The organism is Turicibacter sp. H121 (assembly GCF_001543345.1).
GTDB classification, from domain to species: domain Bacteria; phylum Bacillota_I; class Bacilli_A; order MOL361; family Turicibacteraceae; genus Turicibacter; species Turicibacter bilis.
Genome location: NZ_CP013476.1, coordinates 2,125,001 through 2,182,671, shown reverse-complemented (window position 1 = coordinate 2,182,671; position 57,671 = coordinate 2,125,001). Strand labels below are relative to the sequence as shown.

Below are 57,671 nucleotides of genomic sequence, written 5' to 3'. Positions count from 1 at the left end.
GATAAAACATCATCTAACTCTAACTCTTGAGAAGATTGAGCTATGGATGCCACAGATTTAGCAATCTCGCCGTCGCTCTCTTCGACTAACACTTCATCTTCATTCGCTTCTGAACCTATGATTTCGTCGTCAGATTCAACAGCAACTACTTCTGCTACTTTTTCTAATGCTTCATCGTCATTCACTTCTGAGGCGATAGTTCCCTCCTCAGATTCAATGATAACTTCTTCTGTGATTTCTTCTAACGATGTGATTTCTTCTTTCATCTCATCGATAGCTTCTTCAGTTAGTGGAGTCACCTCATCTACTTCGTCTCGTTCTGAAACGTCTAACACACCTTGTGCTTTATTAATTGTTTCAACGATGGTTTCAGCTAACTCTTTAACTTCACTAGCGATATCACTCAATAAACCATCTTTTATTTCATGAGTGACTGGTGCATCCACATCTTCCATTGGTACTTCTTCAACAATCTCTTTCTCATTATTTACAACGATGATATCTTCTGTTTCATCTGATAATGGTCGATCAATTGTTGTTTCGTCTTTTTCCAGTTCAATAGCATCGTTCGCAGTTGTAAAACTGGGACAAACTTGAGCTTCGTCTTCAGATTCGAAAAGCTCATGTAATTCATCATTGAGAACTGAGACAACTTCACTTCCCTCATCCCTTAGATGAGTCTCAATTTGTACCTCTTCAACCAAAGGCTTATCTTTGTTTTCTTCAACCATAGATGCTGTTGAAAGTTGATATTGACCGTGTGCTAAGTGTACCGTCTTTGGTTGATGAATACGACGTCCACTAATCGGTGACACGAATTCAACAGGTTTATAACCTGAAGCTTTGGATGATGAAGAAGTATTCATTCGAGACGAATTAGGTTGAGTACTAGTTGAAATATGTCTTTCTTTTTTCACGTTCACCTCTGGACTTAAAATAGCCTGAGGACGATCGACTACCGATTTTACAATAGGTTTTACGGTAGGTTGAATCATTACCTTTGATTCATTTTTTGAGATTGGCTTTGGTGCTGGTGAAACTGTCACTTCATCCCCAAAGCCCACTTTCTCAATATCAAAAATTTTACGTTTTTTCATACTGTCACACCCTAAATTACCCAAATGTTTACTCTTAATTATACATGAAAAGGTTCTTCTTTCACAAGAAGGTTAAAAAAAATCGCCACGATTTTCATGGCGATTTTTCCTTATCTCTCATTACGCTAATGATTCAATGAATTCTTCAATTTGTTGACGTGTTTTACGTTCTTTATTAACGAAGCGCCCAACTTCTTGTCCACCTTTAAAAGCAACAAAACTTGGAATTCCGAAAATCTCTAACTCAACACATAAATCCATCAACTGATCACGGTTAATCGTATAAAAATTATACTGATTATACTTTTCTACGATACTTGGCATGAATGGTTTAATGACCATACAATCTGGACACCAATTAGCTGTAAATAAAATAATCGCATTTTCATTCATAATCACTTCATGATATTGTTCAACACTTGTAATTTCGTTCACGTTAAAAAACCTCCCTTGATTTATTCTTCACTTTCAGCTTGTGAAACTTCACTACGCTTATCACTACTGAAATCAAATTGAATCACTTGTTCATTTTCCATCGTTGACAATTCTCCATCAACAACCCCATCTGAATCTGTGGACTCAGTCGTTTCTTCATCTGATTGTGCTGCTACACCAGCTGATGTATCTTTTACACTTGTCACGGCAGCTTCAGCCGCTTCTGAATTTGAAGACTCGTCAGTAGAGCGTAAAGCTCCTTTTGCAGCCACTTGCGTTTCTGTTGTTAATGGTTCATATGACTCAACCGTACGTCCAACAACTAACATATTATAAGCTAAATACGGTGCTTCTTCATAGTCTATGATGGCTGATAGCTTTGCTCCATCAACAAAGACGGTTAATAAATATTTCTCAGGCATTTGCACTAACTGAACAAAGCCATTTTGTCCATCAATATTAAAGTTCTTATAAAAAACTTCTTCACCTGCTGCTTTATTTTCATCACGAAGTAAATAATAGGTATCGGTATCTTGTCCAATGACATTATATTGATTATTATAATGCATAATAACCTCATTATTTTTATACTTGATAATATCATTTACTCCAATGGACCATTTATATTGGAATTGTCGTGGAATATGATAGGCAACTGTTCCATTTTTTATATTGACTTCACTTCCTTGATATGCAAAGGCTGCTTCGATGCTATCGTCCATCTTAGCATGAAACGTGTCTGCTGTCACAACTGGTCTAGCCATATAAAGTAACCCAGCACTTAATCCAACGATGACCACTCCACTAAAAATCGTTGTCGCACGATTTAGGAATCGTAATTGAGAAGGTTTAGCTTCCATCATCATTGGTGCTTCATAGGTTGATGGTTCCATTTTCGTTTGAGTCAATTTATGTTTAATCGCATGAATTTTCAATTTATTTTTCAAATTTAATGCTTGTAATTTACGTTTTGATGATTTCGTTAAGTTAATAAATTGTTGCTTTATTTGGTTTGATGTCGTTTTCGTTTCTTCTGTTGTATTCACTGTCATATCTCTCTTCTGTTTCGACAAAAAATCGCCCCCTTATAGCATGATACAATCATATTATATCATAGGAGACGATTCTAACCAAATTTTTATTTTCGACAGCACTGCTGAGCATATGTGTATTGTCCCCATAATAAGCGAACAATATGACTGAAATTGTCTTTGCGATTAAAGAAGTCTGCTGTCAAAATTCCAATTGCACCTTCGTTTGAACAGACATTTTGACGTTTTGAATAGCCATCAATAACATCGCCAAGTTCGGCTCCGGATTCAAGAGGAGCAATTAACTCAGTAGGCAATGGCAGACGTGTCCCACCTGCATAAAAGGTTTGACCGTCTTGAGTTTTTAATACACCCCAATTAACAAGATATAACTGTTCATTTAAATACTCCACACCAGCTTCTAATCCGATCCCAATCTGACCAAACTTTAAACAAGCTTCTGCTCGATTACTCGCCCCAGCGACTGTTTCTGCGTCACTAAAAGGTTGATTAGAGACACCACTAGGAACATTAGTTCCCATGATCTCTTGTCCTATTGGTTCTAAAACTTCTTTAACAGCAGTCACTTTTACTTGATTCGTTGAACCAACAATTACCTTCATAAATCATTCCCCTTTTTTGATTAAGCTTTTGCTTTGAATTGAGCTTCTAAACGATAAATTGGTTGCCCTTTAGCACTGAACTTTTGCTCATACTCTGTCATAACATTCCAATCTAAATCTTCACGTTGATGTAAATCTAACGCTACATCTCTTAACCCCATTCCATACTCTGTTACACTGACTAATGAATATTCAAACAATAAACGATTATCTGTTTTGAATCGAAGATATCCTTCTGGAATGGTAATATGTTCATATAACTTTAAAAAGTTTTCATGTGTTAAACGACGTTTCGCATGACGTGGTTTCGGCCATGGATCTGAGAAGTTTAAGTAAACACCTTCCACTTCATTTTCTTCAAAAATATTAGTTAAATCTTCTGCATCAATTTTTAATAGCTTTAAATTTGGAAGTTCTCCTGCTTCAAGTACTTTTTCTAATGCACGAACCATAACAGAGTCAAATTTTTCAATCCCGATGAAGTTTAAATGGGGATTTTTTTGTGCCATTCCAATAACGAATTGCCCTTTTCCCATTCCAACTTCAATATATAAAGGTTGATCTTTTTCAAAGACTGATTGCCAGTTTCCTTTTAAGGCTTCTCCATTTGGAATAACGATTTCCGGATGAGCTGCAATTGTCTCAGCGGCACCTTTTACTTTTCTTAAACGCATACTATCACCGTTGCCTTTCTCATATGTCTAAGTCGAAATTATCGACGAATTTTACTAAATTTTGATTTTTTTACACGACTGCTATTGTATCATAACTTTTTCAAATTGTGAACGTTCCTTGGTCTAGCAAGCCTTTAAACATAAAGAAGACCACCTTAGGTAAGGTGGCTTTTAGGTTTATTTAAACGGTAAAGTCTCCATCACTAGCTGACCAAACGGACGGTTTGGTCCATACGTATGATGAAAATCTGATCCTGTTGTCTGAATTAATTGATACTCCTTCGTTAATTGATCAATCTTCTCATAATCATGCTCATCGTGATCTGGGTGATATTTTTCGATGCCATCCAATCCGACAGCCACTAAATCCGGAATTAAATCATACGTTTTGGATTGTCCAGGATGTGCCATAACGGCCACTCCACCATCTGCTTTAATGGCTTTTACTGCCTCTTCGGCATTAACGTATGTAATCACACGATCACAAATCCCACCTTTTTGAAATAGTGGTTTCAACTCTTGGCGATGATATCCCTTACTCGTTAAGACATCAAAAATATGTTGCTTGTACCACGCCGTCGAATCTTTCGCTTTTTGAGCGACCTCATCCATCGTTAAATTATATCCCGCCTTAATCAATTGTTCCACTTGCCACTTTGTATTAGCATCTCGACGAGCGTTAACAGGATCAACTAAGGCTTTAATATGTGGGGCTTCTAAATTAAAATGATAACCTAAAATGTGAGCTTTTTTCTGACGCTTAAAATCATACGCACTAATCTCAATTCCCGGAATCACTTCAACGCCAATCGCTTTCCCAAACTCGATTGCTTCTTTTAATCCAACAACCGTATCATGATTCGTAATCGCCACATGTGTTAACCCACGCTCTTTCGCCAGTAATAACATCTCTTTTGTACTTAATGAACTATCTGAGATGGTTGTGTGAACATGCAAATCAATTCTCATTCTAACCTCACCTCATCCTCTTAGCTAGATTTCTTCTCTTAATGAGTCGCCTCAGCTTTTAAACAATCTAGTTCTTTATCCGTTAATTCACGATACTCGCCTAACGCTAATGATTCATCTAACTCTAAGCCTCCAATTGCTAGACGTTTTAAATAAACGACTTTACATCCCACGCTTGCAAACATACGCTTCACTTGATGGAATTTCCCTTCTGTAATACAGATTTCTACCGCTGTTAGGTCATCGACTGGTCCTAAAACTTTGACTTTCGCTGGCTTCGTCATAAATGCATCATTGTTTCCATCTAAAATTTCAACACCGGCTTCTAACTGATTAATTGATGCATCTGTTAACTCACCTGTCACATGTGCAACATAGCGTTTAAACACGTCTTTTTTCGGTGAAATGATTTCATGAGCCAACTTTCCATCATTCGTTAATAACACTAAGCCTTCTGTATCACGATCTAAACGACCAGCGGGTGCCACATCAAACATTAAATAATAATCATCTAATAAATCAATCACTGTACGATAATCACGATCACGTGTCGCACTTAAACAATTTTGTGGTTTATTCATCATTAAATAAACAAATTCACGATATTCAACCACTTCATCAAACACCGTAACAACTTGTTTACTTAAATCAACTTTTTGCTTCGCATCTTTAGCAATCACACCATCTACTTTTACCACTTTTGATTTTAATAATTTTTTAACTTCCGTACGTGTCCCATATCCAGTATGAGCTAATAATTTATCTAAACGCAACGCTAGTTCCTCCAATTTTATCTAAAACTTTTTTAAACAAAAATATCATAACACAATCGAGAATTCTTTCATAGTATATAGTACCAATAGAAAGGAGGGCTTCGCCCATGTTTGGTAAACTAAAAAAACAAAAATCAAGATCGCCTGTCGAGGAAATGGAGCAGTTTTATTTAAATCAATTTTTAAATAATCCAAAAATCCCTCCGCAAGGATATAATGGTATGCCTCAAAATGGACCAGGCCTGAATCCAATGATGGGACCTAATAATAGTACAGGCCCTCAATTTCAAGGTCAAAATGGAATGGGCATACCAATAGGAGGACTTAATTCAATGATAAATAACGGTTTCAATCAAAATCAAGTTCCCATGGCAGCCAACAACTTTATCCCTAATCAATTACCAATGATGAATAATAACCTTAATCCCAATCAAATGCCAATGATGAATAACAGTTTGAACCCCAACTCCTATCCAATGATGGAGAATAATTATAACCAAACTCCTATGATGAACAATTCAACTAATACTCCTTATTCTATGATGAACAACAACGTCAATTCTAATCCACTTCCAATGATGAATAATAGTTACAATCAGAACCCATACACGATAATGAATAATAACTTCCAGCAAACGCCTCAAATGACTAATCCGATGAATACCAATCCTTATAATAATTTTAATACCAATCAACTACCGATGATGAATAATCTTAATACGAACCAACTTCCAAACAATAATAACAACTTCAACCAACCTCAAATGCCTTCATTAATTAATGATACCATCAACTCTAATATCGGAGCTGAACCGTCTCCTAGCACTTCATTTCCTGGGCAATTTTCATTCAATGACTTCTCATTTTCTCAGCCTGTTCAACAGACTCTCCCCGATTTAACGCCATCTCTTGAAGACTTAACAGGTACAAATATCTTATCAAATCAATACTTCCGTCCAAATCCTGTGCCAACAAGTGCATCTGGAGCGGGAGCACAAGCCGAAAAAGAAATTCAAAATGTGACACCATCGACACCGACTAATAATCCTACACTAACACCTACAAATGCAGTCGGCTCAACCAATCCAAATATTCCAACGATGCCAACAAATTCAGCTGTGCTATCACCCCCACCACCAACATCAGTTACTGATACACTGCAATCAACACCTGTCGATCCTATTCAAACACCTCAGTCTTATCCTAGCAATCAGCTAGCAACTTCTGTCAATCCATATCCAAATTATTCAGCAATTAATAATCAAAACATCGATATTTATGACGTTAAAAACAAAGTGGATAACATTAATATTCGCCTTCGAAAAGTTGAAAGTTATCTCGGATTCCGCCCTGAAACAACGATATAATAAAAAACCGCCATCATTAGCGGTTTTTTATTCATAATAGCTTGGACCAATTTGATCTCTGTATTCCTTTAGAATATTTTGTTTATACAATTCATTGACTTCTTTTTCAATCGCTTGTTTTTGATCGGGTGTAAATATTTTATCAAGATCTTCAATAATTTCATACACGATTTTTAAAGCGGCATCATAATCAATTAATGATTCTTTTTGAGAAAGTGGCTCTAATGTGCTCATCACGGGCTGTGTATCCTCTGCATAATCAGATAACCATGATTTGACGTGATCAGTGACTCTCATAGCCGCGGAGGCTAAAACTGTAATATTTTGTTGTGCTTGATCCGTTAATTGAACTTTGGTTCGAATACCACCTGCAAAGAGGAAATATGCCACTCCAAGTCCAAGTGTAAAATAGATTAATGCTCGCTTCATCCCATCACCTTCAAACTAAGCTATCTTTTGAGCTTAGTATGACCTAGCGACGACGAAGTATGCGCTCTTTTAATTGTTTTGGTGAAAATTTCATTCCAAATAAAGCCGTAATTAAATCGAAGTACCAAGCTAATCCAAAATAAGCTAGAACTCCAATGAATCCCGCGATTGCTACATAGATATACGATAACATATGACGTGCATTATAATCCATGAATAAATCAAGAATAAACTTCACAGCAATAACGAATAAAGCCATGATTCCTGTAAAGACGAAAATTGCAACTAATCGGCGAAGTAATTGTGAAACTTTGAATCCTGTTTCACGTTTAATCACTATTAAACTCATTGTGATACAGAACGTATAGGCGATCATCGTTGCCATTGTTGCTCCATCGGTTTGGAAAATAGGAATTAAGAATACATTTCCGAGATATTTAATAACTAATGAAACACCTAAGAAGATAATCCCATACCATTGCTTACCAATTCCTTGTAAAATAGCTGTCACAATACTATATAATGCCATGAATAGTCCTAATAATGATCCCAATCTAAAGATGTCTCCACCCATTGCATTATAACCTGGTGTCGACGAATTAAAGAACATAATATAAATCGGCTCTGATAACAAAGCCATTCCGACAACAGCTGGAACCGTAATGAAACATGTTAACTGAATAGCTAACACTAAATTCTTACGAACAGACTTCATATTCCCAGTTGTTAAATGATGTGTTAACTCTGGAATTAATGGCTGTCCAAATGAAATAGCAAATGAGACCGGAATCATAATAATCTTATATAAAGATCCTGCATACATACCATATGAATCCTCAACAATAACACCATCTAATCCACTGACTAACATATAGTGATTATACGTTGTTTGATCGACGATTTGAAACAAATTAGTGGCCAATCCTAAAATAGCAAACGGAATCGCATATGAAATTAATTCTGTAAATAAATTCCCATAATTTCGCGGTTCATGGGGAACTGATTTTCGAAGAAGCTTATTATAATGCTTCACATTTTTTATCCAATAATAATATAAAATTAAAAATGCAGTAATTCCAGCTAGGAATGCCGAAAAGACAGAAAAACCAACCGCTTCTTTTGTACTTCCACCTTTAATATTTATAATATAGTAAGATCCTGCTAAGATGAAAATAATACGAACGACTTGCTCTACAAACTGAGAAACTGAAGTCGGAATCATATTTTGATTTCCTTGGAAGAATCCCCTAAATATAGCCATGACCGGAATAATTAACAAGGCAAAACTAATCGTTTGAATAGCCATTGTTACATCTTCAATTGAATTTGCTAACTCTTTTTGTCCAGCTAAAACAACTTGTGCATACCATGGTGCTAGATTATACATGGTTAAAAATCCTAGACAACCTAATCCAACCATAAACCAAATCGCATATCTAAACATTTTCCGAGCAGTATCATACTCTCCTGCTGCATTATATTTCGAGACAAATTTCGCAATTCCAACAGGAATTCCAAGAGTTGATAAACTAATAAATAACGCATATGGTGTATATGCATAATTATAAAGTGCCATCCCTGATGTTCCAACTAATTGTTGAAACGGGATCACATAAAGAATTCCAAGGAATTTGGTGGCAAACATACTAATACTTAAAATCATTGCCCCCTTTAAAAAGCGATTCCCCATATCTTCGACCTACTTTCTTTTCTTAACACCGCATGTTTACACGGTTTCACCATATTATTTTACTATAACTCTACAAACTTTCCAAATAAATTTAATTAGATATAAATTCTCTTGTTTTTTCTATATTTATTTATATAGACCTATCTGATGCTCAAGATTACTCTAACAGTTCACTCAAATCGTCTCTCTTAAGCTTAACCTACTGCACTAGTATATGTTGCTCATCTATAAAAATTTCAAATAATAAAAATATGTATAGTTTTCCAAAATGGTGAAAAACTATAACGAAAGAAATTTTTATGAGGTGATGATCATGAACTTCGATTTAAGAAAAGCTGTTATTGCAAACTTAGATGACTCAAACTATGATGAAATCCGTGAAACGATTATTGATGCGATTGAATCTGGAGAAGAAAAAACACTTCCTGGATTAGGAGTTATGTTTGAAATCTTATGGAATGGAAGCAATGATTCAGAAAAAGAAACAATGGTTTCACGTATTACTCAATGTTTAAAACCAAAGGCTCTTTAATTTAAAAAGTAGAGATGATTCTCTACTTTTTTTAGTTACTAACATTTTTTATCAGTAACTTTATTTTCTCATATTATAAGGATAGAAAATTCCCTCAGTTATTCAGTTCCTACTTCACCTCTCCCTTTTGAATAAATTATCATATACTGTCCCTCCATGATCAATAACGAGGTCACGAAATAAAAAAATACCTATCAAATTAGACGTTCCCTTTATTTAAGTTTTTCATAATATACTGTTGGCTATTGATTCTAAGAATCTTACTTCTATATCTCTGTTACTTTTATCTTATCATTAAACGTTAAAGGGATGATTCATTTAACTTTATCAGCTCTTCCCCCCTTACTTATAAAGTTCCAATTTGATTTAAAAATCATTTAGTTATTACCTTTAATATAAATACACCTATTTTAAAAATTATAACTTCAATCCGATCGGGAACACTTAGTCAAGAATGAATCTTTATTGTACTTGCTAAGATATAAAACTTAACAGAAATTTTACATTTTATTAACAAAAAACGACATCCACTTATAAAAACACCGAAAGAAGCGGTTACATTGTTCTTTATTTTTTTGCCTAACTCTTAACATTTGTATGAATTTTAAAAAAGCCACAAATAGAAGATGAATTTTTATTTTCAATCTGTATAATAATTACTTGTACTCATTTCTCCTAAAATTTTCTAATTGATTTTATGGTCGGTCGTTGTTAAAATGTCAGATGGACTACTTTAAGATTGGATATGGAAATAATTGTTTTAAAAACACCTCTTTGAGTCCACTCAAACTCATAGAGTATTTATTTATGGGGGTCTAATATGAAAGAAATTATAAAAAAGTATTTATATAATTATTATTTTCTATGTATCGCCTCGGCGTTCGTCATTAACTTTCTAATTGAAATCTTTAGCCGTCACTCGATTGTGGCTGCCTTCAATTATTTAATCCACTCACCCGTGGTATTTACTTATAATGTCTTATTAATCTTACTAACCTTTTCACTGATTTTATTGGTCCGTCGAAAATTCTTTGTTTTCACTACTATTTCACTTATTTGGTTAGCAGGAGGAATTACTAACGGAATCGTTTTAAACAATCGTGTCACTCCATTTACGGCAAACGAATTAAAATTAATTTCATCAACCTTTGATATTTTAGAAAAATACTTCTCTAAGTTTCAAATTGGATTAATTGGGGTAGGGATTGCTCTTGCGATTATTGGAGTTATTATTGCGTTCTTTAAAGCACCAAGATCAAAAAATAAAGTTAACTACAAAAAAAACATTCCACTTTTCGCTGCTGGAATCATTAGTTTTGTACTTTTGACACAAGGTGCCTTAAAAGCAAATATTATTTCTGATTATTTCGGAAACATCGCTTTTGCTTATTTAGATTACGGATTCCCTTATTGCTTTACTAATACGTTATTAAACACAGGGATTAAACGACCGGTAAACTATACACAAGCAACTATTGAAAAATTAGCGGAAACGCTAATGAATTCTGAAGATTCTTCTAAATTAGATAATTCAAATTTAGTTGCAAGTAATGACAATAGTATGGTGCCACAAAAGCAAGCACCAAATATTATCATGCTTCAATTAGAGTCATTCTTTGATCCAACACACATGATCGACTTAGAATTCTCAGAAGATCCTGTTCCAAACTTCAGAAAATTAAAAGAACAGTTCTCTTCAGGTTATTTAAAAGTTCCTTCAGTTGGAGCCGGAACAGCAAACACAGAGTTTGAAGTCATCTCAGGAATGAACCTAGAATTCTTCGGTGCTGGAGAATATCCATATAAAACAATCTTACGTAAAACAACGGCTGAAAGTATTAACTATGACTTAAAGGATTTAGGTTATTCAACACATGCCATTCATAACAACAAAGGAACCTTCTATACTCGTCAAAAAGTATTTAAAATGTTAGGGTTTGATACCTTTACTTCAATCGAATATATGAACATTGAAGAAACAACCCCACTTGGTTGGGCGAAAGATAAATACTTAACAAAATCAATCGTTGATGCTTTAAAATCAACAGAAGGTCAAGATTATATCTATACGATTTCGGTTCAAGGTCATGGTGATTATCCAACGACTCCAGTTGAAAATCACTCTAAAATCACAGTCAGCGGATTAGATGATACCGAGCGCTTAACCTCATTTGAATACTTTACAAATGAGATTTATGAAATGGATCAATTTATCGCCGAGTTAATCCAAGCCCTATCATTAATAAATGAAGATATTGTCCTTGTTATGTATGGGGATCACTTGCCGACATTAGGAATTGAAGACGCTGAATTATCAAATGGTGACATCTTCGAAACAGAATATGTTATTTGGAACAACTTTGGCTTAGAAAAACAAGATGCTGATATTGAGGCTTACCAATTAGGTGCTCATATCTTAAATCAACTTGGCATTCATCATGGAACATTAATTAACTATCATCAACAATATAAAGATACTCCTGATTACTTAAATAATCTTAAGTTATTACAATATGACATGCTATACGGTGAACGCTATATCTATGGTGGCGTGAATCCTTATGAGCCAACAAAAATGCAAATGGGGGTTAATGAAGTTTTGATTTCAGAAGTTTATAACGATGAAGACGGTAATTTCATTGTAAAAGGTCAAAACTTTACTGAATATAGTCGTGTAAAAATCAATGACACCGCTCATGAGACAACTTACATCGACCCTAATACATTAATGGTATCTGATTATACTTTAAATGAAGACGACCGATTTGCGATTCAACAAGTGACGGTCACTAACCATGTCTTAAGTACTTCTGCAAAATATAAAGTGGGTCAAGAAGAAGAAAACAATCAATTTTATGACCAAGGATTTGAAGAAGGTTATATGGCTGGTTATCAAGCCGCTTTAGAAGCACTTGGACAACCTGTTCAAGAAGTAGAATAAAATAAGAGCCTCCCCTCTTTGAGGGGAGATTTTTTTATACCTAAATGATACCGTTAAAGTCACATTTTTTCTTGTGAAATTCATTCATTAGAATTCTCCTAATATTTTCGTTCTTTTACTCATATACTGTTATTGATAATGAGAACGAGGAGTGGTTTTGTGTCTATTTTAAAACGTTTTTCAGATATTATGTCTGCGAATATTAATGCCCTTCTAGATAAATGTGAAGACCCTGCTAAAATGGTTGATCAAATTTTACGAAACTTAAATGATGACTTAGGAAAAGTTAAAGCTGAAACAGCATCTATTATGGCTGAAGAAGCTCGTGCAAAACGCGAATTGGATGAGTGCAATAAAGAAATTGCTAAATTATTAGATTATGCTAAACGTGCCATTGAAGCGGGAAATGATGACGATGCTCGCCTTTTCTTATCAAAAAAAGCAACACTCACAGAAAAACAATCCACACTTGAACAAAAAGTACAGCTTGCTTCATCTAATACTTTAAAAATGCGTCAAATGCACGATAAACTGGTAAGTGAAGTTAACGAACTAACTGCTCGTCGTGATAGTATTAAAGCAAAAGTAGCGACAGCTAATATGCAGCAACGTATTAATGAACTTGGAAGTTCACTTCATAGTTCAAAATCAAACTTAGGGGCTTTTACTCGTATGGAAGAAAAAGCAAATCGAATGTTAGATGAAGCAAATGCAATCGCCGACTTAAATGCTGTACCTAAAGACGATATTGAATCATTAATGAATAAATATGATACGAAAACCTCTTCATCTATCGAAGATGAACTTGCTGCTTTAAAAGGAAATCGTTCATCCACTATTGATCATGAATTAGCAGCTTTAAAGGGTTTAACGAATCAAGAATAAGTTTAAAAAGCCATAATCGGTTGTAGTTTTTTTAAGCTACAACTTTTTTACCATAGGGAGTGAGAAAATGAGCGAAGAAAAGCAAGAAGATATCCAAGTGTTCACCTGTGAAAATTGTGGGGGAAATATGGTGTTTGATATAAAATCACAAGCTTTGAAGTGTCCGTACTGCGAAACAGAAGTAGCGATTGATCATGAAGGGGAAGTTCATGAATATGACTTTTCTAATGTGAGTACTCTCGAAGAAAAATCAAATTGGAATGAAGATGTCGAGGTCATCACTTGTGAAAGCTGTGGTGCCGAAACTGTTGTTGATAAACATATTACGGCGCTGCATTGTTCTTATTGCGGATCCTCGCATGTTCTAAAAACGAAACAATCAGCTGGGATTAAGCCTGAAGCTATTCTTCCCTTCAAAATCGAAAAACATCAAGCAATGGAGGAACTATCAAAATGGGTCAAATATCGCTGGTTAGCTCCAAATGATTTAAAACTACTTTATCAAAGTGATAAACTTCAGGCTGTCTATGTCCCCTATTGGACATATGATGCAAATACGTCTAGTACCTATACGGCTAGAGGCGGCCGTTATTATTATGAAACTCGTGAAATCAATGGAAAAAAAGAGCAAGTTCAGAAAGTTCGTTGGTATCCAGTCAGTGGTCATCTTCATCAATTTTTCGATGATATTTTAGTAAATGCTTCTCATCATTATAGTGATACGATTATGTGTGGAGTTGAACCTTTTAATACTGATCGTGTAGAACCCTATCGAAGTGAATATATCTCTGGCTACATGGCTGAACGTTATAGTCTAAGTGTTCAAGAAGGATTCACTTTTGCTAAACAGAAAATAAATCGTGAGCTCGAAGAAGCTGCCCGTTTAGAAGTTCTACGTTACTACGATACTGTCAGTGGAATTCATGTCCAAACCCATTATGATCATGTCACCTTTAAACATGTCCTTCTTCCCATCTGGACCGCTACTTATGATTACAAAGGTAAACAATATCAATATATTATTAATGGAGAAACTGGACGCATTCATGGAACCTATCCCTATAGTTGGGTGAAAATCACTATCTTAATCATTTTAGGAATCATTGCAATCTACTTCATTTTTGTTTATTTTAATAGTTAAGGAGTGTTAACGTATGGGTTTATTCAATAATCAATTTGCTAATGTCATTGAATGGAACGAGTCTCGTGACGATGTCATCTTTTGGCTTTGGCGTAACAAAGAAATTAAGCGTGGGAGTCGCCTCGTTATTCGTCCAGGACAAGATGCTATTTTCTTATATAATGGAAAAATTGAAGGAATCTTTAAAGATGAAGGAAATTATGAAATCGAGTCTGAAATCATTCCTTTTTTAACCACATTAAAAGGATTTAAGTTTGGATTTAACAGTCCACTTCGAGCAGAAGTTTTATTCGTGAATACGAAGGAATTTTTAATTCGCTGGGGAACTAAAAGTGCGATTAATATCCCAACACCAAGTTTAAAAGGTGGACTACCTATTCGCAGCTTTGGAACATTTACGGTTAAAGTTAATGACTATCTTGCTTTAATTGACCGTATAGCAGGTGTGAAGCAACAATTTACTGTGGAGGATGTAAAAGAGCGCGTTTTATCTCAACTCGATCAACTTTTAATGCGTTGGATTTCAAAAGAAGGAAAAGACTTATTCAATTTACAAGTAAATGCTTATGATATTGCTCGAGGAATTAAAAGTGATCTTGATATGGAATTATTAAAGTTAGGTCTAACTGTGACTGATTTCACAATTTCAAGTTTTACTTATCCAGAGAACGTTCAAAAGATGATTGAGAAAACAGCTTCCTTCGATATGGTCGGTGATATCGCACATTATCAACAGATGAGTATGATTGAGTCGATGACTGAACATCCAAATAGTTCGATGGCATCCATGGCTCAAACAGGAGCTGGGATGGCTATGGGCGTTGAAATGATGAAGCAAATGACGTCTATGATGACTAACACATCAACAGCATCACAAGCTCAACCATCTACTACCCTTTCCTGTCATCAATGTGGACACAAACTAAGCCCAAATGTAAAATTCTGCCCTGAGTGTGGGACCAAAGTCCAAGCATCACCACCCCCATCAACCGGCTATAAATTCTGTCCTGAATGCGGGACCCAAACAACACCAGATGCAAAATTCTGTAATGAGTGTGGTCATAAATTGTTCTAATCATATTAAAAAAACGTCTTCAAAAACAATAGAAGACGTTTTTTCTTTTACTTCCAAATCACTTTAAATTTTTCACACACAATCAACATATTTTCATCAAAGACTTGTTTACATTCTGCTAAGGCTTCAGTAAAAAATGCTTGATGACTCTCCCTCCAATCACCTCAACTTTGATTCCCTTCTCCTTCTTTATATGCATGTTTTTTACTAATTAAATTAAATGAAGTCGTATAAACTTTAGTTGTTAGCATAATACACTCTGCCTCATTTTTACTATTACATAAAATACTTAACTTCCCGCCTTGTGGAAGTGCTGCTCCTTCCATCTCGTAAAAACAAAAAACAGATGAAGTCGCAGTCTTCTTCTCCGCCTTCACAAGTTGTACCAACTCATCTGCCATTATATCCGTATTCCCGAATGAAAAAACTTCATAAGTTAATGCTCGATAGTTTAGATAGTCTTGTATAGGCCTTTCCCACATTTGTTCTGCTATATTCCATCTTACCTTCTCTTTAAATATAATCTCTCTCTGAAAACATTCTTCTGTTATCCTATTATCAACTATTTAAGACAATGTAAAAATATTATACCTTGAAGTTAATAATGATGTAAATAAAAGGTTATGATGAGGAAAAGTACATTGATTTCCTTGTTTTATCTTACTTGATTGCTTTAATCAAATTAAAAATCTGTTCTGTCGTTTGTTTTATATTTTCAAAAGCGATCTCCGGTTTCATTGCTTCTTCTAATGACATCGGATGATTAACAATAGAGAAATAAGCATCAATGCCTTTTTTATGACATGCTGTTGCTTCTTTTGTTGTTGCTCCTGCTAATCCAATCACTTTACACCCATATTTTTTTGCTAATTTGGCAACACCGATCGGTGCTTTCCCCATTGCCGTTTGATGATCTAACCGCCCTTCCCCCGTTAACACATAATCGGCCCCCTTAAGCACCTCTTCCAACTTTGTCTCTTCTAAAATCAGTTGGACTCCTGATTGTAATGTTCCATTTAAGAAGGCAGTAAAAGCAAATCCAAGACCACCTGCTGCTCCGGCACCTGGTAAGTTAGCAAAGTCTGCTTTTTGATCCCATTCAACTATACGTGCAAAATGACGTAATCCGTCATCCAACGTTTTAACGATTTCAGGTGTTGCACCCTTTTGCGGAGCATAAATATAAGCCGCTCCTTGTTCTCCATACAATGGATTAGTGACATCACACGCGATCTTAAATTCACAAGATGATAATCCCGGTAAAATATCTGACGCATCAATTGAAACAATTTGACTTAATCCTTGTCCTCCTTGCACCACTTCTTGTCCATTAGCATCTAAGAATTTGTATCCTAATGCCATTAACATTCCAATTCCTGCATCATTCGTCGCTGATCCCCCAACTCCAATGATGAACTTCTTACATCCTGACTCAACACACGCCTTAATCATTTCGCCGACACCATAAGTTGTTGTCACTAATGGATTGCGCTTTTCTGTTGGAACTTGAGGTAATCCCGCTGCTTGTGCCATTTCAATGACAGCCACTTCATCAATTACCCCGTATTGTGCGATGACAGGTTCATAAATAGGACCTGTAACTTGTATTGTTTTTAACCTGCCATTCAATCCACAAACAAGAGCTTCTGTTGTTCCTTCTCCACCGTCAGCCAATGGTTTAACAATCACTGTTGCCTCTGGATTCGCAGCTAAAATCCCAGCTTTAACTGCTTCTCCTGCTTCCATTGAACTTAAACTTCCTTTTAGCGAATCCATCACTACAACAGCCTTCATTTGAGTCACTCCTTTACTTTTTTTGTTACTAGAAGATTATTCTAATCAAGTATCCCTTAAATTAACTCAAAAAATATTCTATATACAAATATAAATGTTTTTCCTCTTTCTAAGTCAGTCTTAGTACTTAAAGCTTTTCAATACTAAGGCATCCTATCGTCCAGGGGCCAACTAGCGATTTCTGAAAGAAATCTAATCCTCTACTGCTAGGGCTTTAATTTTACACTGTAAAAAACTTATCGGGACTTATATATATGAACCAATAACCGTCATTGCTCGCCTAAGTGAAAATCTTAAAGCGTCATAAAAACAGACTTCTTATAGAGCGAGCCTTATTATAACATCTCCTTTACTTCTTGCACATACATATTCAGTAGTTTACAACAAAAATCCCTTCATTTTCTCTATCATACAACGAGAAAGATAGCTCTAATTCACAGATTATCCAAATAAAAAAGCGATCTAATGACCGCTTTTATTCTAATTCCTTGAATGAAAGACGAAGTTCACCACTAAATGGAATCTCTTCATTTTGATTATGAAAAAACACAGTAATCAGTGGCTCTAACTGATTAACAATCAGTCGTGATTTTAAAACATCGTAGGTGACTGTTTTGGGACTGATGGCTGTAATCAATGGAACCTCTCCATTCGTATCAATTAATCTTCCTTTCAATTCAATCGCATATTCAGATTTATTAATCATAATCGATTCCCATTCAATTGACTGATTTTCAAGGCTAATAATGGGTAATGCCTGTATCCCCTTTAAAGAGGTAATTTGATTGCCTTGAGCAAGTAAAGCTATCAAATGTGGAAGCTTAGTAATCGGCGTTAAATCTTTTACCCGATTATTCATAATACTTAATGCTTCTAATGACTCGACGCTAGCTAACGGTGTTAAATCCTCTATATGATTATGATTTAAATCTAAAAACTGAAGTTGTTTCAATTTTTTTAACGGCTCTAGATTCTCAATTTGATTTTGATTGGCAAATAACATTTGAAGGTACTTAAGTGCCCCAATTGGCTTCAAATTATGTACTTGGTTCCCATTAATATTGAGTTGGTACAATAAATATAACTGACTTAATGGTTCAAGTGATTGTATCTTATTATCATCTAAATAAAGGACTTCAAGATTCACGAGTGGTAACAAGACTGCCAAATTAGAAATCCCAACTCCTCTCATCGATAATAAGGTTAATTGTTTCATAAATCGAAGTTCATCATAGCTTTGAAGCGGATTATAATCAAGAAATAACGTCTTTAAGTTTTTTAATTTTGTTAAAGGCCATGCACTTTGAATCTGATTTTTACTGAGGTTTAAACTTTGTAGCTCTACGAGTGAACTCATAGGTCTTAAATCTTTGATTTGATTATTCATTAAGCTGATTTGTCGAAGATTAACCATATCTTTTAAAGGTGTAATATCAATAATCTCATTATGATTTAAATATAATGCGGTAATCTGAGTTGCATAATTCATCCCAGTCAAATCTTTGATTTCTTTGTTATCTAACGTGACAGTTCCTTGTAAATTTGCTAACTGATCTTTAGTAATTACTTGGTCAGCTGGCTGATTTAAATATTGCTTATTTAAGGCAGCTTTTAATTTTTCGTCTCTTATAACATTATTCAATGGTCATCACATTCTTTCTAGTCTGCTACAAATTCCTTTCACTTATCTTGCTGTTAATATGACCAGGATACAATATAAGATATTCTCTGTTTCTTAGGTTGGCACGTTAAATGACATAAAAAAAGCTTCACTTCCGCTCGGAAGTGAAGCTTTTCTCTTACTTATAAGTACTTGTATCAATATATTCATTATACACCAAGCTACCATTTGTATCATACCCCAATAAGTAAGTTTGATATTTGTTCTGCCCTACTTGTTTAACCTGTGGTTTATACGTCACTCCATCCAGGGCATCTTCATTTGACCAAAATTCAATCGTTAACGTTCCACCACTCGTATAGGCATTAATATAAATTGGATAATCTAATGTATTTACGAATTTAAAATCGATTGCATTTTCTGCCATCGTCGCATCCAGTCCGACAGGTACACATCCAACTTGTAAACTATGATTACGACGTTCAGTAGGCATAATTCCAGCTAGTAACACAGTGTTATAAAGCGTTGACGATACTTGACAGATTCCGCCTCCAACTCCATTAACCGGTTGAGCGTTAACAAAGATAGTTGCATCAACATAACCATTTGAATAAATAACAGGTGACACTTTATCTGTATACGAGAACTCATCCCCAGGCATTAACAATGTCTTGTTAATTTTAGATGTTGCTAGTTCTACGTTTTTCGATCTTGGAATACCGACTGGGAAGCTTGAGCTATAAGTTGAGATTTTATAGTTCACTGACTTTAACAGTTCAGGATCTTTCGCTTGTTTATCAACGATTCCTTCTGCTGTCACTTCTATAGTCTCTGCGGAAACTTCATTTAATGCCGTTTTAACCTGCTCTTTAATTGCATCTGCATCAATCGAATAGCCTGCATGTCCTTCCGTCACTTCAAAGTTCCCTGCTGAAACCATTTTAAACGTTGGCTCTTCTTTGTCAACATAAAGCTGCTGTGCAATGGATTGAATCCATTCATCCACTAATGACTCATCATAGCTATATTCAATAGTATATTCAACTACTGGTGCTGCTTCAATTCTTTTTGCTTGTTCAAGAATTTCTAAATCTTTACCAAGTGCAAAAATTTCATCAGTTAATTCATTAACATCTTCACTCGCAACAAAGCCTAATTCTTTTAACGTCTTTGAAAAAGTTTGATCATCAATTTTAACTTCAATCAAACGTGATTCAAGCCCTTCAACTTCTTCTTTTAAGACAAGTTCTAAATTAGCTTTAGAGATTTCTGATACATCCTTCTCATTCACTTTAATATTTGGAAATGTAATGTCCTCATACGTCAGAACTAATTCTTTAGCCTGATAGTATTCATATGCTTTAATCCCCCCGAATACTAATCCAACAGTTAAAATTCCGACAGCCCCTCCAATTAATACGTTTTTCTTCTTACTCATAACATGACCCCTTTAATTCAATCTTTAATCTCCTTATCTCTCTCCTAAGCCCACATTTATCATACCATAATGTCACGTTTTTTTAAGAATCTTTCGTTTTTTGGTGTTTTTTTTCCAAGAATTCGACTTACTCTTTGACATTAATCATGTAATTAAAATGTTCTCCCTTTCCACTTTCAAAACTGATGAGATATTCGCCAGGTCCTGCATAACTATAATAATTAAAACAGCTTTGATCCGTATTGGCTTGCAAATAAACGAGCTTACAAATCATTTCATCATTAACAATAGGTTCATAAAGAATATGAGGACTTTTAGCATAATTCCCAATATTATATGCGATGGTTGCTTCAGCTAAACTTTGTGGTTTTAATGCAATATCTTGATAAAAAACAGTCGGATGAACAATAGACTGTAACGTTTGAGACATAATAAACTCTTGCATAAAATAACGATAATTAAAATGGAGGACTAATGCCTTTTTAAATCCCTCATGCGAATCTTGAATAACTTCATAATCAGTCAACGTTACTTGCCAAAGGACATCGTTTTGATCTCCAGATAAAAAGACAACAGGATCTCCCATCGCATAAAATCGATTACTTTCATAATCCTCTCGATTAACCTCATCCATAATTAACAAACGTTGATGTTCTTCCGAAACCTCATCATTAATAGGTTCAGATTTTTTTTCACACCCACAAAGATATATTCCTAGCATTAAGATAACAATCCAGCGCTTCATCTACCCCATCCTTCTTTTAAACTATTCTATCATTAACGGTTGTTTAATTGCGACACTTCCCACTTGGTGACTAATGGTTTAAATTTTAGATTCTAATTCAAACTCAACAAACTCACGTGGTACCTCGACATAACGGACAACTCGCTTATCTTTCATAAAAGCAAATAAAACTATTTGATCGCTAAGCTCAATCAGTGTCTCAAAATTAAGCTTTTTTCCTAACGTTACATCAATGAGCTGTCGTGAAGTATACGACTGAAAAAGATACTCCTGATTCCATGATTCTTTGGTCAAGCATGCGTTATCAAACTCATCCGTATCAGAACTTCGTAAACACGTCTTTATAAGCTCATCCGTCACTTCTATAACGACTGATTTATTATAAACTAAGACTACCATTAAACCCACTATCATGACAATAAAAAACAACCCTACACGTTTCATTTTCCCACCTTTTTTTCAATCTAATTCTTTTCACCATCAAAATTCTACAAGTAATTCACAAAATGATGCGGGACTATCATTAATGATCCATCCTCATTTCTATTAATTAACATCTCCCTTAGTTCACTCGTCACAACGACCTCTTCTAACGATAGATCATTCTCTTCTAATTCATGTAACTACACTTATAGCTTATATTCATCTAAAAAATAAAACCTGTAAAAATAAGGAAATAATCTCGTTGAATCTTTAATCCGGACAAACTATAATAAACTTAACGATTCAGGAATGGGGGAAATTAAATGAATCAAACGTTAATCATCATAAAAAAAGTTTTAAAAAACGGATTTTACTTTCTATTATGGTTTTGGATGCTTGTAAACTTAGGATGGAGTTTAACCATTGGGTGTGCCGATCCAATGATCATCATGCCAGAAGAAGTCGTTCCATGGATGACGTCCATGTTAATTGTCACAATGATTTATTTATTAATGGTACCATCTCAAAAATGGAACTGGGCACTCCTTCCGATTATCGGACTTTGGAGCATCCAATATATTTATGCACTTATTTTTCACTATCATCCGTACGATACATTAATGGATGGAATCGGATTTTTCGCGACTCTTACTTGCTATGTACATACCTACCTTAACCAAAAAAAGAAGCCCATAAGTCAAACAAAAGAAACGGCCTAATCGGCCATTTTTTTATCTCTTTGATTCTATTTAATGTAATTCCTTCCAAAAAAGAGAACCCTTAAGGTTCTCAAATAATTAGTTTATTTTTCGCTTAAATATAATTTTGTTATTCTGATACACTTTCGTTGTTTTCAAGATTATTGCTTGTCTCTTCTGGTACTACTTCTGCTTCATTTTCTTCAGAATTTTGTTCAACATTATCTTTTGGCTCATTTTCATCTACGTTCTCACCGGCTGTTAGATCTTCTGTGTTGATATCTGTTTCTTCTGAAGTGGTAGGTTCAAAAACTTCAACATTTCCACTTTCATCACTACTTTCAATTGAAGCATTCATGTCAGACGGTTCCTCTTCATTTAAAATAGGAGAATCTACTTCATTTGATGAAATAAATAAACCTTTAATCCATTCACCAATTCCTCTGACTAAATCAACGAACCAGTTACCGATTTTTTCTAAAACCCCAGACTCTTTCAGCTTAACTCCCGCTTCTTTTAAACTTTCAGAAATACTATCACCGATATTTTTCATCGTCTCTTTAATATCGTTATAATCGATATCTAATTTATTCACGTCTTCCATTAAGTTCGCTATTCTTTCCGTTGATTCTTCACTCAACTCAACTCCATAATTGTTTGTCACGTTTACAATAATTTGTTCGATTTGAGTCGAATTCGGAGAATCTTTAATGACTTGCTGCTTAATATCATTGATAATCCCAGATGCTACCGTTGAAGAATCACTTGAAGAATTAATTTCATTGTCTGGATTATTCAATATTTCATCCGCTATTTCTAACGTTGTATCGATTTCTTCTTTAGCAACAATTTTATTTTCTTCAGATAAACTTTCTCCCATAATTTCCTCTGCACCCGCTAAAATCCCTGCTAATGCAGATTCACCCGTTACCATAAACGGTGCCGATACAATAACCTCACAATTTAAAATCCCAGAAGTGATTAATGCATTCGCAAACATTTCATTCGTTACTAAACTTACATTTTTAGAAGAAACATTAATTCCTCCTTGGTCCGTTAACTTCACATAAGCTGATGAATACCAGCCACCTTTATAGTCATCTAATGCATCTGGCGCTAATCCTAATTGTTTAATCGCTGTTTCATTATCTACATAGATAGCCTCCATCTCATCTGAAACACCAAAATAATCTCTTAATGCTGCTTCTTCACGTTGATTCAAACTTGAACCAAATGATAAAATTTCCCCTTGACGATACTCACCAGTAAATGATGATTTAGCAAAGGCTGTCATTGATACACTTAATCCAGCAACTACTGTTAAAGCTAGCACTGTTTTTTTTATCAAACTATTTTTCAACATATTATAGTTCCTCCCTAGTTCTGCTATATGATAACAAATCAGTCATTTATCTCTACCTCTTCCAGAATCAATGGTATTTTACCATGTTTTAATTCATCATGAAACATAAATTTAACATAACAAAACTTTCACTTAAAATCATGCAAAAGATGTATAAAAACAACACAATTTTCTACTCAATCAAAAAACGGAGCAAAATAGCTCTGTTTTAGTATTCCATTTTTAATTCTTTACTAAAAGGACAAAGGCCTTCTCCTTTTTTAGTTCATAAATCAAAAGCCTCTCAACATTGAGAGGCCCTTATTTTATAGTTTTAAGTTAGCTAATGCATCAGCTAAAGCTGAATTCATTGGTTCTGAATTTTTTTCTTGTTCACGAAGATATTTTTGAACGTCGCGCTTGCTTCCTTGTTTTTTCTGTTCTTGTTTTCGTTTATTGTAAGTACTTAATTTTTCACGGTGACCACAAACACAGGCAAACATTCGGTTTTCGCCTTCACCACGAAGCTCTAACTTCTTATGGCAGTTTGGACAACGTGAATTTGTGATTTGAGAAATGGTTTTACGTGTTCCACATTCACGATCTTGGCACACAAGCATTTTTCCACGTTTTCCATTAACCGCTAACATTGGCTTTCCGCACTCTGGACATTTCGTTGTCGTCAGATTATCATGCTTATATTTTGCATCACTGCCTTTAATTTCTTGAACAACGGTTGTCGCATACTCACGCATTTGATTAACAAAACTTTGACGTTTCAATTTTCCACTAGCAATGTCACTTAATTTTTGTTCCCACTCTCCTGTTAGTTCAGGTGATTTTAAATCGGTTGGGGCTAAATCAAGCAACTGGCGTCCTTTTGAAGTCAAGTGAATCTCTTGACCTTTCTTTTCAATCATGAAACTATTAAATAACTTTTCAATAATATCTGCACGGGTTGCAACCGTTCCAAGTCCACCCGTTTCATTTAATGTTTTTACCACATCACTGGATACCCCATTCATAAAACGAGCTGGATTTTCCATTGCTGATAATAAGGTCGCCTCATTAAAGTAAGCAGGTGGTTGCGTACGACCTGATGTTTGAATGATTTTTAAAATTGGTAAAATAGTACCCGCTTCTACCAGCGGTAAGTTTTGATGATCATCAGCCTCTTCATCTTGATGGCTATAAATTTCTTTAAACCCTAATGAAAGGACGCGTTTTCCTTTCGCTACAAATGTCTCACTTCCAATTTTCGCTGTTAACGTTGTTTGTTCATAGACGAACGGTTTCGAGAGTACCGCTAAGAAGCGTTTCACGACTAAATCAAAAATCTTACGTTCTTTATCACTTAAATCCGTTAATAAAGCTGTTTGTTCGGTTGGAATAATCGCATGGTGATCACTTACCTTTTTATCATCAACGAACGATTTATTCGTCACAAGTTTACCTTTTAATAACTGATTCGCCACTGCGCGATAAGGCCCAATCGCGACTGCTTTTAAACGTTCAGGTAACGTCTCGACAATATCTGTTGAAATGTAGCGAGAATCTGTACGAGGATACGTTAAAACCTTATGATGTTCATATAATTTTTGCATGATCGATAACGTCTCTTTCGCCGAGAAACCAAACATACGATTGGCATCACGTTGTAACTCCGTTAAATCATAAAGTCCTGGTGCATACACCTTTTTCTCTGTCTTCGCTACCTTCTCAATTTGAGCCGACTGGCCTTGTAACGACTTGAATAACTGCCCAATACGCTCCTCATTAAACGTCTTAATATCTTTCGACTTCCCATCTTGCCACGTCCACTTAATTCCTTGACTGATCGCCGTTAACCCATAATAAGTCTTTGGCTTAAACTGCTTAATCTCCTCCTCACGTTTAGCAATCATCGCCAATGTTGGAGTTTGAACCCGTCCACAAGACAGTTGCGCATTATGTTTCGTCGTTAAGGCACGTGTCGCATTCATCCCCACAATCCAATCCGCCTCTGAACGAGCAATTGCTGAAGAATATAGATTATCATAGTTGCGACCATCCTTTAACGTTTTAAATCCTTGTTGAATCGCTTTATCCGTCACTGAAGAAATCCATAAACGCTTGATCGGCTTTTTAACGCCAACTTTCTCAATAATCCAACGAGCTACTAACTCCCCTTCACGTCCTGCATCAGTAGCAATGATAATTTCAGAGACATCTTTTCGAAGCATTTGTTCCTTAACTGCTTTAAATTGTTTCGATGTTTTCGGAATCACCACTAATTTAAACTGTTTAGGTAACATCGGTAAATCTTCTAGATTCCATGATTTATATTTCACATCGTAAGCTTCTGGATCGGCTAATGTTACTAAATGACCAAGTGCCCAAGTTACAATGTAATCTTTTCCTTCTAAATAACCATTTCCTTGCTTGGTACAATTTAAAACGCGCGCAATATCGCGTCCAACGGATGGTTTTTCAGCTAACACTAATCGTTTGCTCATGTTTAACATCCTTTCTTGAGTTAAATTCTTATTCATTGTATCATTTTCATCTAAAAAAAACTACGCTTCGATATTTTTACAGAAAATGTAAATCCATGATATAATAACTCTAATCAAACAGGGAGGATTTAATCATGAAGAAATTTTTAATTTGGGGAAGTCTGATTTTACTCGTTCTGACGACATTGGTTCTTTATTACCTATCGCCATTTCCAACAAGTGATCCAGTACAAGTGAACTATCCCGATTCATTTATCATTACGACGGAGAATCATTTTGAAACACAAGTCGTCAATGAATGTTCTGCGTTCTCAAGTGCTTATGTCATGCGACACTTTGGGGAAACTAAAAAAGGCCTTGAACTCTATGAGGAATTTGATTATAAACTTCCGTTTTCCGGATATGTCTTGCCAAAAGGAATTTTAGATTATTTCAAAGACAGTTCTTATGATGTCACTATGTATCATGGAACATTTGAAACGTTAAAAACACGACTCACAGAAGGCACGCCAATTATTGTTTTAGTCGGAGATGGGCTAAAATGGCAACATTATATGACAGTTGTTGGCTATGATGATTCACTCCATGAAGTCTATTTCTTTGACTCTTTACGTGAAGGGGATGAAAATCAAGAAGCACCAGGAAATCGCACCCTATCAACGGACTATTTTTTAAGTATGTGGGATAATGGGGTTCCAATCTTTCATCATGTCTACTTTACCACTCAAAAAAGGTAATCCTTTAAAATAGAAAAGGATTACCTTTTTTTGTTTCTCTTGTTCTTGTTCAAACACTTCATGACGTCTGAGTTGTTGATCATAAGCACACCAACAAATAAGTCCCATCCAGACGACACTGAGAATACAAATGATTAAGAGTATTTGAATGAAGATGTTGACACTCACACTGAATCCTTCCTTTATGTTTAAGATAACCTTACTATTCCAAAATCACGCCTTATTATACATCATTAGGCACGAATCCTAACTTTTCTCATATTTTATCATAACGATTAATTGAAACTTAGAGGTGATTCGTATGACTCATTCTACTCGTGAGCAAATTGGTAATCGTACGATTTTAATAACGGTCGTCATGAATATCTTTTTATCCTTGATTAAATTACTAGCTGGATTCATTGGGCATAGTACGTCAATGATTTCAGACGGAGTTCACTCATTATCTGATGTCATTAGCTCCATTGGCGTTTTTATTGGACTTCGAATTTCTCAAAAACCAGCGGATATTGATCATCCTTATGGGCATGAAAAGTTTGAAGCAGTCCTTAGTAAAATTTTAGCGTTCATCTTGTTTTTAACAGGATTATCAATTGGATACTCTGCCATTCAAACGATTGTATCCAGCTCTTATATCATTCCTAAAATGATGACCATTTGGGCTGCCCTGTTATCAATCGGAGTTAAAGAATGGATGTATCATTACACCATTCGCCAAGCGAAAAAAATTGAATCAACCGCCTTAGCTGCTGATGCTTGGCATCATCGAAGTGACTCATTATCTTCGATTGGAGCCTTAATTGGGATTATAGGTGCACGTCTTGGATTCCCCATTTTAGATCCTTTAGCTGCGTTAGTCATTACTCTCATCATTTTAAAAGTCGCGATTGAGATTTTCGTTGAAGCAACGAATCAAGTCATTGATAAGGCAGCAAGCCCTGAACTCGTTAATGAAATCATTCAACAAATTCAATCGGTTAATGGCGTTTTAGCGATTGATTCTTTAAAAACACGCGTTCATTCTAATCGAATTTACGTCGATTTAGAAATCTCAGTTGAACCGACCTTAAGCTTAATTGAAGCTCATACGATTGCAGAAGCGGTTCATTATCAACTCGAACAAAACATTCATAAAATTAAACATTGTACTGTTCACGTTAATCCTCTGAAACTTCCAAGCGATCCTCCTTGTAAATATCATCATCCTCATGAATAAGCCTTTCATCCTATATTCTAATTATTACCCACAAATATTATTAGAGCACAACAAGAAGTAAAGAATCTGTTTTACTTGAAGTGAGTGATAACTTTGAAGTCGCAAACGATCAAATCCCATTAAAAAAAGCCCTACGCTAAGTGGGGCTTTTACTGTTGCACTGGAAACATATAATACGGCATCGCCGTTGTTACCGGGCGACCAACCGTTGGCAGTTGATAACTTGTCACACCCGATTGAACCATGGGATAGTTAGCAACAGCTTGTTGAGCCATTGGATAAGGTGTCATACCAGCTGGATACATCGCCGTCATTGGCATTTGATAAGTCGTGGGTTGGACATAGGTGGATTGCGCAGGAATGGTATACACATGGTGAGTCTCTTTAATCGGTTGTTTTCCCTTCCATTCATCAAAGTCAGGATATAACTCCTCATCTTCATCTACTGCACTTGATGAAATGATTTGTTTTTGTCCTTGTTGATTTTGAACTTGTGTTGCTTGTGGCGCAGAGCCATAAGGTGAATAGCCATACGGCATCGGCTGAGCAATTGGAATGGGTTGAACAACTGGCTGTGCAATAACAGGTTGAGCCGCTTGTGCATTTTTAGAACCAAATGCATTAGCCAAAAAAGCACCCGTTAACCCACCAATAATAAATGAACCTATACCACCAAAGCCAAATCCACCCCATGGACCACCACCTCCACAATTACCACCTGGTCCACATCCGTCTCCATCCCAAGCTCCATCATCCAAACCCCGATATCCTCTCATTAAATGATACGGGATTCTTCTATATGAACGTGGCCAATACATCAATTCACTCCCCTTCACTAGTCTGTTATATTATATCCAACTACACGGAAAGTGGTGTCTAACCTTGAAACAAAAAAAACTAAAGTTCCCTTTAGCCTCTTTAATGATGATTTAAAATATAACGCAGAGCTTCCCCTACTGTTTCAAAAACTGCTTCTGCTTGTTCTTTAATTTCCTGACGAGCCTCAGGTAAAGTAAAACCATGATACTGTTCAAACATGGGAACATCATTAAAACTATCTCCCATACAATACACATGTTTATCTTTAATCTCATGAAGCTTCGCTACATATTCAACACCTGTTGCCTTTGATAAGCCTTTAGCTGAAATATCAACATGTCTTAAATTTGAAAAAGCAACCACTTGATCCCCAAACTCTTCATTAATTTGCTTCGCAAATGCCACGGCCTGCTTATGACTTTTTGTTTTAACTGAAATTTGTACAACAGGACGATTTAAGGCCTGTTCTAACGTCAAACTATACTTTCTTAAAAAAAGCTTAAACATAGCAAACAAATAAAATGTCTTATGTGTTAGACCAAATGTTGTTCGATAATGTCCACAAATTCCATCCGTTACCGCATATTGCAAAACATCCTCTTCTTGTATTCGCGTGATAATCTTTCGTGCCACTGCTTCATCCATCGATTGCTGAAATAAAATCTTACCCTCCCTAGACATAATAATTCCACCATTCAAGCCAACAATGTAATCATACACAATCCCATGCATTTTTTGCTCGAGTTTCATCATCGAAATTGGACGACCAGTGGCAAAAACAAATAAATGTCCCGCTTCTTGCCACCTTTTTGTCACTTTAATATTTTTTCGTAAGTCCAATTGCCCTTTCTTCGTATGCTTCCAATACGTTCCATCATAATCTGATGCAAATAGTTTCATAAACGTCCCCACCTAAATTTAATCTTACTGCCATTATAACTGATTTTGTTGAAAATGAACCCATTATTTCACTTTAATTTAACATCTAAGCATTAAACTTCCTTCTTTTTATTACCTTATGCACACTATCTAACCTCTAATTCCAACCACTTACCACTATTTAAAATATTTTAACCAAAAGGTATCGTATGCTAAAAACATCAGAAGGTGAGTTAATGAAAATTGAACTTCAAATTAATGAAGAACTAGACGAACCAACTATTCTTATTCAAACGCCTAAGTTAACTGAAGATACCCAACAAATCCTTCAACAATAAAAACGTAATCTTGTTATTTAAGGCCCCAAAAAAGTAATTGTCCCCCTTGACGCGATTTATTTAATACGTATCGTCACATTACCCGACTAATAAATTATTTATGAAATAACTGGATTCCCGATAATACAGAAATAGCTCCAATTAATGCAAGATGTGTCCACTCTAACCAGACCCCAAAATTTCCACCTAAAACCACACTTGGTGATGTATTAGCTTCATCCACATAAATTCCTAATTGATAAAATAATTTAGCTGAAATGATTAAACAAATTAAACTCAAAATAAATAAAATCAGCTGTAACCCTTTATTCTTCATCAACCATTCTCCTTATCATTATTTCTATTTTTTTAAAATCTTATCATTCTCATCCTACCTTGTAAATAGCTTTATTTTTTTCCTTTCTTGTTCTATGCATAATTGATTTTGAATCTCTGTTTCTTTTGCTTTATTTAAAAAGTAGGTTCTTCCTGTACTCCGTTGTTCCCAGTTAACGATCGTATACTCATCTTCTAAATATTTTTGATATTTATAAATCATCGGTGTCATTGGGCTTCCAGGTCCACCATGAACAAATAAAATGATTGGATGATTGGCATGTTGACCTCGAATGGATAACCACTGCTGGATGCCATTAATTTCAATCACTTTTTCTTCATCAAGGCTATCATTAGCTAATATTTCATAATCCTTTAATGCTTTTTTTCGATAATATTCTCGATAAAGTAAGGCACCTCCCACTAATCCAAGAATGCCTTTCAACAAAGCTTGTCTCACATTCATTTTTCCTCACTCCTCCTATTATCTTTTACACACTAAACTTATGCTCTTTTTTAGCAAATTAGCCCAAAACTAGGCATATATTGATAGTGAGAGTCTATATTCATCTCAAATGATGATTAAGGGAGATTGATGATCATGGCTAATGTTAAATTTAATGAGAAAACGTATTATGTTCCATCTGAAAAGTTTTTAGTCGGTGTTAAACAGCATTGTAATGTCTATAAAGATCCTTCAACAAGCTCTAAAAAAGTAGCGTCTGTTGAAGAAAATCAAGTTTTTTCTGTTTCATCTAAAGTCAATGACATGTATCGAATTAAATTAGGCTGGCTTGAAAATGAAGCCTGTGACATTTTAAAAGGACCAACCAATGAAGTCATCGAATTAGCAGAGTCTTTCGTTGTTAAAATCATCAGTAATATCCCAGTCTTTACTGAACCTTCGATGACTGCTCATACCGCAACAGTTTTACGTATTGGGGACGTAGAGCGTGTCGTTGGGGAATCAGAAGACTTCTTTAAACTCGAACATGGAGGATATATCGAAAAACGCGGTTGTCGCCGTTATTAAGTTTCTATCCTGAATGCCTCCCCTTCATACACTTTAATTATTTTATGCTGTTCTTATTTTTCAATAATTCAATGTATTTTTTTATCTATAACATTTGATATAAGAGAAGCCCGATTTGACATCGGGCTTTTTCTTATCCTGCTAAAGGTATTGCACATTCCTCTTGCTTCAATGTATACAATTTATAAAAAGCACCATGAGAGTGCACTAATTCATCAAACGTTCCCGCTTCTACAATTTGACCACGATCCATCACAATAATTTCATCATACTGTGATAAGATCTCCTCACTTAACTTATGGGTAATCGTAATAACCGTTAACTCCCCAATTTCCAACAACGTCTTTTCAATGTCATACGCCGTTTGCAAATCAAGGGCTGACGTCCCTTCATCAAGCATTAAAATTGGCATCTGTTGAATAAGGGCGCGTGCAATCGCCACCCGTTGTTTTTGTCCACCCGATAAATTTTTTCCATTCTCACCGACGCTCGTCTTTAAACCATAAAAAAAGACTACCTATGGTAGCCTTACTTTAATAATAACTTTTCAATATCATTCGCTATTTTTGATGGTTTAACTGTCGGCGCATAACGCTTAATCACATTTCCATCACGATCAATTAAGAATTTTGTAAAGTTCCACTTAATCTCTGAACCAAATAATCCTTTTACTTCTTGCTTTAAGTAACGATAGATCGGATGTGCATGAGCACCATTTACCTCAATTTTCTCAAACATGTTAAATGTAACCCCGTAATTTAACTGGCAAAATTCTTGGATTTCTTGATTACTTCCTGAATCTTGTTTTGCAAATTGATTGCAAGGGAATCCTAAAATTTCTAATCCTTTTGAATGATAAGTCTGATACAATTCTTCTAACTCTTTAAATTGTGGGGTTAATCCACACTTACTTGCTGTATTAACAACTAAGACAACATTCCCTTTATACTGCTCCATTTTTATCATTTGACCATTCATTTTCTTTGCTTCTAATTCATAAAAATTCATTATTATCGCTCCTTATTATTTTATAAAATTTAATTTTATACAATTTATTGATGAAATAAAGAAGTTAAACCACTGGTTTAACCTAATTTGTGAAGTAATTGATCTAATAGTTGCTTAAGAGGTAGTACCTCTTCATACGTTCCACTAATCTGACAGAACACGCGTTTTGGAACATCACTCATTTGATCCTTTAACTGTAAACCTGCTTCGGTGAGTTCAACGACTACGACTCGATCATCATTTGGATCACGATATCGATGAATTAACCCCATATTTTCTAGTTTTTTTAAAAGAGGGGTTAAGGTTCCAGAGTCAAGATGTAACCTTTGACCAATCTCTTTTACTGTTAATCGCCTATCTTCCCACAACACTAACATCGTCACATACTGAGTATACGTTAAGCCATATTCATCTAATACCGGTTTATATAACTTAATGACTTTGCGTGAAGCAGCATACAATGAGAAACATAATTGATTTTCTAACTTTAAATGCTCATAGTTATTCATGATGCTTCCCCTTTCGTCAAATTTAATTGTATACAATCAATCATAGGGTAATCATAGCATACTCCAGAGAACCTGTCAAATCTTATTATAAAAGTCTACAATCATACGTTGATCCATCTTCTCACCCTCATTTTACATTTATTACCGCATTTTATTGTAACATATTTTCTATCCTCAACAATTTAAAAAGTGCCTCCTCTTCATTCATTAGATAGGCACTTTATTCTGTCATATTATCTTGATTAATATTCATCACCTCATAATTAATGCAACTGCTACACAATTCTCTCACGAACAATATGATTTAATCTAAACGGATAAAAATTTAAAGACTAGACACCTATTTCATCAACCTTCTCTCTTTCAGTTCAATCTAATGATGGGGATGTTTATATTCAAAGATAGCACTTACAGCTAGAGTGAGAATTAAATAAATTAAAATATAAATCCAAGAGGATTGATTTAAAAATAAAAACAACGCAACAAAATAAGAAATAGATGTCATAACAACTGCAACTAATAAACTTCCACCATAAAGCGCAACTAGCAACCCTTGCAATAAATACAAAAATGGGAATAATGCTAATAACGGAACATACACCTGAGCTCGATCAATTTCTGTTTCAGCTAACAATTCTCCAGCCAGTAACGTAACAAATGGTAACCCATAAATCACATACTTCATCAACCACTTCATCCAATCATCCCCCTCATATGATTAACACCTAATACATCATATGAAAGAAGTAAGTATTGCGTTTATAATTTTTTAATCTTTACTCATTTCACTTTTTCCTTTATACAGAGACTGTTAGAAATAGTAAACTATTTACCATATAGTCTGAACTGATTGTTTCCTTAATAACATTTAGACTTCTTAAACAAATGAAATTTCTAGTAAAAAATCGATTAAATACATCACTTTTTTATTCCTCAATAGATTTTAAAATTTTGGCCGGATTTCCTGCAACAATGACGTTTTCTGGTACATCTTTCGTTACCACTGATCCCGCTGCAATAATCGAATTATCACCGATACTTACACCTGGTAAAATGACACAACTTCCACCAATCCAGAAATCATTTCCAATCGTAATTGGAATCCCATATCCATCTTTATTACGTCGTTTTGGTGCAATATTATGACCCGCTGTGTATAGGCTTACATTTGGACCAAACATGCAATTATTACCGATTCGAACCTCTGCCATATCTAAAATAGTACAATTAAATCCAGCATAAAAATTATCTCCTACATGAATGTTTATCCCTAAATCGCAGTGAAAATTATCTTCAATACATGGGCTACTTCCAACAGTTCAAAATAACTCACGAATCAGGATTTCCTTTCCTGCATCATCTTCCAAATCATGCGTATTTAACGCACGAACTAGCTTTGCTGCACGTAGACTCTTCTCACGTCATTCTTCTGCTCCACGAATATAATAAACTTTCTCTTTCATGATTTCACCTTCTTATCGAATCTCTTCCTTATTGTAGCATATCACGATGCCATTATCTTTTAACCCCCTTCCTATGCAATCATTCTCACATTTAAACTAATCTTTAGAAAATAATAAAATTAATTTGTTATTTTGAACTTTAGCAGGTTTCCTGACTAAATAGGATTTTTATGACATTATATTCGCCCCATTCCTTCAAAAATGAATCTACTTTTGAGTTCTCCTCTTTTTCTATCAAATATAAAAAGGATAATCTCAACAGTAGGATTATCCTTAATATCTTTTTATTTTTTAAATTTTAACGTTAGTTTCATTAAATCACCATCGATTACTGATTCGAATACGCCTCGTTGTTGTTGAACTAATGCTTCTAATGCGGCTACTAACTTCACATCTACCTCATCCTTTAAGACACTACGTGTGACAAGAATAACTGTTTGATCTTCGCAAATCATTTCTAAATACACACGAGAATGTGGTAAAGCCTCATCTGCAATTCCACCTAATAACGTCTCCATTAATAGCTTCATTAAAGCCTCATGACTTGTAACAAAAATCATCTCCTTTGGGAATCTCGTTTTTACCTCAAGCGAGGCAAAGCGTTCCTCAAATAATACCATCGTATCTGAAATTAATTTTGTCACATTAACGGGTTGTAGTGGTTGATTTAAATCACAAAGATTCATCAGCGAATCTAACTGCTCAATGACTTCATCGACACCTTTAACTTCTTCTAGGCGTGGTTTCATCTCACTCAATGTGTCCCTAAATAATGCTAACTGTGAGGTGATGACCGCCACACGTGGATCTTCCTCAATCACCACTTTCTCCTCAACCATCGTTTTCGTCACAACTTTTGGACGACGCCAAAGCCAAATCAGCTGTCCTAAAATCGTATGACGACGAATCATCTGCCACGGACCAATAATAAAGAATTCTTTCAGATAAAGAGCATGAAGCGTGATAACCCCTATAAATCCACCCCAACAGATTAAATTGATAGCCGTTACTATCCATTGTGCACGATTCATTCCAAAATAGTAATCGATCGCTTCTAACAAATAACCAGATTGAGTAAAAATTAATAAAAATGGTGCTCCTATCACTGCAAAACACGTTCCGATCACAAATAAAAACCTTAACTCTAGCGGTACCACCATAAGTCCACGAACAATGGCTAAACGTTCAAACCAAGCAAATGGTACGATAAACGTGATTAACACGATAATAGCAGTTCCTACAATTAAATAAGGAATCACTGCTATCACATAACCTTCTTCTAGATGGTACTGTAATTGATTCGCAAAAAAACTATGACTCGAAAGTTCTTTAGGTACTCCGAAAATCATGCTCATGTCTTTTGCTTGATAATTATAAAACACATCATAATCGTTTAAAAATTGTTCAGTTGAGACACGATCCCCACCATAAATCTGCTTAATCGCTACTTTCCCTTCTTGATCAAATTCAAACGCTACGACATACTGATACTGCGATTTAAGTTCCTCTGATGAAATTTCTAAATCTCCCTCTAAGACTTGGGCTAATAACACCCCATCTCGTTCTAATGTTTTTTCACCAGTTGAACTCTTCACATAATAATCTAAATCATTCCCAAAAAGATTAATCCAATCTCCACCATACTCCACATCACTTGGAACCTCATCACGAGTCATGATATCTCCCGACATCTCAAATCCTAAATACTGTACCCCATCCGATAACGAATCTAAAAAACTATACGATTCAAAAAAGTTTCCTGCCCAACGATTCGCTTGAGTTTTCATAGTTGGATATTGCGAATAAATTCCGATCGCACCTCCAATCACCATCACGGCTAAAACTAACCACGCGATGACTTTTTGACTTCTATTTAAAATTGCCTTCACCAAAGCACCACCTTTCATCAAACTCCGCTCTAATGAGCTTAATTACATTTTAATCTTTAAATCTTAATAAAAAACTGTCATAAATCTTAAAAATTTCTTAATATTCACCCTCATTATACACGAAAATCATTTTTTACCAAACTAAGAATTAAATTTCTTCTCTCTAATAAAAAAAGATGATCTCTAACGATAGAAATCATCGACTATATAGAAACAGACTGCTTCTTATCTATTCACTATTTCACAATAAAGTGATACATGACAGCTACGACTAAACCGATTGTCATCATATTTCGTAACACATAACCAAAGCTCACACGCTCTTGTCCATACTGATATTCTCCTCTTCGTTGCATCCTAACTACACTCCCTTAACTTTTCATTACGCATGATAAAAATGATTAGCCTTAACCATCTCACCTACAATTATACATAAAAAATGACGATTTCCAACAAAAGAAATCATCATTTCGCAATTATTGTATAATGAAATGAAACATAACCGCTACCACTAGTCCGATTGTCATCATATTTCGTAATACATAACCAACACTCACACGTTCCTCTGCATACTTATATTCCACTTTTCGTTGCATTTTGCATCGCACTCCCTTAACTTTATACAAACCGATAAATAATCTAGATATAAATAGAATTATTTTTTATCTTTCTAAGTCAGTCTTAGTACTTAAAGCTTTTGAATACTAAGGCATCCTAGATTCTATCTCTACAGAAAATTTATCGTGGCTTATATAATCGATACCCCTGATATATACTTAAAATCTTAAAATAACCTAATGATAATTCTTAATAATTTCTTAAGGTTCAGCCATATTTCAAATAATCTATAATTTCTTCTTCAAGAAATACTCTAAATGACCTCTTGGGCAATCTTCTAATACTCCAAAAATTTCATAACCACACATTAAATAAAAAGCCTTCGCTTGAAAATCAAACGTTGACAAATGAACTAAATACCCACCTAATGCCTTGGCCACCTTTTCAGCCTCTGCTAACAACTGACTTCCATACCCTTGACGACGATACCTTGGATCAACCCACAACACATCTACATACAACACATGCCAACATACAAGTGTTGCCAAAACTCCTGCAATAACTTCACCGTTTTCATTCTTCAAACAATGATTTACTGGAATAAATGGATTCGTCTGCAAAAAAGGCTCCCGCGAATGATTATAAGCCATCAATGCTTGATCGATGTAGTTCACCTCTTCATGAGTTGGAATTTCTAATAACACCTTTCTCATCCTTTCTTTTGTACCTTTTTATACCAATCAGATAACGTTACCCCCTCATACTCAACCTCAAAACAAAGCCCACCTCGAAACAGGCGTAACGTATCCTCTCCATTAAACATTAATATCTGTACTAGATCATCTCCATCATACAACTCATAAAACACCGCCGGTGCCAATAATAACTCATCATCCCGAACAAGATCCCCCTTTTTTGCGGTGTCAAGAATCTCAACTAACTCTGCAACGGACGATGGATCATTGATAACAACCGACACTTTACCAAGCGTTGAGGTCTCATCATTTAACACCACATGCACTCGATCAATCGAACAGGCACCGTCACTAGCAACCTGACTGCATCCTCCTAAAAACAAAAGCACCGCAACACTAAACCATCCTTTTTTCATTCCGTCGCCTCCTTACTAAAGTTTAATCACAACACTATCAAAATATGAAAAAAACTGTCCTCTCATAGACAGTTTTTAATTTGTAACCGATTATAAAATTAGTAATGACGTCGATATATTTTATCAGACAAAATCTCTAAGTTTGCAGCCATTCACATACTATCATTTTCATAGTATTATCTTATCCATAATCCAATAAAGGATTATCATTTAGAAACTAATTTTTTTACACGATCCTGATAATCAGTTGGGTTCTCTCCACAAAACTTTTTAAAGACGCGATTGAAATAAAGTTGATCTTTGATCCCTACTAATTGAGCCACTTCTTTGACCATAATATTTGGACTTTTTAATAACTCTTTCGCCTTATAAATCCTTAACTCATTAATATAACTATTAATTGTTTTCTTTGTCTCCATTTTAAATAGTCGACTCAAATATGCTTCATTTAAACAGGCAAACACTGATAAATCTTGAAGCGTAATGCGCTCATCATAATGCTCATGAATATAATTTAAGATAGATTGAATCTCTGGCCGATAATGTGATAACTCTTCAGCAGCAATAACAGGCGACACATCACCTGGAACATCATTTTGAAATAACTTCGTACATGAAATTAACTTATCTGTTGAATCAATCAATAATCGCTTAGATGCCTGTAACTCTGCCCTTAAATAAGTTTTAATATTTTTAACAATCCTGAGCCAATGATCCATTAACACTTGCTCTTCAACAATCGTTCGTTCATATAAAGCCACTAAAATTTTCTCCTGAGTTAGATGAAGAACATCATGATCATACTTTTGAAACTCCTCTGCGATAATGGCATCAACATATAAAAACTGTCTTAATTCAATCGGTTGTTGAAATCTTAATCGATACAAACTTAATCGAGGCTCAAAGAGATGATACATCTTCACATATTGAGATAACTGTAACTCATTATAATAAACATCCCCTGTTAAAACCGTTGTTAAAAAAGTCTTACGTCCAATTTTAAAATTATCTATTTTAAGTCGCTTTTCCTCCTCAAGTGCATGCTTTTGTAATAATTGCTTTTTTACTTGTTCTGAAACGAGCTCAATCATTGAGATAATGTCTGCTTCTTTTACATTGGTTTTCACATAGTAATCTAGCGCACCAAGCTTCATTACTTCACGACTCAAATCATAATCACTATGATTACTTAACACAATCACTTTCGTCTGATATCCTCGACTTCTGATTTCTTCAATTAACTGCAAACCATTCATTTTAGGCATTTCTAAATCCGTTAATATTAAATCAATTGGTTGCTGTGCCATGACCTCTAATGCTTCCATTCCATTTTCACACGTTGTTACAACCTGACAATCATACTGTTCCCAGTTCACAATACTCTGTAAATAGACACGAACAACTTGTTCATCATCGACAATTAAGATCTTTAACAAAGGATATTCCCCCTACCTATTTTGGTTTTGGTATCTTAATGATGACTATCATTCCTTCATTAAGGTGACTCACACTCATGTAAACATGATAATTGTATGCATTCAATGACATTAATCATTCCTATTGATGATCATCTACCAGCTAACTTTCCTTTTGCCTTCTTCGATCATAGCACTCCCGCTCCAATATCCTTCATTAACACCCAAATCGAATCTAACCTGCTGCGAACTTTTATCATAACTTTCAAATGACTTGATTTATTTAATCCATGTAGCAAACGATTTACTACCATCAGATGCAAAATAAACTTCGGCATATTATTGCCTAAACACGCTTCATCTAAATCGAGCTCAGACATAAACAAATCCCTATAACGCCTTCGCTAAATTAAAATCTACTCCTCCAGGGTTCTTTAATTGTAGCCTTTTCCTTCATATCACTAATCGTTCTGCCCAATAATCATGAGAGTCCCCCAATTTCCTCAAATGGACTTCACTTCCAACATCGTGCTTATCCCTATCATCAAATTTAAATTACTAAAGAAGAGACGTGAATTAGGCCTTATCCTATCCTTCAAGTTAAATAAATATCTCTAATCCCTTATACTCACAATCAGAACTGTGCTCATCAATGACATCACTTCAACAAATCAATTCTAAAGCTTATACCTTAAAAATCCATTTTACCCTCTTATCATATAACACCAATGTAAACTGGCATAAGCTTACCTCAACCCTGTATCCATCCTCTCTCGTATAATAAGTTTAAGCCCTTCATTTAGGGCATGAATTGTTCTTTGAAAACTGAATGAGTTTTCTTTACCTAAATGATTCATTTAGTGATCTCTTTTTGTCTCAGATACCCTCGGACGTTCCATCATATAGGTAATGGAATTGGATCCATCAGGAATATACTTTTTCCTCCTGTAGTTCGACTACATTTGAAGACTGTGACCCAGACCCAAACTGTTCGGCATACGCACAAGCTGTATCAACTCCTTCTATGTTCCTCTTCTTAACAGGGTTGAGGGCAGCACTCATAGTTGGGGTCTTTAGAATACTTATACGCGAGGTTGTCGCCACGTTTGGGACCCTAGGGATGTCCAGCCGTATCCGAGTTTATTCCAAATTCATTCAAAAGAAAGGAGGTCCCTTCCATGAAATTATTTGTCGGTATTGATGTTAGCTCTGAAAAACTTGATGTTTGTTTTCTTGATAGTTCAGACACGACGTTAAAAGAAGTTACCCTTCCTAATAACATTAACGGTGCCTCTTCTATCAAAGAAGATGTTCTCCAGTTTCACCAATCATTTAACTATGAAAAAATCGTGATTGGAATGGAGTCTACTTCGATTTACAGTTTTCATCCTGCAACTTTTTTATCTGAAGATCTTGAACTAAAATCCTTAGGTCTCGTTGAAGTCGTTATCCAAAACCCTAAGTCCATTCATCGTTATAAAGGGCTTTTTGAAGAAGATAAAAACGATCGAATTGATGCCTTTCGTATTGCCGACTTCTTACGTATTGAACGATTTAATAAGACAGTTTTAAAAGAGGAACGCTATGTCGCTCTTCAACGTCTGACTCGTTCGAGATATCAAATGGTTCATCAACTCACCGAATGTAAACAGCACTTTCTTGAGAACCTTTACTACAAGTGTAATACCCTCTCTAAAGAGCTCGATACCTCTGTTTTTGGTGCGACCATGCTCGATCTTCTTTCTGATGCACTAACCCTCGATGAAATGGCCGAAATGGAGTTAGAAGATTTAGCTAACCTTCTACAAGAAAAAGGTCGAGGTCGTTTTAGTGATCCACAGAAATTAGCTAAAACCATTAAAAAAGCTATTCGTGATTCTTATCGATTGGGTAAAGTCGTTCAAGAATCAGTAGACATGGTTTTAGCGACTTATGCACGATTAATCCAAACGTTGAAAAAACAGATTAAAGATTTAGAAAAAAGCATTGTGGCGCTCTTTGAAATTGTAACAGAAGCCCAATGTTTAAAAAGTATTCCAGGTATCGGTATTGTTTATGCCGCCGGTATTGTCGCTGAAATCGGTCAAATTGAACGTTTTGAAAATGAAGCCCAATTAGCCAAATATTGCGGTCTCTACTGGAAAAAAATCAGTCTGGAAACTTTGAATCGGAACGTACACCACTGACACGAACAGGCAACCAATATCTTCGGTATTATATGGTTGAAGCTGCCAACTCTATCAGACGACACGAAGATACTTACCGCTTGTATTACCAGAAAAAATACGATGAAGTTCCGAAATTTAAACACAAACGAGCCCTCGTCCTAACCGCTAGAAAATTAGTGCGTTTGGTGGATACGCTGTTACGTAACCACCAACTCTACACGCCGGAAAGGAGCGTATCACTCAAAAGCTAACTGATTGCTTTTGAATCCTTTCTGTCTGGCGCTAGGCTAAATTTTTAAAAAATTAGCCGAGGGTCTAGTTCAGTGCGCCCAACTTTTAAAAATCTTTATCTATTTTTTCAATCATATACTTGACTTAATACCACAAGTCTTCTTTACTTTTCCTAATTATACCACAATAATAAAGCGCTTTCTATATTAGAGAGTCTAAAATAGTCGTATATTTTCACTTAATTAATAAAAATAAACCTTAATCAAACAACAATCTAATAGAGTAACATCAACTACCAGCATGACCTGGTTTTATAAATGAACTTTCTCTAATATATAAGTCTCGATAAGTTTTTCACAATATAAACTCTTAGAGCCCTAGTAATAGCGACTTATTTCACAAGTGAAACTGCTCGGTCACTCATCCCATTAAAAGGAAACTTACATCAAGACAAAATTAAAAATATGAGTTTGATACTCAACAAATTGAAGGAAATAATAAAAGGACTGCCTCAAAATGAGATAGTCCTTTTTATCATTCACAATTACTTAATAATTCAATTAAGCGATTCCCATTTTCTTCAATCCAACTCGATTGCTCAACAAGTTTTACAATCTGCTTACTTAAAAATTCACCTTTTCCTACAATTTCCGAGGAAATATTACGTCGATAACGTACGATAAAATGCATGACAACATCTAGTCGACGAAGTAAAATTAATGACGGTAAAACCTCAGTCTCTTCCTTCGTTAATTGCAATGATTGTTTTAATCCTTCGATAAACGCTTCTAACCTCGGCCAAACTTCATCCTGACCTTCAGATAAAATCTCAGACAAACAAATCGCAATCTCCATCGCTCGTAAATCTTTCGTCACAAATTCAAAATCTAAAATGCGTGAAATCATTCCCGCTTCATCCATCAACAAATTTGACGAGTTAATATCCCCATGAATAAGTTGTTGAGGTAACGTCTTAAATCTCTCACTTAAGTTCATTAAGTCCTCATAAACTCTCTCAACCACTTTTAACTCCTCATGTAATGATTCAAACTCTTCGTATGGATGTTGACAAAACTCACAGATTTGATGGTTAGGATATGCCTCATCTAACTCATAATACGGTGAATAGCCCTCTTTATCAACCTCTAACTTTCCTAACGCGCGACTTAGCTTTCCAATCATTTCACCATAATTTTTGTATTGATCCAGCCTCTCTAATTTTAAATTAACCCCCTCCTGATACTCAAATAGTACCGCAATCTTATCATACAAGCGTACTAAATAATCCCCTCTCATTGTCGGCACTAAAACAGGAACTGGGACTCCTTTAATCCTTTTTAAAATCTCTTGCTCGACTTGAACCAAGTTTTCATCACTATGATTTTGATACACACGTAACACATATTTTTTTCCTTCATGTTCAATGAATCGAGTCAAATTATTCATACCCGATGCACCCTGATGAATCTGACAGTCACTTAGAAAATAACAAGCTAAAATCTCTTTTAATTGATTTAATTCCATGACTTCTCCTCCTAAAATATCTTCATTATAACATAGAAAAAATCACTAGTTAAACTAGTGATTTTTGTTTATAAAACTTTCGCTAAAAACTCTTTTGTACGTTCATGTTTTGGAGCAGTAAATAACTGTTCAGGCGTCGTATCTTCAAGCACTTGTCCTTGATCAATAAAGATTGCACGTGTCGCCACTTGACGAGCAAACCCCATCTCATGCGTCACAATGACCATCGTCATGCCACCTTCTCCTAACTCTTTCATCACATCTAAAACTTCCTTCACCATCTCAGGATCTAATGCCGAAGTTGGTTCATCAAATAACATTAACTTTGGATTTAATGCTAATGAACGAGCGATGGCCACACGTTGCTTTTGTCCCCCTGATAACTTCGATGGATACACATCTATTTTATCGGCTAAGCCTACACGTGTTAATAAATTAAACGCAATTTCCTTAGCTGATTGATCATCCATTTTCTTCAGAAGTTTTAAAGCTAACGTAATATTTTCACCAACCGTTTTATTCGGAAATAGGTTAAAATTTTGGAACACCATCCCGATATGCTCACGAATTTCATTTAAATTCGTTTTGGGGTCTAACAAATTAGTTCCTTCAAACAAAACCTCTCCCGCTTCTGGAACTTCTAACAAATTCATACAACGTAATAAAGTCGATTTTCCCGATCCAGATGGTCCAATAATCGTTACAATTTCCCCTTCTTTAATTTCTAAATCAATCGAATGCAAAACTTGTTTTCCGTGGAAATATTTTGATAATTGATTAATCTTAAGCATCTTGGTCTAATCTCCTTTCAAATACTGATACTAGCTTTGAGCATACTGATGTTAAAATGAAATAAATGAATGCAGCTACAATATAAACCCCAAATGCATTATAAGTTGCTGCCGTCACCTTATCCGCATTATACATTAAATCTGCCAACCCAATCACTGAAACAATTGCTGACTCTTTAATAATGACAACAAACTCATTTCCAAGCGCCGGCAAAATATTTTTAATCGCTTGTGGTAAAATGATGTGCTTTAACGTCTGTTTCTCACTTAATCCAAGTGATCGTCCTGCTTCCATTTGTCCTTTATCAACGGCTTGAATTCCAGCTCTGAAAATTTCTGCCACATATGCCCCTGAGTTAATGGCTAATGCAATAGCTCCAATAATAAACTCTGCTGGAATTGGTCCCACAGGTTTTAGCCTAATATGGAACAACTGAGGAATTCCAAACCAGAAAATAAATAACTGAATCATTAACGGTGTTCCACGGAAAAAGGCAATATAAACATCAGCTAACTTATTTAAGATTTTCCCAAAAAATCCTTTATTATTAAATCTTGTAATGGAAACTAACACTCCTATCAATGTTCCAAAAAGCACTGTTAATAAGGCTAATAAAATAGTGACTCCTGTTCCTTTTAAAAACATAGGATAGTAATCAATAATAAAATCAAACATCTCTTCACCTACTTCATTTCTTTAATTATTCATTCGCAATTTTCATTGCTTCTTCTAACATTTCTCCAAGTGTCCCATCTGCTTTTAACTTCGCAATGACTTCATTGACTTTTGCTGTTAACTCATCTGATCCTTTCGGAAGAGCAACAGCCATTGCCTCTTCTGAAGAAATTGTGACATCTGAAACAACAACATTATCAAACTCTTCAGCGTAACGATCCGCAATATCTTTTCCTAGAATAACAGCATCTACATTCCCATTACTTAACTCTAAGACAATTGATTGAGTCGTAGCTAATTCTTTGACACTTGATGTAAATGACTCTGCAATTGGGGTTTGAATACTTCCTAACTGAGTTCCAATTTTAATATCTTTTAAATCAGATTCTGTTTGATACTTAGCTACATCATCTTCTCTAACTAATACTGCATTCTCACCAGTGTAATAGAAATCTGAAAAATCAACTTGTTTAAGACGTGTTTCATTTGGAGACATTCCTGAAATCACCATATCCACTTGCCCTGACTGTAAAGCACCAATTAACGAGTTAAAATCCATGTTTTTAAATTCTACTTCTACCCCTAATTCCTCTGCAATTTTTTCAGCTAACATCACATCAAAACCAACTAATGTCTCTTTTCCATCAATCATTTTGTAGAACTCAAATGGAGGATAATCTCCTGATAATCCAACTAATAACGTTCCCTCTTTTTCGATATCTTCAATTGAGATTCCCTGTTGACCACAACCAACAACACCCACTAACATTAGCATTAAAACCATTAACATCTTTTTCATAATTTTTCTCCTCCTTATTTTCTCTTTCATTTAATTTGACCTTTTTCGACAAACAAAAAAGACCGCCTCTTTAATCAAGAGGCGATCTTTTACCGCGGTACCACTCTTATTGATACATTCTATTACATCAATTAAAATGGCATATGTTTATAAAAAAAAGTCATCTCTTATAAACATAAGAGACGACCTACTGACCGCGTTACCACTCTAATTGATACAACAAACTTGTATCCACTCTGCTCTGTAAGGGGAGTACCCAATTATCATACTCTATACTCATGTATATTTGTGATAATTTCCATAGAAGGGCGTTTCACACATAAGAACTGACTAGACTCTCACCAACACTAGCTCGCTTGGCAGTTGACCTTATGGCTACTTTCTTCGTCAAAGGATTTATTCAAATCAAATTGTTAGTTACATTTTAAGGCACGATATTTAAAAAATCAAGAGCTTTTTTTAAAATTTTTTTCTGGAGCCTTCTAAGAAATTTTACCACATACTTCCTATTAACCATAAAAATCTTACAACCTTAACATCACTTAAAAGCGTTGTCATCATGATGAAAACAATGATTGTATCCCCACCACAAATCTCTTCTTTTACCTTCGAAAAAAGAGACATCATGCCTCTTTTTCACCCTTAAAATATTTTTTATGTTTGATTATTAACGTCTCTTATTTGCTTTCGTTAGATGAGTTAAAAATATAAATTTTTCCATATCTCGTAAGAAGGCTGGTCATAAATCTATAATAATATGACTCCCTAAATTCCAAATCATTGGAGTCTATTCCCCCTCTGACATATACTTTCTACCTTCTTCTTTAAGTGCATCTAAATCGAGTTTAATCAGTTCTTGAATCAACCTTCGTCTGACCTTCACATCCTCATACTGCTCAATAATCTGTTGCCTTATCACGCCCAACAGATGCACATATTCCTCATAACTATCATCATATTTTTTTTCCAACTCCATCCGAATCTTTTTTGACAATGATGGACTTTTACCGCCGGTTGAGACACTTAAAAGTAAATCGCCTCTTTTCACATATGATGGTACTGTGTAGTTAGAAAGACTAACACTATCAACTACATTCACAAGTTTTTGATGGAGATGACAATACTCCTCAATAGCTTGATTAATCACTTGATTATCCGTTGCTGCCACTACCATCTGAGCATGTTGAATATATTCTTCTTTATAACTATCCCAGATTAATTCCACATTTTCTAGTTCATAAAATAATTCAATAAATGATGGTGCCACAACCTTAACCGATTTATTAAACTCGCTAAAGTTTTTACACTTTCGATAGGCTACTTCTCCTCCACCAATCACCACAATTTCAACATGATTCAACTCTAAATTAATTGGATAAAGCATCGTAAAAACCTCCCTCCTAACAGACTTAAAAAAGCTGACTACCATTTATCGTAATCAGCTTTTTTTATGCCATACACTTATTTCATCTCTTTTAACATCTTCGCTAAATCTTTTGCAAAATAAGTAATGATAATATCTGCTCCAGCACGCTTGATTGACATCACTGATTCATAAATCGCCCCTTCAGCTAAAATCCCGTTTTTCACTGCTGATTTTAACATCGCATATTCCCCACTCACATTATACGCTGCCAATGGTAAATCAAAATGATCTTTTACACGTCTAATGACGTCTAAATAAGAAAGAGCTGGTTTGACCATTAAAATGTCTGCCCCTTCTAAGACATCTAACTCTGCTTCTATTAAAGCTTCATTCGAATTAGCAGGGTCCATTTGATACGTTTTACGATCCCCAAATGCTGGTGCTGAATTTGCCGCTTCTCGGAATGGCCCATAGAACGTTGATGCATATTTTATACTATATGACATAATTCCGATATTTTCAAATCCTGCCTCATCTAATCCATCACGAAGTGCCTTAATTCGACCATCCATCATATCTGAAGGTGCCACCATATCAGCCCCTGCTTTCGCATGACTAATCGCAATTTTAGTTAAATAGTCTAAAGTCACATCATTTTTGACATAACCTTGTTCATTTAAAATTCCACAATGGCCATGACTCGTATACTCACACATGCAAACATCCGTAATGACATTCATCTCTGGATCCACTTCTTTAATACGGCGAACGGCACGTTGAATCACACCATTCTCATTAAAGCCTTCACTCCCACACTCATCTTTTTCATGATCATGAGGAATCCCAAATAAGATGACGTGCTCAAGACCTAACTCTCTTAACTCCTTAATCTCATCTTCTAACCTATCAACTGAAAAATGATACACATCGGGTAGTGATGAAATTTCTCGTTTAATCCCTTCACCTTCAACAATAAATAATGGGTAAATAAAATCTTCTACATTTAACTTCGTTTCTCTCACTAAATTTCTAATTGCCTTATTTGCTCTTAAGCGTCGTGGTCTTCTTAACATAATTCAAACCTCCAAATTACTCAACTACAATGGCTTCCACAATCTTCTCAATTGTTGCCTTTTCTGCTTCCTTATATACATCAACATTCAAATCTCTCGCTGTTTTTGATGTGACAGGACCAATCGAAATCACCTTAGAATTTTTAATTTTATCTAAATTTTCTTCTCCAATAATCTCTACAAAATTTTTCACCGTTGAAGAACTTGCAAATGTAATATAATCCACACGTTCTTGATTTAAAATCTCTAAGATTTCATCCTTCTTACTGAGATCAATCACACTCTCATACGTATGAACTTCTTTAACTTCACAAATTTCTCTTAATTTTTCCACTAAGAAATCACGAGCATTCTTCGCTCTTGGAATTAAAATTTTATCTTCAGACGTTAGCTGTTCTTTTAATGCTTCATATAACTCTTCTGCAACAAAACGCTTCGGTATAACATCCGCTCTAATTCCTCTTGCTTTAATCTCTCTTGCTGTTGCCGCTCCAATCGCACAAACCTTTACATGAGCAAGGGCTCTTGCATCCAACTCCATCTCATCTAATTTATCAAAGAAAATATCAACCGCATTCTTACTCGTTAACACTAAATACGTATAATCCTTTAATTGACGGATTTCTTGCTCTAATGCCACATTATTTTCAATCTTTTCAATCTTAATCGTTGGAATCTCAATTGGGTTCCCGCCTAAATCCATAATCTTCTCAACTAATGAACTACTTTGTGTACGACTTCTTGTTATCATGATATTTTTCCCAAACAACGGCTTATTCTCAAAGAAATTCAACGTCTCTCGTAAATTCACAACCGATCCCACCACAATTAATGTCGGTGGCTTTACCTTTTCTCTTACCGCTGTTTCATGAACCTCATCAAGCGTTGAAATAATCACTCTTTGATTTGGTCGCGTCGCCCAACTAATTAAAGCCACTGGCGTATCTTTCGGCTTCCCCTCTTTAATGAGGTTCTCACTAATCTTTTTCAAATTAGCCACTCCCATTAAAAATACAAGCGTCCCTCCCGTATTCGCTAAAGCATTCCAATTAATTTCAGGATTTTCTTTATCATCCGCTCTTAAATGACCAGTAACGACATGAAAAGATGACGCATGGTCTCGGTGGGTAATTGGAATTCCAGCATAGCAAAGCCCACCAATCGCAGACGTAATTCCCGGAACCACTTCAAAATCGATACCTTCAGCTTTTAAAACTTCACCTTCTTCTCCACCTCGACCAAATACATAAGGATCTCCCCCTTTAAGGCGTGTGACAATCTTTCCTTCCTTCGCTTTATCCGCAATGACGCGATTAATCTCTTCTTGCGGAAGTGTATGCTGACTTGATGCCTTCCCAACATAAATAAACTCACAGTTTGATTTTGCCTCTTTTAAATAATTAACATTAGCTAATCGATCATAAACAATAACATCTGCTTCCCTGATACAGTCTAACCCTTTTAACGTTAATAATTTATAATCACCAGGACCTGCCCCTACAAGGTATACTTTACCCTTCATAATTCTCATACTCCTTTAAGACTAATTGGGCTAACTCAACTCCAAGATCAATCGGAGATTCTATACTTCCTTCTAATGTTTTAATAACCAATTTACTTCCCTCTTCATTTCCATACAACCCTGTTAATTTCAACTGATCACCAACAATCTCACAATAAGCTCCCATAGGAACATGGCAACTTCCATTAACACCAATTAAAAAACCTCGTTCAGCAGCTACTCGAACTTGTGTCACTTCATCTTTAATACTATTAACTAAACTCTCAATTTCTAAATCATTCTCACGAATCTCAATGGCTAGTGCTCCTTGTGCAGGGGCTGGAACCATTAAATCAACAGGGAAATAGTAACTGATTTGTTCAGTCATTCCTGCTCGAATCATCCCTGCTGCTGCAAGGACGATTCCATCTAAATTTTCATCTTTAATCTTTTGAATACGTGTATCAATATTCCCTCGAATTGGAACAATCTCTAAATCTGGTCGATACTTTAATAATTGATACTTTCGTCGCTTACTACCTGTCCCAATTTTAGCACCTCGTGGCAAATCATCAATATTCTTGTAACCCTCTTTTAAAATTAAAACATCACGTGGATCTTCTCTTTCAGGCGTTCCAGCAAATCTCAACCCCGCAGGTAAAGTGGAAGGCATATCCTTCATACTATGTACCGCAATATCGATTTCTTTATCTAAAAGTTGTTGCTCAATTTCTTTAACAAATAATCCTTTATCGCCAATTTTATCTAAAGATAAATGTTGAATTAAATCACCTTTCGTTTTAATAATCTTTACTTCAAATTCAACCTGTGGGTTTCGCTCTTTTAATTGATCAATGACCCAATTTGTTTGTGTAAGAGCCAACTTACTTCCTCTTGTTCCAACAACTACTTTCATCATGAATCTCCTTGTATATCGATCTTCTGTACTAATTTCTTTACTATAAGTATATCACTGTTTCATAAACTCATATTTAACTAATTGATAATATTTAATGATTCTAGACATTTCAGCGCACGCTTCACAAATATCTCTTGTATCTTAATATTTTCTCCTAATCCTTGAAGATGAACCTCAACCTCAAATCCTTCTCCTTCCAATACATTCCTCCAAGAATCTTTTTTATCACCAGTCATATCCTTGACCGCATGATAGCCCGCAACTAACATAAGTGGCATTAAATGAACCCCTCTTATATTCTGACAATGCAAATTCTCAATCACCTGTTCTAACTTTAAGTCCCCTTCTAACGTTGCTACATAAGCATTGATTCCATGACCTATTATCATAGACTCTATTTTTGAATACTGTTCATTTGATTGAGTCATCGTACCGTGTCCCATAAATACTAACGCTTCATTTTCTTTCAAATCAGGTAGCTGATCCTCAATCGCCTCTACAACCTCATCATAATTTTCATGATCTACTAGTAAAGGCTTCCCTAAAACAATCTTCTGGAATTTAGATTTATATTGTCTGACCACTTCGCTTAACTCCTGATACTCCTCCCCACAAAGAATATGAAGTGATTGAACAATTACCTCTTGGTACCCCTTTTTATATAAATTTTCTAAAGATTGCTTTGGGGTATCGATATGGATTCCATCCTTGATTTTTATCTTTTCAATGATCTTATCTGAAGTATAAGCATGATAAAAATCATAATCACTTAAACAGTCATGTATTTTCTTTTCACATGCTCTAATGGTTTTATCTCGTGTTTCTTTATAACTTGTTCCAAAACTTACGACGAGTACTGCTTTGTTCATACTTAACCTCCTTATTCATCATCTATTTACTACCTTACTTAGTCGGTTCTATAATATTTGGTGTGGGTGATTCCCACACTTCTTTTATTTGGAATAAAAAATAAGTATAAAAAAAGAGACATCACGTCCCAAATTCTATACCATGTAATTGACCAAAAAAAACACGAAAGGATTGGGTTTATGTCTCACAATAATTGTATCTTAACTTTACTCGATTTAAAAGATAAAAATATTACTTTTTCAGAAAATTGGATGAAAGATGTTCAGATTAACGGGATCCGCTCTAAGGTGATTTCTGGTATCCTCTCTTTTCAACCGACCCATTGTTACAACTGTGGTCATCTCTTTGACTCACAAATCATTAAACACGGCTTCAAAACCTCTCGTATTAAGATGATGAAACTCTCTGGCTTTGATACCTATCTCGATTTAAAAAAGCAACGCTATAAATGCCGTCATTGTGATCGTACCTTTACGCTTAAAACCTCTCTTGTAGAATCTATTTGTGATGCTTCTAATGGGAAGTTAATTGATATCGTTGAAGACCGTCGTCTAAGCACTTTAAAACCTTATTTCATGCGATTTTCTAAGGAGGCCCGTGAAGGTGTAACTCACGTTGTTATTGATATGTATGCTCCGTATATGACACTCATTAAAGAGGTGTTTCCCAACGCTAAAATTGTTTTAGATAAGTTCCACGTCGTTCAACTTTTATCTCGTGCCCTCAATAAAACTCGTATTCGTTTCATGAACCAAAACAAAGAGTTCTACAACAAATTCAAACATTACTGGCGCCTTTTATTAAAAGCGCAAGAGGATATCCATTCTACCCACTACTTCTATTCTAAATGTTTCAAAAAATATATCTCTCAAAAGGAAATCGTCGACTTTTTACTCGCTTTAGATCCGGAATTAAAAGCGACTTATAACTTCTATCAAACCATCAAACAGGCCATCAAACTTCGCAACTTTGATGCTTTTCATCATGCCATTCAAAACCCCTCTGACTTACTTTCACCTGAAATGAAAACAGCTTTAAAAACATTAACTAACTACCAAGATTATATCAAAAATACGATTGAAACATCTTATACCAATGGAGTGCTTGAAGGGATTAATAACAAGATTAAAGTGATTAAACGCATGGCCTTTGGATACCGTAGTTTCTATCATTTCAAAGCTAGAATTTTGATTATCCATAAGTACACCTTTGAACAAAAAAATAAAAGGAATCAAACTGCTCAATGAGCAGCTTAATCCCTCACGATTACAGGTATAAAATTTCTTCACCCACACCAGTTGACAAAGAGCCACTTAGTCTATCTAAATAAAATCGAATTTATTTTTGAGAAAAAAATTAACCTAGCCAAATGGCTAGGTTTTTTTGTTATACTTATTCTCAAATGTTTTATGATAAATCTCTTTAAATGATGTAAAATAGAGGATTTTATTTCGTTTAATATTATTCTGCTATTATAAATTATGTGCAACTTTTAATGCTTCATAATTAGCTGCGATTGTTTTTTCAATATCTTCGTCAGTATGAGCATTCGATAAGAACATTGCTTCATATTGACTAGGACCAATTAAAATCCCTCGCTTTAGTAGCTGGGCAAAATACTTATTAAACTTTTCTATATCACATTTTTTTGCATCATCATAGTTCTCAATAGGACCTTTAGCAAAGAATAAGCATACTAGAGAACCTGCTCTAGTCACAGTATAATCTAAATCTAATTTTTCTAAATTAGTATTTATTCCATCCTCTAATTTTTTAGCTTTTCTCTCTAATTCAGTATATATTTGAGGATTATCTCTTAAGATTTCTAAATTCTTTTTCCCCATATACATCGCTAATGGATTCCCAGATAGAGTTCCTGCTTGATAAACAGGCCCAATAGGAGAAACGACACTCATGATTTCTTTTTTTCCACCGTATGCTCCAACAGGAAGACCAGCACCTATAATTTTCCCAAAGCAAACCATATCTGGATTAACACCAAAATAGGCTGGAGAACTATTATAACTTAATCTAAATCCAGTAATAACTTCATCAAATATTAAAACTGCCCCATACTCAGTACATACTTCTCGTAGTAATTCAATAAATTCTTGTTTACCTTTAACTAATCCCATATTTCCAGAGATAGTTTCCACGATGACTGCCGCAATCTCATTCCCTTCTTCTTTAAAAATTTCTCTTACGGCATCTAAGTCATTATACTTACAAACTAATGTATGTTTAACAACATCATCTGGTACACCTGGACTTGTTGGAACCCCATAAGTAATCGTTCCTGAACCTGATTGTACTAGTAGAGAATCGGAATGACCATGATAGCATCCTTCAAACTTTAATATTTTGTTTCTTCCAGTATATCCTCTTGCCACTCGTAATGCACTCATAGTTGCTTCTGTCCCAGAGTTAACCATACGAACTTGATCAATGGCCGGATAAGCCTCAACAATTATTTTTGCCATATCAACTTCTATTTGAGTAGGAACTCCATAGCTTGTTCCCTTTTTGATAACCTCTTCTATTCCCTCACTTAATTCTTTTGGAGAATGACCTAACATCAGAGGCCCCCATGAACAGATATAATCAATATATTCATTACCATCTACATCATAAATCTTACTTCCATGTGCATGATCAACGAAAATAGGACTTAAACCTACTGATTTAAATGCTCGAACGGGGCTATTAACACCGCCAGGAATATACTCAACCGCTTCTTTGTAAATTTGTTCTGACTTTTCATTTATCATATAGGTACCTCCACAGGTTAAACTTCAAATAATTCTTCGATTAATTTAATATACTCGTCTCTTTTTCCTTTATCTTTAACTTGCTTTAATTTAACAATGGGCTCTCTAATTAATCGCTTAAGAGCAGACTCCATCATGCGATCAACTAATTTCTGTTCTCTTACATCAAGATTTAATTTTCTAAATAAATATTCTAATGAACCTTCTTTAATTTCAAGACATTTTTCATTTAATGACTTAATAGTAGGATCAATGTTCGCTGATTCTAACCATTCTATAAATTCATCAATTTTTTCATGAATTATTTGATATCCTATACCTGCTAATTCATTTCTTTTGACATCATTTTCATCATGAATTTTCTTTAAATCATCTATATCATAAACTACCACATGGTCAAGGGTATTAATATTAGGATCAATATCCCGTGGGAGTGCAATATCCATCATATATATCCTATGATTTAATGTTGGCATTTTATCTAATTTTAATACTGTATGAGGAGCAGCAGTAGCACTAACAACGATATCAACATTTTGTAAGACTTCATACCTTTCATCATATTGAATAGGTATGACATTTTGAAATTGATCGCTTATGTTACTAACTTTACCGTGACTTCTATTAGCTAGGTATATATTTCCTATTCTTTCTTCTTGAAGATAAGTCATTGTTAGTCGACTCATTTTACCATATCCAATTATCAATGCATTTTTATTTTGTAAGCATCCAATTTTTTCTTTTAAAAGTTTCACACCAATGTAACTAATAGAGAGTGGCTGTTCAGAAATCTTTGTTGTCGTTTTAATCTCTTTTGCAGTAGTAACCGCCTCTCTAAAAAGTTTATTAAAAACTTTTTTACTTGAACCCAATTGCATAGCAAATTCATGTGCTTTTTTTACTTGTCCTAAAATTTGATCCTCACCCAATACAATGGAGTCTAAGCCAGCTGTAACCTCGAAAATATGACTGACTGCGTCTCTTCCTATCTTTGAAAATAAATAGTTCTTAATTTCTTTCTCATCAAAAAAATCTTCATAAAAATTAGCTAGAAGATTTATTTTTTCCTGTATATTTTCACATCTAACATAGATTTCACTTCGATTGCATGTAGATAGTATAACAATTTCACTTATATCTTTATCTAATAAGGAGTTTATAGCCTCTATCTTTTTTGTATCTGTAAATGATACTTTTTCTCTTACACTAATGGGTGCCGAATTATGATTGACTCCTATAACTCCTATATTCATAGCTGACCTCCAACAATAATTCTTGATTTATTATCCCATAATAGTATACCCCAATTAAAGTTCATTTGTAAATTTGCATATAGAAAGTTCATGATATTAATTCTAAACATCTATAAATTTTAATTTCTAAATAATCGAGTTTAAAATACCTCTAGATAACAAAAAAAATGCTCTTTAAGCATCTTCATAAATTATAAAAAAAGCACTCAAAGAGTGCGACTATTCGAATTGGAGCGGGTGAAGAGAATCGAACTCTCACAGTCAGCTTGGAAGGCTGAAGTTCTACCATTAAACTACACCCGCATATAGGTTTGGCCCAGCGACGTCCTACTCTCGCACTTGCGTACTACCCTCGGCGCTAAGGAGCTTAACTTCTGTGTTCGGTATGGGAACAGGTGTGCCCTCCTTGCCATCATCACTAGACCATTGAAAGATGTTGTTAATCTTCCAAAACTAGATATCTTCTTCAGTTTCTTTGGTTAAGTCCTCGATCGATTAGTATCAGTCCGCTCCATGTGTCACCACACTTCCACTCCTGACCTATCAACCTCGTCGTCTTCAAGGGATCTTACTTCTTTCGAATGGGAAATCTCATCTTGAGGGGGGCTTCACGCTTAGATGCTTTCAGCGTTTATCCCGTCCACACGTAGCTACCCAGCTATGCTCCTGGCAGAACAACTGGTACACCAGCGGTGTGTCCATCCCGGTCCTCTCGTACTAAGGACAGCTCCTCTCAAATTTCCTACGCCCACGACGGATAGGGACCGAACTGTCTCACGACGTTCTGAACCCAGCTCGCGTACCGCTTTAATGGGCGAACAGCCCAACCCTTGGGACCGACTACAGCCCCAGGATGCGATGAGCCGACATCGAGGTGCCAAACCTCCCCGTCGATGTGAACTCTTGGGGGAGATCAGCCTGTTATCCCCGGGGTAGCTTTTATCCGTTGAGCGACGGCCCTTCCATTCGGTACCGCCGGATCACTAAGCCCGACTTTCGTCCCTGCTCGACTTGTAGGTCTCGCAGTCAAGCTCCCTTCTGCCTTTACACTCTTCGAATGATTTCCAACCATTCTGAGGGAACCTTTGGGCGCCTCCGTTACTCTTTGGGAGGCGACCGCCCCAGTCAAACTGCCCACCTGACACTGTTCCCTGACCCGATAAGGGCCACGGGTTAGAACCCCAGTGACACAAGGGTAGTATCCCAACAGCGACTCCACCAAGACTGGCGTCCTGGTTTCTTCGTCTCCTACCTATCCTGTACATGTGCCACCAGTGCTCAATATCAAGCTACAGTAAAGCTCCACGGGGTCTTTCCGTCCTGTCGCGGGTAACCTGCATCTTCACAGGTACTATGATTTCACCGAGTCTCTTGTTGAGACAGCGCCCAGATCGTTACGCCTTTCGTGCGGGTCGGAACTTACCCGACAAGGAATTTCGCTACCTTAGGACCGTTATAGTTACGGCCGCCGTTTACTGGGGCTTCAATTCAAAGCTTCGCTTGCGCTAACCTCTCCTCTTAACCTTCCAGCACCGGGCAGGCGTCAGCCCCTATACATCACCTTGCGGTTTAGCAGAGACCTGTGTTTTTGATAAACAGTCGCCTGGGCCTATTCACTGCGGCTTGCTTTCACAAGCACCCCTTCTCCCGAAGTTACGGGGTCATTTTGCCGAGTTCCTTAACAAGAGTTCTCTCGCTCATCTTAGGATTCTCTCCTCGCCTACCTGTGTCGGTTATCGGTACGGGCACTTATTAAATTAACCCTAGAAGCTTTTCTTGGAAGCGTGACGTCAGTTGACTTCGCCATTCGGCTTCGGCATCACAGCTCAATGTTATGCCATGCGGATTTGCCTACATGACCACCTCACTGCTTACACGTGAATCCAATCACACGCTCAACTTAGCCTTCTCCGTCACTCCATCAGTTTAATAAGTGGTACAGGAATATCAACCTGTTGTCCATCGGCTACGCCTTTCGGCCTCACCTTAGGTCCCGACTTACCCAGGGCGGACGAGCCTTCCCCTGGAAACCTTAGGCTTTCGATGGATAGGATTCTCACCTATCTTTCGCTACTCACACCGGCATTCTCACTTCTAACCGCTCCACAGCTCCTTCCGGTACTGCTTCACCGCTGTTAGAACGCTCTCCTACCACTGACTCTAAAGTCAATCCGCAGCTTCGGCGGTCCGTTTAGCCCCGGTACATTTTCGGCGCAGAGTCACT

At 35.6% G+C, this 57,671-nt stretch carries 54 protein-coding genes, 1 tRNA gene, 2 rRNA genes, 1 pseudogene and 1 other annotated feature (2 of these 59 running past the window's edge); of the genes and pseudogenes, 13 read left to right on the top strand and 45 right to left on the bottom strand.

Annotated elements, in window-relative coordinates; translation table 11 throughout:
• The 7 genes from AT726_RS10460 to AT726_RS10430 all read right to left on the bottom strand — a co-directional run.
• Nucleotides 1–1,097: the start of a DNA translocase FtsK gene (locus tag AT726_RS10460; RefSeq protein WP_068759534.1), read on the bottom strand. Its footprint begins 1,747 nt before the window's first position; the window shows 1,097 of its 2,844 coding nt (coding positions 1–1,097); it begins with the start codon at nt 1,095–1,097; the stop codon falls past the left edge of the window.
• Nucleotides 1,098–1,217: 120 nt separating this feature from the next.
• Nucleotides 1,218–1,532 (bottom strand): thioredoxin family protein, encoded by a 315-nt coding sequence (locus AT726_RS10455; protein WP_055243578.1) that lies wholly within the window; start codon nt 1,530–1,532, stop codon nt 1,218–1,220.
• A 20-nt stretch (nt 1,533–1,552) separates the two neighbouring features.
• A complete protein-coding gene (locus AT726_RS10450) occupies nt 1,553–2,605 on the bottom strand; it encodes a hypothetical protein (RefSeq protein WP_055243579.1) in 1,053 nt (350 codons plus the stop codon).
• 65 nt (nt 2,606–2,670) lie between these two features.
• Nucleotides 2,671–3,186 carry a DUF84 family protein gene (locus tag AT726_RS10445; RefSeq protein ID WP_068759533.1) on the bottom strand — a complete coding sequence of 172 codons (516 nt, stop codon included), beginning with the start codon at nt 3,184–3,186 and terminating at the stop codon, nt 2,671–2,673.
• A 20-nt stretch (nt 3,187–3,206) separates the two neighbouring features.
• Nucleotides 3,207–3,860, bottom strand: coding sequence for a tRNA (guanosine(46)-N7)-methyltransferase TrmB (gene trmB, locus AT726_RS10440; protein WP_055243581.1), 654 nt, complete (start codon nt 3,858–3,860; stop codon nt 3,207–3,209).
• A 177-nt stretch (nt 3,861–4,037) separates the two neighbouring features.
• Nucleotides 4,038–4,829, bottom strand: coding sequence for a PHP domain-containing protein (locus AT726_RS10435; RefSeq protein WP_055276198.1), 792 nt, complete (start codon nt 4,827–4,829; stop codon nt 4,038–4,040).
• Nucleotides 4,830–4,867: 38 nt separating this feature from the next.
• Nucleotides 4,868–5,602 carry a pseudouridine synthase gene (locus tag AT726_RS10430; RefSeq protein ID WP_055276196.1) on the bottom strand — a complete coding sequence of 245 codons (735 nt, stop codon included), beginning with the start codon at nt 5,600–5,602 and terminating at the stop codon, nt 4,868–4,870.
• Between the two features lie 107 nt (nt 5,603–5,709).
• Here AT726_RS10430 and AT726_RS10425 point away from each other — a divergent pair, with 107 nt between their 5' ends.
• Entirely contained in the window at nt 5,710–6,969 is a 1,260-nt protein-coding gene (locus AT726_RS10425) for a hypothetical protein (RefSeq protein WP_055276195.1), read from the top strand.
• Nucleotides 6,970–6,996: 27 nt separating this feature from the next.
• On the opposite strand, the gene AT726_RS10420 is transcribed toward AT726_RS10425, so the two are convergent.
• Entirely contained in the window at nt 6,997–7,398 is a 402-nt protein-coding gene (locus AT726_RS10420; RefSeq protein ID WP_055243585.1) for a hypothetical protein, read from the bottom strand.
• A gap of 43 nt (nt 7,399–7,441) precedes the next feature.
• Nucleotides 7,442–9,088 carry a putative polysaccharide biosynthesis protein gene (locus AT726_RS10415; RefSeq protein WP_068759532.1) on the bottom strand — a complete coding sequence of 549 codons (1,647 nt, stop codon included), beginning with the start codon at nt 9,086–9,088 and terminating at the stop codon, nt 7,442–7,444.
• A 313-nt stretch (nt 9,089–9,401) separates the two neighbouring features.
• On the opposite strand from AT726_RS10415, the gene sspI reads away from it, so the two are divergent.
• The 5 genes from sspI (at nt 9,402) to AT726_RS10390 (ending at nt 15,662) form a co-directional block, all read left to right on the top strand.
• Nucleotides 9,402–9,620, top strand: coding sequence for a small acid-soluble spore protein SspI (gene sspI / locus AT726_RS10410; RefSeq protein WP_055243589.1), 219 nt, complete (start codon nt 9,402–9,404; stop codon nt 9,618–9,620).
• An 820-nt stretch (nt 9,621–10,440) separates the two neighbouring features.
• Entirely contained in the window at nt 10,441–12,561 is a 2,121-nt protein-coding gene (locus AT726_RS10405) for an LTA synthase family protein (RefSeq protein ID WP_082704898.1), read from the top strand.
• Between the two features lie 159 nt (nt 12,562–12,720).
• Nucleotides 12,721–13,446 (top strand): PspA/IM30 family protein, encoded by a 726-nt coding sequence (locus tag AT726_RS10400; protein ID WP_068759531.1) that lies wholly within the window; start codon nt 12,721–12,723, stop codon nt 13,444–13,446.
• A gap of 67 nt (nt 13,447–13,513) precedes the next feature.
• Nucleotides 13,514–14,587: a hypothetical protein gene (locus AT726_RS10395; RefSeq protein ID WP_055277536.1), complete on the top strand. Its 1,074-nt coding sequence runs from the start codon at nt 13,514–13,516 to the stop codon at nt 14,585–14,587.
• Nucleotides 14,588–14,600: 13 nt separating this feature from the next.
• Entirely contained in the window at nt 14,601–15,662 is a 1,062-nt protein-coding gene (locus AT726_RS10390) for an SPFH domain-containing protein (RefSeq protein WP_055277534.1), read from the top strand.
• Nucleotides 15,663–15,826: 164 nt separating this feature from the next.
• On the opposite strand, the gene AT726_RS10385 is transcribed toward AT726_RS10390, so the two are convergent.
• The 6 genes from AT726_RS10385 to AT726_RS10360 form a co-directional block, all read right to left on the bottom strand.
• Nucleotides 15,827–16,144 carry an ASCH domain-containing protein gene (locus AT726_RS10385; RefSeq protein ID WP_201023058.1) on the bottom strand — a complete coding sequence of 106 codons (318 nt, stop codon included), beginning with the start codon at nt 16,142–16,144 and terminating at the stop codon, nt 15,827–15,829.
• A 178-nt stretch (nt 16,145–16,322) separates the two neighbouring features.
• The gene (locus tag AT726_RS10380; RefSeq protein ID WP_068759530.1) at nt 16,323–17,456 is read right to left on the bottom strand and encodes a glycerate kinase family protein; all 1,134 of its coding nucleotides are present in this window, start codon (nt 17,454–17,456) and stop codon (nt 16,323–16,325) included.
• A 475-nt stretch (nt 17,457–17,931) separates the two neighbouring features.
• Nucleotides 17,932–19,098, bottom strand: a complete 1,167-nt coding sequence (locus AT726_RS10375) for a leucine-rich repeat domain-containing protein (RefSeq protein WP_068759529.1) — start codon at nt 19,096–19,098, stop codon at nt 17,932–17,934.
• Between the two features lie 157 nt (nt 19,099–19,255).
• On the bottom strand, nt 19,256–20,515 hold the full coding sequence (locus tag AT726_RS10370; protein WP_068759528.1) for a VanW family protein: 1,260 nt from the start codon (nt 20,513–20,515) through the stop codon (nt 19,256–19,258).
• A gap of 127 nt (nt 20,516–20,642) precedes the next feature.
• Nucleotides 20,643–21,260, bottom strand: a complete 618-nt coding sequence (locus AT726_RS10365; protein WP_055277525.1) for a hypothetical protein — start codon at nt 21,258–21,260, stop codon at nt 20,643–20,645.
• Between the two features lie 78 nt (nt 21,261–21,338).
• Nucleotides 21,339–21,704: a hypothetical protein gene (locus tag AT726_RS10360; protein ID WP_068759527.1), complete on the bottom strand. Its 366-nt coding sequence runs from the start codon at nt 21,702–21,704 to the stop codon at nt 21,339–21,341.
• Nucleotides 21,705–22,006: 302 nt separating this feature from the next.
• Here AT726_RS10360 and AT726_RS10355 point away from each other — a divergent pair, with 302 nt between their 5' ends.
• Nucleotides 22,007–22,402, top strand: coding sequence for a hypothetical protein (locus tag AT726_RS10355; RefSeq protein ID WP_068759526.1), 396 nt, complete (start codon nt 22,007–22,009; stop codon nt 22,400–22,402).
• A 109-nt stretch (nt 22,403–22,511) separates the two neighbouring features.
• On the opposite strand, the gene AT726_RS10350 is transcribed toward AT726_RS10355, so the two are convergent.
• The gene (locus AT726_RS10350) at nt 22,512–23,744 is read right to left on the bottom strand and encodes a DUF1002 domain-containing protein (protein ID WP_082704897.1); all 1,233 of its coding nucleotides are present in this window, start codon (nt 23,742–23,744) and stop codon (nt 22,512–22,514) included.
• 305 nt (nt 23,745–24,049) lie between these two features.
• A complete protein-coding gene (locus tag AT726_RS10345; protein WP_068759525.1) occupies nt 24,050–26,218 on the bottom strand; it encodes a DNA topoisomerase III in 2,169 nt (722 codons plus the stop codon).
• Nucleotides 26,219–26,352: 134 nt separating this feature from the next.
• On the opposite strand from AT726_RS10345, the gene AT726_RS10340 reads away from it, so the two are divergent.
• The gene (locus tag AT726_RS10340; RefSeq protein WP_068759524.1) at nt 26,353–26,955 is read left to right on the top strand and encodes a C39 family peptidase; all 603 of its coding nucleotides are present in this window, start codon (nt 26,353–26,355) and stop codon (nt 26,953–26,955) included.
• Nucleotides 26,956–27,256: 301 nt separating this feature from the next.
• Nucleotides 27,257–28,171, top strand: a complete 915-nt coding sequence (locus AT726_RS10335; protein ID WP_068759523.1) for a cation diffusion facilitator family transporter — start codon at nt 27,257–27,259, stop codon at nt 28,169–28,171.
• 149 nt (nt 28,172–28,320) lie between these two features.
• Here AT726_RS10335 and AT726_RS10330 read toward each other — a convergent pair whose 3' ends face one another.
• Both AT726_RS10330 and AT726_RS10325 read right to left on the bottom strand, forming a co-directional pair.
• A complete protein-coding gene (locus AT726_RS10330; protein ID WP_055244095.1) occupies nt 28,321–28,989 on the bottom strand; it encodes a hypothetical protein in 669 nt (222 codons plus the stop codon).
• Between the two features lie 100 nt (nt 28,990–29,089).
• On the bottom strand, nt 29,090–29,890 hold the full coding sequence (locus tag AT726_RS10325; RefSeq protein WP_055275844.1) for an HAD-IIB family hydrolase: 801 nt from the start codon (nt 29,888–29,890) through the stop codon (nt 29,090–29,092).
• Between the two features lie 188 nt (nt 29,891–30,078).
• On the opposite strand from AT726_RS10325, the gene AT726_RS13445 reads away from it, so the two are divergent.
• Nucleotides 30,079–30,207, top strand: a complete 129-nt coding sequence (locus AT726_RS13445) for a hypothetical protein (protein WP_257720680.1) — start codon at nt 30,079–30,081, stop codon at nt 30,205–30,207.
• A 94-nt stretch (nt 30,208–30,301) separates the two neighbouring features.
• Here the strand turns inward: AT726_RS13445 and AT726_RS10320 are convergent, their stop codons facing one another.
• Both AT726_RS10320 and AT726_RS10315 read right to left on the bottom strand, forming a co-directional pair.
• On the bottom strand, nt 30,302–30,523 hold the full coding sequence (locus AT726_RS10320) for a hypothetical protein (protein WP_055275846.1): 222 nt from the start codon (nt 30,521–30,523) through the stop codon (nt 30,302–30,304).
• A 54-nt stretch (nt 30,524–30,577) separates the two neighbouring features.
• Nucleotides 30,578–30,988, bottom strand: a complete 411-nt coding sequence (locus AT726_RS10315) for an alpha/beta fold hydrolase (RefSeq protein ID WP_055305324.1) — start codon at nt 30,986–30,988, stop codon at nt 30,578–30,580.
• 135 nt (nt 30,989–31,123) lie between these two features.
• On the opposite strand from AT726_RS10315, the gene AT726_RS10310 reads away from it, so the two are divergent.
• Nucleotides 31,124–31,555 (top strand): hypothetical protein, encoded by a 432-nt coding sequence (locus AT726_RS10310; protein ID WP_068759522.1) that lies wholly within the window; start codon nt 31,124–31,126, stop codon nt 31,553–31,555.
• 133 nt (nt 31,556–31,688) lie between these two features.
• Here the strand turns inward: AT726_RS10310 and AT726_RS10305 are convergent, their stop codons facing one another.
• The 10 genes from AT726_RS10305 to AT726_RS10260 form a co-directional block, all read right to left on the bottom strand.
• Complete coding sequence (locus AT726_RS10305; RefSeq protein WP_068759521.1) at nt 31,689–31,997, bottom strand: hypothetical protein; 309 nt, start codon at nt 31,995–31,997, stop codon at nt 31,689–31,691.
• Between the two features lie 86 nt (nt 31,998–32,083).
• Nucleotides 32,084–32,563: a glutathione peroxidase gene (locus tag AT726_RS10300; protein WP_055275854.1), complete on the bottom strand. Its 480-nt coding sequence runs from the start codon at nt 32,561–32,563 to the stop codon at nt 32,084–32,086.
• A 77-nt stretch (nt 32,564–32,640) separates the two neighbouring features.
• The gene (locus AT726_RS10295; protein WP_055275856.1) at nt 32,641–33,072 is read right to left on the bottom strand and encodes a MarR family winged helix-turn-helix transcriptional regulator; all 432 of its coding nucleotides are present in this window, start codon (nt 33,070–33,072) and stop codon (nt 32,641–32,643) included.
• Nucleotides 33,073–33,445: 373 nt separating this feature from the next.
• Nucleotides 33,446–33,769: a hypothetical protein gene (locus AT726_RS10290; RefSeq protein ID WP_068759520.1), complete on the bottom strand. Its 324-nt coding sequence runs from the start codon at nt 33,767–33,769 to the stop codon at nt 33,446–33,448.
• 229 nt (nt 33,770–33,998) lie between these two features.
• Nucleotides 33,999–34,283, bottom strand: coding sequence for a DapH/DapD/GlmU-related protein (locus AT726_RS13480; protein ID WP_144436966.1), 285 nt, complete (start codon nt 34,281–34,283; stop codon nt 33,999–34,001).
• Nucleotides 34,284–34,819: 536 nt separating this feature from the next.
• The gene (locus tag AT726_RS10280; RefSeq protein WP_068759519.1) at nt 34,820–36,424 is read right to left on the bottom strand and encodes a hypothetical protein; all 1,605 of its coding nucleotides are present in this window, start codon (nt 36,422–36,424) and stop codon (nt 34,820–34,822) included.
• A gap of 845 nt (nt 36,425–37,269) precedes the next feature.
• Complete coding sequence (locus AT726_RS10275; protein ID WP_201023057.1) at nt 37,270–37,686, bottom strand: GNAT family N-acetyltransferase; 417 nt, start codon at nt 37,684–37,686, stop codon at nt 37,270–37,272.
• A gap of 5 nt (nt 37,687–37,691) precedes the next feature.
• On the bottom strand, nt 37,692–38,093 hold the full coding sequence (locus AT726_RS10270) for a hypothetical protein (protein ID WP_055244659.1): 402 nt from the start codon (nt 38,091–38,093) through the stop codon (nt 37,692–37,694).
• 206 nt (nt 38,094–38,299) lie between these two features.
• Nucleotides 38,300–39,529, bottom strand: a complete 1,230-nt coding sequence (locus tag AT726_RS10265; protein ID WP_068759517.1) for a response regulator transcription factor — start codon at nt 39,527–39,529, stop codon at nt 38,300–38,302.
• Between the two features lie 167 nt (nt 39,530–39,696).
• The gene (locus tag AT726_RS10260; protein WP_068759516.1) at nt 39,697–39,888 is read right to left on the bottom strand and encodes a hypothetical protein; all 192 of its coding nucleotides are present in this window, start codon (nt 39,886–39,888) and stop codon (nt 39,697–39,699) included.
• Nucleotides 39,889–40,686: 798 nt separating this feature from the next.
• Here AT726_RS10260 and AT726_RS10250 point away from each other — a divergent pair.
• Nucleotides 40,687–41,927: pseudogene (locus tag AT726_RS10250) on the top strand (IS110 family transposase).
• Between the two features lie 514 nt (nt 41,928–42,441).
• Here the strand turns inward: AT726_RS10250 and AT726_RS10245 are convergent.
• The 9 genes from AT726_RS10245 to AT726_RS10205 all read right to left on the bottom strand — a co-directional run bounded on the left by AT726_RS10245 (nt 42,442) and on the right by AT726_RS10205 (nt 51,425).
• Entirely contained in the window at nt 42,442–43,431 is a 990-nt protein-coding gene (locus AT726_RS10245; protein WP_068759514.1) for a phosphotransferase enzyme family protein, read from the bottom strand.
• A gap of 68 nt (nt 43,432–43,499) precedes the next feature.
• Nucleotides 43,500–44,222, bottom strand: coding sequence for an amino acid ABC transporter ATP-binding protein (locus AT726_RS10240; RefSeq protein ID WP_055244650.1), 723 nt, complete (start codon nt 44,220–44,222; stop codon nt 43,500–43,502).
• Nucleotides 44,215–44,898 carry an amino acid ABC transporter permease gene (locus AT726_RS10235; RefSeq protein ID WP_055244647.1) on the bottom strand — a complete coding sequence of 228 codons (684 nt, stop codon included), beginning with the start codon at nt 44,896–44,898 and terminating at the stop codon, nt 44,215–44,217. Before AT726_RS10235 ends, AT726_RS10240 begins: the two co-directional genes overlap by 8 nt.
• Before the next feature lie 25 nt (nt 44,899–44,923).
• A complete protein-coding gene (locus tag AT726_RS10230) occupies nt 44,924–45,697 on the bottom strand; it encodes a transporter substrate-binding domain-containing protein (RefSeq protein WP_055305839.1) in 774 nt (257 codons plus the stop codon).
• 175 nt (nt 45,698–45,872) lie between these two features.
• Nucleotides 45,873–46,097, bottom strand: a binding site (T-box leader).
• 387 nt (nt 46,098–46,484) lie between these two features.
• Nucleotides 46,485–47,081 (bottom strand): precorrin-2 dehydrogenase/sirohydrochlorin ferrochelatase family protein, encoded by a 597-nt coding sequence (locus tag AT726_RS10225; RefSeq protein WP_068759513.1) that lies wholly within the window; start codon nt 47,079–47,081, stop codon nt 46,485–46,487.
• A gap of 77 nt (nt 47,082–47,158) precedes the next feature.
• Nucleotides 47,159–48,136, bottom strand: coding sequence for a porphobilinogen synthase (gene hemB / locus AT726_RS10220; RefSeq protein WP_055244643.1), 978 nt, complete (start codon nt 48,134–48,136; stop codon nt 47,159–47,161).
• Nucleotides 48,137–48,152: 16 nt separating this feature from the next.
• Nucleotides 48,153–49,658 (bottom strand): uroporphyrinogen-III C-methyltransferase, encoded by a 1,506-nt coding sequence (gene cobA / locus AT726_RS10215; protein WP_068759512.1) that lies wholly within the window; start codon nt 49,656–49,658, stop codon nt 48,153–48,155.
• Nucleotides 49,648–50,553 carry a hydroxymethylbilane synthase gene (hemC, locus tag AT726_RS10210; protein ID WP_055305843.1) on the bottom strand — a complete coding sequence of 302 codons (906 nt, stop codon included), beginning with the start codon at nt 50,551–50,553 and terminating at the stop codon, nt 49,648–49,650. The genes cobA and hemC overlap by 11 nt, the downstream gene beginning before the upstream one ends.
• 80 nt (nt 50,554–50,633) lie before the next feature.
• Nucleotides 50,634–51,425 carry a sirohydrochlorin cobaltochelatase gene (locus AT726_RS10205; RefSeq protein ID WP_055305844.1) on the bottom strand — a complete coding sequence of 264 codons (792 nt, stop codon included), beginning with the start codon at nt 51,423–51,425 and terminating at the stop codon, nt 50,634–50,636.
• 180 nt (nt 51,426–51,605) lie between these two features.
• Between AT726_RS10205 and AT726_RS10200 the strand changes: the two genes are divergently transcribed.
• Nucleotides 51,606–52,673, top strand: a complete 1,068-nt coding sequence (locus tag AT726_RS10200; protein ID WP_068759511.1) for an ISL3 family transposase — start codon at nt 51,606–51,608, stop codon at nt 52,671–52,673.
• A gap of 225 nt (nt 52,674–52,898) precedes the next feature.
• On the opposite strand, the gene hemL is transcribed toward AT726_RS10200, so the two are convergent.
• The 5 genes from hemL to AT726_RS10175 form a co-directional block, all read right to left on the bottom strand.
• Nucleotides 52,899–54,194, bottom strand: coding sequence for a glutamate-1-semialdehyde 2,1-aminomutase (hemL, locus tag AT726_RS10195; RefSeq protein WP_055275882.1), 1,296 nt, complete (start codon nt 54,192–54,194; stop codon nt 52,899–52,901).
• 17 nt (nt 54,195–54,211) lie between these two features.
• Nucleotides 54,212–55,447: a glutamyl-tRNA reductase gene (gene hemA / locus AT726_RS10190; protein WP_068759510.1), complete on the bottom strand. Its 1,236-nt coding sequence runs from the start codon at nt 55,445–55,447 to the stop codon at nt 54,212–54,214.
• A gap of 229 nt (nt 55,448–55,676) precedes the next feature.
• Nucleotides 55,677–55,750: transfer RNA gene (locus AT726_RS10185), tRNA-Gly, on the bottom strand.
• Between the two features lie 11 nt (nt 55,751–55,761).
• Nucleotides 55,762–55,870, bottom strand: a 5S ribosomal RNA gene (gene rrf / locus AT726_RS10180).
• Nucleotides 55,871–55,922: 52 nt separating this feature from the next.
• Nucleotides 55,923–57,671, bottom strand: a 23S ribosomal RNA gene (locus tag AT726_RS10175); it runs 1,142 nt beyond the window's last position.

What these genes read in the sequence shown, in the direction of transcription:
- AT726_RS10445 (WP_068759533.1), bottom strand. Translation starts at nt 3,186, where the DNA reads ATGAAGGTAATTGTTGGTTCAACGAATCAAGTAAAAGTGACTGCTGTT.
- trmB (WP_055243581.1), bottom strand. Translation starts at nt 3,860, where the DNA reads ATGCGTTTAAGAAAAGTAAAAGGTGCCGCTGAGACAATTGCAGCTCAT.
- AT726_RS10435 (WP_055276198.1), bottom strand. Translation starts at nt 4,829, where the DNA reads ATGAGAATTGATTTGCATGTTCACACAACCATCTCAGATAGTTCATTA.
- AT726_RS10425 (WP_055276195.1), top strand. Translation starts at nt 5,710, where the DNA reads ATGTTTGGTAAACTAAAAAAACAAAAATCAAGATCGCCTGTCGAGGAA.
- AT726_RS10420 (WP_055243585.1), bottom strand. Translation starts at nt 7,398, where the DNA reads ATGAAGCGAGCATTAATCTATTTTACACTTGGACTTGGAGTGGCATAT.
- AT726_RS10415 (WP_068759532.1), bottom strand. Translation starts at nt 9,088, where the DNA reads ATGGGGAATCGCTTTTTAAAGGGGGCAATGATTTTAAGTATTAGTATG.
- sspI (WP_055243589.1), top strand. Translation starts at nt 9,402, where the DNA reads ATGAACTTCGATTTAAGAAAAGCTGTTATTGCAAACTTAGATGACTCA.
- AT726_RS10405 (WP_082704898.1), top strand. Translation starts at nt 10,441, where the DNA reads ATGAAAGAAATTATAAAAAAGTATTTATATAATTATTATTTTCTATGT.
- AT726_RS10395 (WP_055277536.1), top strand. Translation starts at nt 13,514, where the DNA reads ATGAGCGAAGAAAAGCAAGAAGATATCCAAGTGTTCACCTGTGAAAAT.
- AT726_RS10390 (WP_055277534.1), top strand. Translation starts at nt 14,601, where the DNA reads ATGGGTTTATTCAATAATCAATTTGCTAATGTCATTGAATGGAACGAG.
- AT726_RS10385 (WP_201023058.1), bottom strand. Translation starts at nt 16,144, where the DNA reads ATGTGGGAAAGGCCTATACAAGACTATCTAAACTATCGAGCATTAACT.
- AT726_RS10380 (WP_068759530.1), bottom strand. Translation starts at nt 17,456, where the DNA reads ATGAAGGCTGTTGTAGTGATGGATTCGCTAAAAGGAAGTTTAAGTTCA.
- AT726_RS10370 (WP_068759528.1), bottom strand. Translation starts at nt 20,515, where the DNA reads ATGAGTAAGAAGAAAAACGTATTAATTGGAGGGGCTGTCGGAATTTTA.
- AT726_RS10365 (WP_055277525.1), bottom strand. Translation starts at nt 21,260, where the DNA reads ATGAAGCGCTGGATTGTTATCTTAATGCTAGGAATATATCTTTGTGGG.
- AT726_RS10360 (WP_068759527.1), bottom strand. Translation starts at nt 21,704, where the DNA reads ATGAAACGTGTAGGGTTGTTTTTTATTGTCATGATAGTGGGTTTAATG.
- AT726_RS10355 (WP_068759526.1), top strand. Translation starts at nt 22,007, where the DNA reads ATGAATCAAACGTTAATCATCATAAAAAAAGTTTTAAAAAACGGATTT.
- AT726_RS10350 (WP_082704897.1), bottom strand. Translation starts at nt 23,744, where the DNA reads ATGTTGAAAAATAGTTTGATAAAAAAAACAGTGCTAGCTTTAACAGTA.
- AT726_RS10345 (WP_068759525.1), bottom strand. Translation starts at nt 26,218, where the DNA reads ATGAGCAAACGATTAGTGTTAGCTGAAAAACCATCCGTTGGACGCGAT.
- AT726_RS10340 (WP_068759524.1), top strand. Translation starts at nt 26,353, where the DNA reads ATGAAGAAATTTTTAATTTGGGGAAGTCTGATTTTACTCGTTCTGACG.
- AT726_RS10335 (WP_068759523.1), top strand. Translation starts at nt 27,257, where the DNA reads ATGACTCATTCTACTCGTGAGCAAATTGGTAATCGTACGATTTTAATA.
- AT726_RS10330 (WP_055244095.1), bottom strand. Translation starts at nt 28,989, where the DNA reads ATGTATTGGCCACGTTCATATAGAAGAATCCCGTATCATTTAATGAGA.
- AT726_RS10325 (WP_055275844.1), bottom strand. Translation starts at nt 29,890, where the DNA reads ATGAAACTATTTGCATCAGATTATGATGGAACGTATTGGAAGCATACG.
- AT726_RS13445 (WP_257720680.1), top strand. Translation starts at nt 30,079, where the DNA reads ATGCTAAAAACATCAGAAGGTGAGTTAATGAAAATTGAACTTCAAATT.
- AT726_RS10320 (WP_055275846.1), bottom strand. Translation starts at nt 30,523, where the DNA reads ATGAAGAATAAAGGGTTACAGCTGATTTTATTTATTTTGAGTTTAATT.
- AT726_RS10315 (WP_055305324.1), bottom strand. Translation starts at nt 30,988, where the DNA reads ATGAATGTGAGACAAGCTTTGTTGAAAGGCATTCTTGGATTAGTGGGA.
- AT726_RS10310 (WP_068759522.1), top strand. Translation starts at nt 31,124, where the DNA reads ATGGCTAATGTTAAATTTAATGAGAAAACGTATTATGTTCCATCTGAA.
- AT726_RS10300 (WP_055275854.1), bottom strand. Translation starts at nt 32,563, where the DNA reads ATGAATTTTTATGAATTAGAAGCAAAGAAAATGAATGGTCAAATGATA.
- AT726_RS10295 (WP_055275856.1), bottom strand. Translation starts at nt 33,072, where the DNA reads ATGAATAACTATGAGCATTTAAAGTTAGAAAATCAATTATGTTTCTCA.
- AT726_RS10290 (WP_068759520.1), bottom strand. Translation starts at nt 33,769, where the DNA reads ATGAAGTGGTTGATGAAGTATGTGATTTATGGGTTACCATTTGTTACG.
- AT726_RS13480 (WP_144436966.1), bottom strand. Translation starts at nt 34,283, where the DNA reads ATGGCAGAGGTTCGAATCGGTAATAATTGCATGTTTGGTCCAAATGTA.
- AT726_RS10270 (WP_055244659.1), bottom strand. Translation starts at nt 38,093, where the DNA reads ATGAAAAAAGGATGGTTTAGTGTTGCGGTGCTTTTGTTTTTAGGAGGA.
- AT726_RS10260 (WP_068759516.1), bottom strand. Translation starts at nt 39,888, where the DNA reads ATGTCTGAGCTCGATTTAGATGAAGCGTGTTTAGGCAATAATATGCCG.
- AT726_RS10245 (WP_068759514.1), bottom strand. Translation starts at nt 43,431, where the DNA reads ATGGAATTAAATCAATTAAAAGAGATTTTAGCTTGTTATTTTCTAAGT.
- AT726_RS10240 (WP_055244650.1), bottom strand. Translation starts at nt 44,222, where the DNA reads ATGCTTAAGATTAATCAATTATCAAAATATTTCCACGGAAAACAAGTT.
- AT726_RS10235 (WP_055244647.1), bottom strand. Translation starts at nt 44,898, where the DNA reads ATGTTTGATTTTATTATTGATTACTATCCTATGTTTTTAAAAGGAACA.
- AT726_RS10230 (WP_055305839.1), bottom strand. Translation starts at nt 45,697, where the DNA reads ATGAAAAAGATGTTAATGGTTTTAATGCTAATGTTAGTGGGTGTTGTT.
- AT726_RS10225 (WP_068759513.1), bottom strand. Translation starts at nt 47,081, where the DNA reads ATGCTTTATCCAATTAATTTAGAGTTGAATCATGTTGAAATTGTGGTG.
- hemB (WP_055244643.1), bottom strand. Translation starts at nt 48,136, where the DNA reads ATGTTAAGAAGACCACGACGCTTAAGAGCAAATAAGGCAATTAGAAAT.
- cobA (WP_068759512.1), bottom strand. Translation starts at nt 49,658, where the DNA reads ATGAAGGGTAAAGTATACCTTGTAGGGGCAGGTCCTGGTGATTATAAA.
- hemC (WP_055305843.1), bottom strand. Translation starts at nt 50,553, where the DNA reads ATGAAAGTAGTTGTTGGAACAAGAGGAAGTAAGTTGGCTCTTACACAA.
- AT726_RS10205 (WP_055305844.1), bottom strand. Translation starts at nt 51,425, where the DNA reads ATGAACAAAGCAGTACTCGTCGTAAGTTTTGGAACAAGTTATAAAGAA.
- AT726_RS10200 (WP_068759511.1), top strand. Translation starts at nt 51,606, where the DNA reads ATGTCTCACAATAATTGTATCTTAACTTTACTCGATTTAAAAGATAAA.
- hemL (WP_055275882.1), bottom strand. Translation starts at nt 54,194, where the DNA reads ATGATAAATGAAAAGTCAGAACAAATTTACAAAGAAGCGGTTGAGTAT.
- hemA (WP_068759510.1), bottom strand. Translation starts at nt 55,447, where the DNA reads ATGAATATAGGAGTTATAGGAGTCAATCATAATTCGGCACCCATTAGT.